Source organism: Polaromonas sp. Polasp52 (assembly GCF_059491565.1).
On record NZ_CP168513.1, the window covers coordinates 2,449,723 to 2,506,120 of the forward strand.

Here is a 56,398-nt window from a genome sequence, read left to right on the forward strand (position 1 = left end):
CGGCAGCGGCCACGTCCAGCCAGAAGGGCGGCAGCGGCGCGGCCATCAGCATCACTAGCACCGATGCCGTGACCACCGGCGCCCTCAGCGCCAGCGGCGGCGCGGGCGGCACCACCAACGGCGACGGCGGCGATGCCGGCAGCATCAGCGTACAGAACAACTCCGCCACGACTGGCGCGATCGCGCTGGGTGCGCTCACGGCGCGCACCGGCGCGGCGATGGGCACAGGCGCGGGCGGCGCGGCCGGCAGCATCAGCGTGAGCAACAGCGCGGCCGGCGCCAACCTCAGTACCGGCGCCATAGACAGCAGCGGCGCGGCGGGCGGCAACGGCGGTGCGGTCACGCTGGCATCGCAGGCCGGGGTGACGGTCGCCGGCACGCTGAACACCAGCGGCACCGTGCTGGCCGGCGGCACCGGCGCCGGCCGCAATGCGGGCAATGTCACGATCACGGGCGTGAACCGCTCGGTCACCGGCCTGGTCACCGCCAGCGGCAGTGCGGGCCTGGGTACCAACCAGGCTGGCGGCAATGCCGGCGTGGTCGGCATCACCGGCAGCGGCACGCTGGGCGTCGCCGCGGGCATCACGGCTTCGACCGGTGGCGCCACCGGCACAGGTGCGGGCGGTGCGGCCGGCAGCATCACGCTGAGCGGCACAACCATCACGGCCGGTGCGCTGACCACCACGGGCGGCGCCAACGGCGACGGCGGCAATATCAGCGCCACTTCAACGGCCGGCGTGCTGACGGCGGGCGCCGTCAGCACCAGCGGCGGCACGGCCAATGCCGGCACCTCGGGGCGCAATGCAGGCACCGTCACGCTGCAGGCCACGGGTGGTTTGCTGACCGGCACCACCGTCACCGCCAGCGGCACGGCAGGCACAGCCGCTGGCGACCAGGCCGGTGGCAACGGCGCGGCGATTTCCATCACCGGCAACAGCGGCGTCACGGTCACCAACCTGGCCGCCAGCGGCGGCGCAGCGGCCGGTACCAACGCGGCCGGCGGCAATGCCGGCAGCATCACGCTCAACAACAGTGGCAGCGGCAACATCAGCACCGGCACCCTGGTCGCGCAAACCGGCAATGCGCTGGGCACGGGCGCGGGCGGCACGGCGGGCAGCGTCAGCGTCACCAACACGGCGGCAGCAGGAACGCTCTCCACCGCGGCCATCACCACCACAGGTGGCGTCAAAGGCAACGGCGGCAATGTCAGCCTGTCGGCCCTGGGCCAGGTGTCCGTGCTCAACAACAACATCACCACCAGCGGCGGCACCACGGTCAGCGGCCTGGCCGGCCGCAATGCCGGCACGGTCACCCTCAACGGCGCCGGCGTCAACCTGGGCACAGGCACCATTACCGCCTCGGGCGGCGCGGCTGCGGCCGGCGCCAATGAAAAAGGCGGCAGCGGCGCAGCTGTCGGCATCACTTCCAGCGGAACGGTCACCACGGCGGCCATCACCGCCAACGGCGGCGCGGGCGGCACGACCAACGGCGACGGCGGCAATGCCGGCAGCATCAGCCTGGCCAACACGGTGGCCGGCAATGTCACCACGGGCGCGCTCACCGCGCAAAGCGGCAATGCGGCGGGCACCGGTGCCGGCGGCACGGCCGGCAGCGTCAGCGTGAGCAATGCCGCGGGCAACCTCACGACGGGTGCGATCTCCACCGTGGGCGGCACCTCGGGCCTGGGCGGCAATGTCAGTATTTCCGCCGCGAGCGGCACCGTGACGGTAGGCGGCATCGCCACCTCCGGCGGCGCCGCCACCGGCACGGCCAACGGCCGCAATGCCGGCACTGTCGATATTTCGGGGGCCGGCGTCAGCACGGCCGCCATCTCGGCCAACGGCAGCAATGGCAGCGGCACGGGCGCGGGCGGCAACGGCGGCGCGATCACCGTGAACTCCACGGCGGCCATCAACAGCAGCGGCACGCTGAACACCATAGGCGGCAACGGCGCGGGCGCCGGCCAGGCCGGCGGCCAGGGCGCGGCGGTGTCGCTGGTGTCCACAGGCGGCAATCTCTCGGTTGCCGCCATCACCACCAGCGGCGGCAACGGCGGCACGGGCGTGGCGGCGGGCGGCAACGCGGGCGGCATCACGCTCGATGCGGCGGGCGCCACGCCCACCATCACGCTGGCCGGCGGCCTCACGGCGCTGGGCGGCAGCCAGGCCGGCGGCGCGGTCTCGGGCGCCGGCGGTGCGATCCGCATCAAGGACGATGCCCTGCTCAACGCGGCCAGTATCACGCTGGACTCGCGCGGCGGCAATGCCGGCGCGGGCGTAGGCGCCAACATCCAGTTTGACGGCGCCGTCAACAGCCAGGCTTCGGGCCGCGCGCTGGTGCTGCAATCGGGCAATGGCGACGTGGGCATTGCCGGCACCACGGGCGCCGGCCTGGCGCTGTCGGCGCTGACCGTGACGGCCAACGACATCGCCGTGGGCGCCATAGGCGGCGCATCGGCCGGTGTCACCGGCGCCACCTCGCTGACGGCCACCACCAGCGGCGCCGACACCGGCGACATCAGCCTGAACGGCGCGCTCAACGTCAACGCACTGACTATGACGGCGGGAAGCGCCCTCACGCAGACCAGCGCCATCAAGGCCAGCACCGCCACCCTGACGGCCGGTGCCGGCAACAACATCACGCTGAACAATGCCGGCAACGACTTCACCGGCGCGGTGACCGTGGTCTCCGGGCTCAACGTCAGCCTTGCGGACGCCAATGCGCTGGCGCTGGGTACTTCCACCGTCTCGGGCACGCTGGCCGTGAACACCAGCGGCGCCATCACGCAAACCGGCGCCCTCACCGTGACCGGCGCCACCACGCTGGCGGCCGGCGCGGCCAACGACATCACGCTGGCCAATGCCGGCAACAACTTCTCAAGTGTGGCCGTCACCAGCGGCAACAATGTTTCGCTGCGCGACAGCAACGCCATCGTGCTGGGCACGTCCACGGCCAATACCAGCTTGACGGTCGTGGCCGGCGGTGCCATCACCCAGACGGGCGCCATCAGCGCGCCCACGCTGGTGGCCAAGACGCTGTCCGCGGGCACGGCCAACATCACGCTGAACAACGCCGGCAATGAGGCCACCAGCGTGGACCTGCGCGCGCGCAATGCCGCCGACACGGCCAATGCCGCCGGCGCGATTGCCTACCGCGACGCCACCGGTTTCGACGTGGCCGCCGTCAACACCACGGGCACGCTGACGCTGCAATCGAACGGCAATATCACCCAGTCGGGCGCCGTGACGGCCGCTTCGCTGGCCGTGGCCGGCACCGGCGCCGGTTCCTTGAACTTCGGCAGCTCGGCCAATGCCATCGCCGCCCTGAACGGCATCACGGCGGCCGGCGGCTTCGCGCTGAACAACGGCAACAACGGCGTGACGCTGACGGGCAACCTCGGCACCACCAACAGCGCGGTGTCCATAGACACCGGCACCGGCAGCTACACGCAGAACGCGAATATCGACGTGACGGCCGGCAGCGGCCCCATCACCATCACGGCCGACACGGTCGCCATCGCCGCGAACACCGGCAACAACGCGCTGGCCACCAGCGGCGTGCTCACGCTCAAGGCCAAGACCGCGAACCGCGCCATGTCGCTGGCCGGCGCGTCCGGCTTTGACCTCACGGCCGCGGAAATCACCGCCTTCGCCACCGGCGCCACCGGCCCCATCGTCATCGGCGACACGGCCAGCACCGGCGTGATGACAATCGGCGGGCCGGTCGCCCTGGCCGGCAAGACCCTGACGCTCAACGCCGGCTCCATCACCGATACCGGTGTGCAGACCATCACCGCGCAGAACGTCTCGCTCAATGCCAACGGCCAGATCGGCACGGACGCCAGCAACGGCATCGACGTCGCGGCGAGCAACCTCAGCGTCAACACCACAGGCAATGCCAATGCCTTTGTGCGCACCGGCGCAGTCAATCTGGGCGTGGGAACAAGCGCGTCCAGCGTCGGAAGCGGCACACTGGACCTTACAGCCACTGGCGCGGTTACACAGACGGCGTCAACCGGCAATATCACGGCCGGGACGCTCAACGTCAAGACGCTTTCGGCGGGTACTGCCAACATCGCGCTGACCAATAGCGCCAATGATGCCGCCGTCATTAACTTGCAGGCACGCAATGCGGGCGACACGGCCAACGCATCAGGCACTATCCGGTACACCGATGCCAATGGGGTGGCAATTGCCGCGGTCGCCACGGCCGGCGATGCAACACTTTCAGCGAGTGGTGCTGTCACGCAGTCCGGGGCCATAAGCGCATCCGGCCTGGCGTTAACCGGCACCGGGGGCGCCTACACCTTGGGCCATACCGGAAATGCCGTCACCACCCTGGCGGCCAGCACGACCAGCGTGGACTACAAACAAAGCGGCGCGCTGGTGGTTGGAACTGTGGGCGCGGTGGCAGGTGTAACCACTGTCGGCTCCACCCGCATCGAAACCACCGGCGCGGCCTCCAACCTCACGCTGAACAACGCCGTGAGTTCTTCCGCCACCGGCGATGCCGTGGTCCTCAAGGCCGGCAGTTCCAATGCGGCCGGCACCAGCACCGGCGGCCAGCTCATCAACAACGTGGGTGCGGGCGGCATTGTGGCTGCCTCCGGCCGTTACCTGGCCTACAGCGGCGACCCGGGAACCACGCTGGAGGGCGTCACCGGCTACAGCAAGCGCTACAACAGCGATGCCAGCTATGTGCCGGCCGGCGGCGCCAACACCTTCCTCTACCGTATCGCGCCGACCCTGACCGTCACGGCCGACAACAAGACCAAGGTGTATGGCGACAGCAACCCGCTGCTGACCGGCGTGGTCGGCGGCCTGATCGACGGCGACACCGCCGCCGGCGTGGGCGTCGGCTACAGCACCACCGCGGTGGACAGGACGGCCGTCGCCGCCGGCCCGGTGGCCATCACCGCCAGCGCCACCAACAATGAAAACTACACCCTGGCCCTGACCAACGGCGCCTTGACCATTACCCAGCGGGCCCTGACCGTCACGGCCACCGGCCAGAACCGTGTCTACGACGGCGGCAGCGCCGCCACCGTGACGCTGGCCGACAACCGCCTGGCCGGCGATGTGCTCAGCGCCAGCAACACCTCGGCCGCCTTCCTCGACAAGAACGTGGGCATCGCCAAGACCGTCAACGTGGGCGGCATCAGCATCAGCGGCACGGACGCCGGCAACTACAGCGTCAACACCACGGCGGCCACCACGGCCGACATCACGCAGCGGGCCCTCACGGTCAGCGCCACCGGCCAGAACCGGGTCTATGACGGTGGCACCGTCGCTACCGTCACCTTGAGCGACAACCGCGTTGCGGGCGATGTGCTCAGCACCAGCAACACCGCTGCCAGCTTCGCCGACAAGAATGTGGGAACCGGCAAGGCCGTCAGCGTGAGCGGCATCGGCATCAGCGGTACCGACGCCGGCAACTACAGCGTCAACACCACGGCAGCCACCACGGCCGACATCACGCAGCGGGCCCTCACGGTCAGCGCCACCGGCCAGAACCGGGTTTATGACGGCGGCACGGTTGCCACCGTCACCTTGAGCGACAACCGCGTCGCCGGCGATGTGCTCAGCGCCAGCAATACCGCTGCCAGCTTTGCCGACAAGAATGTGGGAACCGGCAAGACCGTCAGCGTGAGCGGCATCGCCATTACCGGCACCGATGCGGCTAACTACAGCGTCAACAGCACGGCCGCCACCACGGCCAACATCACCCAGCGCGCCCTCACGGTCAGTGCCACCGGAAGCAACAAGGTCTATGACGGCGGCACCACCGCTGGCGTGACCCTGACGGACAACCGCGTGGCCGGTGACGTGCTCAGCGCCAGCAACACGGCCGCGAACTTTGCTGACAAGAATGTGGGAACAGGCAAAGCCGTGAGCGTCAGCGGTATCGGTATCAGCGGCACGGACGCCGGCAACTACAGCGTCAACAGCACGGCGGCGACCACGGCCGACATCACACAGCGCGCCCTCACTATCAGCGCCACCGGCCAGAACCGGGTTTACGACGGCGGCACCGCCGCCGGAGTGACTCTCACAGACAACCGCGTTGCCGGCGACGTGCTCACTGCCAGCAATACCTCGGCCACCTTCGCCGACAAGAATGTGGGAACCGGCAAAGCCGTGAGCGTCAGCGGTATCGGTATCAGCGGCACCGATGCCGGCAACTACACATTCAACACCACGGCCGCGACCACGGCCAACATCACCCAGCGCGCGCTCACCGTGGGCGCCGCGGCACAAAACAAGGTGTACGACGGCGGCACCGCCGCGACCGTGACGCTGGGCGACAACCGGGTCGCCGGCGACGCGCTCTCCACCAGCAACACGTCGGCGAACTTCACCGACAAGAACGCGGGCGCCGGCAAGACAGTGAACGTCGGCGGCATCGCCATCACGGGCACCGATGCCGGCAACTACAGCGTCAACACCACGGCCGCCACCACGGCCACCATCACGCCGGCCTCGATCGCGAACGTCAGCGGCATCACCGCCGCCGACAAGGTGCAGGACGGCACTACAGCCGCCACGCTGGCGACCGGCGCCGCTGCCTTTACCGGCCGCATCGGCGCGGATGTGCTCACGGTGGGCACGGCGACCGGCAACTTCGACACCCCCGCCGTCGGCAGCGGCAAACCCGTCAGCATCACCGGCATCACGCTGTCGGGCGCCGACGCCGGCAACTACGTGCTGCTCAACACCACGGCCGCCACCACGGCCAGCATCACGCCGGCGCCTGCCAATATGGCCGAGCGCAGCGGCGACGCGCGCATGGCCAATGGAACGGCGCTGCCGGTGCTGGAAGCCGACGACAGTCGCGAGCAGGCTTTCCGCCGCGCCGCCGGCATACGGCCCGCGATCGAGCTGGCCGGCACGGCGCAAACGCCGGCTTTCAGCCTGGCGGGTTTTCCCGATACACGCAGCCCCGACGGCCCGGCCCAGGCCGATTGCACGGGCGCGGGCAGCCGCGTGGCCTGCCTGGCCGACCCGGTGGAAGCAGGCCAGGGGCAGTAAACGGCGCCGTCCGGCGCCGCTTTTCTTTTCCGGCCTGTTTTGGCGGACAGAAATGGCTGCCCGGGCGCCATTTCCGGCGGTTATCATGTGGCCGACAACTCACTTCAAAGGGAGCGCGCCATGGCCTTAATGGACTTCATCAAGAAACAGTTCATCGACATCATCCAGTGGACCGAGGCCGGCGACGGAACCCTGGCCTGGCGCTTCCCGATGGCCGACATGGAGATCCAGTACGGCGCCTCGCTGACCGTGCGCGAGTCGCAGATGGCGGTGTTTGTCAACGAAGGCAAGGTCGCCGACGTGTTCGGCCCCGGCATGTACAAGCTGACCACGCAGACCATCCCGGTGCTGACCTACCTCAAGAACTGGGACAAGCTGTTCGAGTCGCCTTTCAAGAGCGACGTTTATTTCTTCAGCACCCGCCAGCAGATAGACCAGAAATGGGGCACGCCCCAGCCCATCACGATTCGCGACAAGGATTTCGGCGCCGTGCGCCTGCGTGCCTTCGGCAACTACAACTTCCGCATCGCCGATCCCAAGCTTTTCCACAGCGAAATCTCGGGCACGCGTGATCGCTACACCACCGACGAGCTTGACGGCCAGCTGCGCGGCCTGGTGCTGCAGAATATTTCCGCCGCCATCGCCTCCAGCAACATCGCTTTCCTGGACCTGGCCGCGAACCAGCTCGTGTTTGCGCAGGCGCTGGCGGCGCAACTCGTGCCCGAGTTTGCAAAAATAGGCTTGAAGCTCGAAGGCATGACGGTGCAGAACCTCTCGCTGCCCGAAGAGCTGCAAAAAATCCTGGACCAGAAAATCGGCATGGGCATGGTCGGCAACGACATGGGCAAGTTCATGCAGTACCAGACGGCGCAGGCGATTCCCAAATTCGCCGAGGGCGCGGGCTCGGGCGGCGGCATTGCCGGCGACGCCATGGGCCTGGGCGCCGGCGTCGCGCTGGGCCAGGTGCTCGCGCAAAACCTGCAGCAAGGCCTGCAGGGCGGTGGCAACGCGGCCCAGGCCGCCGCGGCGGCGGCGGCCGTGAAGCCCGACGACGTGATGGCCACGCTCGAGAAACTCGGCGAACTCAAGGCCAAGGGCATACTCACGCAGGAAGAGTTCGACGCCAAGAAGGCCGAGCTGCTCAAGAAGCTGGTCTGAGAATGTGGCCCCCACGCTTGTCACTTCGTGTACTACGCGAGGCCTTGCAGGCCGCGGCTCGCGAGACGCTTCGCCTCTGTCGCCCGTCCAAAGCTGCTCAAGCAGCTTTGGAGCCGCGGGCTCCAGCCCCTCGGGGGCCGTCGCTTGCTCGGGGCGGCCCTTCGCTGCGCGAGTCCTCTGTCTGGCGTTGACCTTCATCTGCCGTGACTGACGTCACTCCGCAACGCGCCTACCGCGCGCCGTGCCCCGGCTGCGGCGCGCCCGTTGAATTTCGCAGCGCGCAGTCCACGCACGCGGTGTGCGGCTATTGCCAGAGCACCGTCGTGCGCGACGGCGACACCTTGTCGCGCATCGGCAAGATGGCCGAGCTGTTCAATGACTTCAGCCCGCTGCAGCTGCAGGCCTCAGGGACCTGGCAAGGCCGCAATTTCACGCTGGTCGGCCGGCTGCAATACCAGTACGCGCAAGGTACCTGGACCGAGTGGTACGCGGTGCTGGACGACGGCAAAGCCGCCTTCCTGAGCGAAGACAACGGCGCCTATGTCTTCAGCCTGCCCACCAGCCTGCAGCGCGCCGTGCCGCCGGCCGAGAATTTCCGCGTGGGCGCGACCACGGCCATCAATGCCAAGCCCTTCAGCGTGGCGTCCAACGAACGTGTGTCGCTGCTCTCGGCCCAGGGCGAGCTGCCGCGCCTGCCGGCATTGGGCTCGCCCTTTGCGATGGTGGAGCTGCGCAGCGCCGACGGCGACGTGCTCAGCGTCGACTACGGCACCGTTGCCACCGGCGGCGCGCCCGTGCTGTCACTGGGCCGCTCCGTGCTGCTGGACGACTTGAAACTCACGGGCCTGAAGGACGAATCCGCCAAGGACGAAAGCGGCAAGCAGTTCAGCTGCCCGAATTGCGGTGCACCTGTCGAGGTCACGCTGGCCGGCAGCAAAAGCATTACCTGCCGTTCCTGCAACAGCATCATCGACCTCACGCAGGGCACGGGCGCCGCGCTCAAGCACGCGATCCAGGACGAGCCCGTCAGCCCGCTGATCGCTCTGGGCAGCACAGGCCAATTGCAAGGCGTGCAGTGGCAGGTCGTGGGTTTCCAGCACCGCATGGGCTACGAGGCCGACGACCCGGACGAGCACTTCGGCTGGGATGAATACCTGCTCTACAACCAGAAGCGCGGCTTCACCTTCCTGGTGGATTCCGAAGACGGCTGGAGCCTGGTCAAGCCGGTCACGGGTGCGCCTATCTTCAAGCCCGGCCAGAACAGCGCCGTCTACCTCAAGACAAACTACCCGCTGCAAAGCAGCTACAGCGCCGAGACGACTTATGTCGCCGGTGAGTTTTACTGGCAGGTTCAGCGCGGGCAGAAAACGTTTAACCGCGATTTCGCGAGCGGCAGCGCCCTGCTTTCGCAGGAAGAAGCGCCCAATGAGATCACCTGGTCCAGCGGCAGCAAGCTGGACGGCGATCTGGTCGCCAAGGCCTTCAAGCTCGAGGGCAAGAAGGACTTGTTCAAACGCTCGGACGCCAAGCCCCTGAGCAGCTCGGCCGGCATGGGCTGCGGCACCATCATCATCGTGGTGTTGCTGATACTGGTGCTGCTGTTTGTCATAGGCCGCTGCTCAAGCTGCGACCCGAAGTATGAAAATTGTTCCTCGTCCAGCAGCTCGCGCAGTTCGGGCGGCTCGTTCGGCGGTTTTTCCGGCGGGGGCGGCCACAAATGAAGGCCGCCTCTTTTTGCTTCTTTGTCTTCTGCGCAAGCTGGCAGACCTTTTCTGGAGACCATCATGGGACTTGAATGGCTTAAACCCGCGGCTTTCCTGGGCTCGATACTTTTCGCGCTGATAGGCGTGGTCATCTTCTGGCTCAGCTTTGTCATCATCGACAAGATGACGCCCTATGACCTGTGGCTGGAGATTGTCGAGAAGCAGAATGTGGCGCTGGCGCTGGTTGTCGCCGCGATGGCGCTAGGCATCTGTGTCATAGTAGCCGCCGCCATCCACGGCTGATCTTTCCCGGCTACTGCGCGGACCGGGGGCGGCGTTGGTCCGGTGCTCCGAATCCTCACGTACTTCAAGTACGTTCCGGTTCGTCCGCTCCGTCCGCCTTGCCCGCGGCCCGCTCGCTACGCCCTACGCGCCGCTGTTTTGACCGGCTCGCTTCGCATCGCGTTTTTTCTTCCACCTTCGGTTTCATTTTGAACACTGAGTCACCTACTCCCCCCACCCCGCGCCCTCTCGAGGTCGCGCTGCTGGCCAGCGTCTTTGTCGTGGCGGCATGCGGGCTGGTGTATGAGCTCGCTGCGGGGGCCTTGGCTTCTTACCTGCTCGGCGACTCGGTGCTGCAGTTTTCGACCATCATCGGCAGCTATCTGTTCGCCATGGGCATAGGCTCCTGGCTGTCGCGGTTTTTCGAGCGGCAGCTGCCCGCGCATTTTTTGCGCATTGAATTGATGGTGGCGCTGGTGGGCGGCGCCTTGCCGGCCCTGCTGTTTCTGGCCAATGCCTATGTGCCCGGCGCATTCCGGTTTTTGCTGTATGCCCTGGTGCTGCTGGTGGGCACGCTGGTGGGGCTGGAGATTCCGCTGGTCATGCGCATACTGCGGCGCAACGTGGCGCTCAAGGAGCTGGTCTCGCAGGTGCTGACCTTCGATTACCTGGGCGCGCTGGCCGTGTCGCTGGCTTTTCCACTGGTGCTGGTGCCGCATCTGGGCCTGATACGCACCGGCCTGCTGTTCGGCCTCATGAATGCGGCTGTCGCGCTGTGGGCGCTGTGGCTGTTTCGCGCTGAGCTGCGGCACCTCAGGTCGCATGCCGTCGCCTGCTTCGCCGTCTTATGCGCATTGGCGGCCGGTTTTGCGGGCGCCAACCAGATCACCACGCTGGCCGAAGACCATTTCTACCAGGACCGCGTGGTCTTCACCGCCACCACGCCTTACCAGCGCATCGTGGTGACCAACGGCCGTGGCGGCCACAGGCTGTTCCTCAACGGCAACCTGCAGTTTGCCGAGCGCGACGAATACCGCTACCACGAGGCGCTGGTGCACCCGGTGATGAGCGCGCACGGCGCGCCCAAAAAAGTCGCCGTGCTGGGCGGCGGCGACGGCATGGCGGTGCGCGAGATCCTCAAGTACCCCAGCGTGGAGAGTGTCACGCTGGTCGAGCTGGACCCGGCCATGACGGATCTCTTCAGCCAGCAGCCGGCCTTGAAGCGCCTGAACGGCGAGGCGCTGCTGTCGCCCAAGGTGAAGGTGGTGAACGCCGACGCCTTCCAGTGGCTGGACAAAAGCGCGGACATGTTCGACATCATCGTGGTCGACTTCCCGGACCCCACCAATTTTTCGATCGGCAAGCTCTACACCAACTCGTTTTACGCGCTGCTGGACCGGCACTTGTCGGCCAGCGGTTATGCCGTGATCCAGACCACCTCGCCGCTGGTGGCGCGCCGCAGCTTCTGGACGGTGGTGGCCACGCTGGAGGCCGTGGGCTTGAAGACCGCGCCTTACCACGCCAATGTGCCCAGTTTTGGCGAATGGGGTTTTGTGGTCGCCAGCCGCCGGCCTTTCAGCCCTACGACGCAAACCGGTGCCCTGCCGGCCGGCCTGCGTTTCCTGGATGCGCAAACCCTGCCGCTGCTGTTTGACTTTCCGGTTGACATGGCCCGCGTGCCGGCGCCGGTCAACCGGCTCTCCAACCAGGAACTGGTGCACAGCTATGAGCAGGAATGGGGCAAGGTGCTGCGTTGAAGCGCCGTGACTTTCTGGCGGCCTCCACGCTGCCGCTGCTGGGCTGCAAGGAGACCCGACAGATCGAAGGCGGCTTCCTGGGCGCGAACCATGAACGCGGCCACCTGCTGCGGCCCGGCGAGCCCGGCAAAGACCGCACCTGGCCCGCTCCCTCCGTCACCCGGCGCACCCGTGTGCTGATTGCCGGCGGCGGCGTTGCCGGCCTCGCGGCGGCGCGCGCGCTGCGCCTGCGCGGCATGGACGATTTCGCCATGCTGGAGCTGGAGGACAGCGCCGGCGGCAACAGCCGCGGCGGCGTGGTCGGTGGCCTGCCGTGTCCCCTGGGCGCGCACTACCTGCCGGTGCCCGGCGACGCCGCGCGCGACGTGCAGGACCTGCTGGAAGAGCTGTCGCTGCGCCGGCGCGTGGCCGGGCGCTGGGAGTATGACGAGCGCCATCTGTGCCACAGCCCGCAGGAGCGCCTCTTCATCCACGGCCAGTGGCAGGAGGGACTGCTGCCCCTGCCGGAGATGGATATCGCTTTGCTGGCCGACTACCAGCGTTTTGCGCGCCTGGTGCAGCAAGCCTCGGCCGCCGCGCCTTTTTCGATTCCGCTGTCAGCCGGCGCAACGGCGCCGCAACACCGCGCGCTCGACGCCCTGACCTTTGAAGCCTGGCTGGACCAGCAGCAGCTCACGCGCGCGCCGCTGCGCTGGTACCTGGACTACTGCTGCCGCGACGACTACGGCGCGGGCCTGGACAGCGTCTCGGCCTGGGCCGGCATCCACTACTTCGCGAGCCGCCACGGCTTCCAGGCGCCCGGCGAGCCGCCTTCGGCCGAGCGCGATGCCGGCGTGCTGACCTGGCCCGAGGGCAACGGCTGGCTGACCCGGAAACTGGCCGCACCGCTGGGCGAGCGTCTGCACACAGGCCGCATCGTGATCCGCGTCGCCGCGGGCCGGCACGGCGTGGAGGTCGATGCCTTCAATGCGGCCACGCAGTCGGTGGAACGCTGGCAGGCCGAGCAATGCATCCTGGCCCTGCCCCTGTTCGTGGCCGCGCGTGTCGTCGAAAACCCGCCGCCTGCGCTGGGCGAAGCCGCCGGCCAGCTGCGTTACGCGCCCTGGCTGGTCGCCAACCTGCACATCGATGAGGCCCTGCACGACAGGCCAGGCGCCGCGCCCAGCTGGGACAACGTGATCTACGGCGACAAGCCCGGCCTGGGCTATGTCGACGCCACACACCAGAGCCTGCAGGCCGTGCCCGGCGCCACGGTGCTCACCTATTACCGCGCCTTTGGCATAGGCACGGCCGGCCGCAAAACCTTGTACGAACGGCCCTGGACACACTGGCGCGACAGCGTGCTGGCTGAACTCTCGGTGCCGCACCCCGACCTGCCCGGCAAGGTCACGCGCATGGATGTCATGCGGTATGGGCATGCGATGAGTACGCCGGTGCCTGGCGTTCGCAGCAGCGCGGCACTGCGGGCGCTACAGAGGGTTTTGCCTGTGCCCTGGCAGCGCTTGCATTTTGCGCACAGTGATTTGTCGGGGTATTCGGTGTTTGAGGAGGCGTTTACGCAAGGGCACCGGCGGGGGATGGGGTTGGTTTAGCCGGGTCTTGCTCCGGCTGAGTGCGCTCTTCTCCTCCATCTCCTCTTTTCTCTGCTGAGAGCGGCTGGCCGGGTCTCGCCCCGGCCAACCACCCTCAGCAGAGTAAGCAGAAAGACGAAGAGAGGAGAAGGAGAGAAGGGAGAGAGCGCGCCCGCCGGCGCAAGACCCGGCAAACTTCTCAAGCCGAGTACGGCGTAATCGCCACCTTCCCAAGCGAGGGATCCCCCGCATGGATCGCAAGAACATTGATCCCCATCTGGTATTGCCGGTAACCCTGCGCATCGAGCAGGCGGCGCAGCGCCTCGCCGTCGGTTTTGAGCGACTCGATCAGCATCTGGGGTTTGTGGGCTTCGAGGGTTTTGAGCGCACCGGCCAGGCCTTCGAGTTCCATGCCCTCGATGTCCATCTTGATGAAGTCCAGGCGGGGGAGCTTCAGGCCGTCCACCGTGATCATCCTGACCGTCTGGCTGCCCTGGGCCGAATAGTCGATGGGCTGCCCGATGAATTCGTTTTTCTCGCTCTGGCGCAATTCGAGCGAGCCGAAGCTCGCGGGCTTGAGGTAGTCGGGCCTGGGAATTTTCAGCTCGCCTTCCTGCGCGCCAAGCGCGGCGTGATGGGCCTCCGCGTTGAAGCAGTTGTTGATGGCGATGTTGCCGGCGAGGGCGTAAAAAATTCGTTCCTGGGCTTCGACGGCGATGACCTTGCCCCAGCCATGCATATGCCTGGCCCACTCGACGGTGTGAACGCCGATGTTGGCGCCTATGTCCAGCGCGGCCACCCCGTCCCCGAAAAGCTCCCGGCGCAAGGTCAGCAGCTGCAGGACCATGGCGACTTCCTGCGGATCGAACTGGGAGTTCTGGAAAATCTGGTGCCCGACGCCATAGCCGTCCGTGTCGTTGACCATGTGGTAGTCGTTGCGGTTGACGATCATGGTTCCGTGGTTGGAGGAAGCCAGGACAAAAGGCAGGGGGCGAGAAACAAAGGTCATGGCAGGTTTTCCCGGTTGCGCAAAAATCTGGAGGAGGCAGGCCGGCCCGAGATCAGGTGCCCGGCGCGGCGGCGCCGCTGAACTGCCGGCGCAGCGCCTCGCCGGCAATGCCCGCCGCCTCTTCCCAGGCACCCAGCGCCGGGGCTCTTGCGATGGACATGCCCGGGTACCACGGCGACGCCGTGGGGTGTTTTTCCCAGCGCCACTCGGCCGCATGGTTGGCCAGCAGAATCGTCGGCGTTCCCATGGCAGCCGCGCCGTGGAGCAGCCCGCTGTCGATGCTGACCAGCGCATCGAGCTCGCCGGCCAGCGCGATGCTGCGGTCGAAGGGCAGCGATACCGGAACCGTCGTGAAATGCCGGGTGTCCCGGCTGCGGGAGTCTTCAAGCCAGCGCGTGCGCTGGTAACCGCGCTGAAAGACCACCCAGTGCACCTCGTGCATCGCCAGCAGTTCGTGGAGTTGCTGCAGCTTCAGGCTTCTGCTGCCGAACATGGCCGGGCTTTCATTGGCCGACCAGAAAAGCCCGACGCAGGGCCGGCCCCCGGCGTTGGCGCGAATCGAATCCAGCAGCGCCGTGTCCTGGTACGCGGGCGACTTTGCCACGTAGCGGCTTCTGGCGGCATAGCCGAAGTCCGGGAAAAGCGCCGCAAACAGGGTGAAAGGGTCCGTCCACAGGGCCTCACCGGAAGCGCCCAGGTGGTAGCCGCGCTGCGCCAGCAAGGGCGCGACCTCGTCACGCTCGGCCGGCAGAAGCTGTAGCACGTCCGGATCCCAGCCGGTCAGCTCGACCTGCACGCCCGCGCATGCGAGGATGGCCGCATACCGCAGCCACTGCATGCGGTCGCCGATCCCGCCGCGCCCCTCCAGCCGCAAAACCCGGGGCAGCTCCTTGCCGCCGTTCCAGTAAGTGCCGGTATCGAACTGCGGGTACATGCAGTTCCAGGCCGCCGGTGTGCAGTAGCTTTCGTGATAAGCCGGCACCCCGCCGGCAATGCCGTGCAGGCGCATGCGGCTTTGCGCCGCCATCATGAGCCGCATGTGATGGTTGAGCTCCCCGCAGGAATTGCCCGGCTCCAGCGCCAGGGTTTCCTTGTCGAAGCCCAGGGGCGACCAGCCTTCGGCAAACATTTGCGCATTCAGCCCGGGATGCATGCCCGCCCGCTCCGCCATGCGCGCCAGCTCGAGCCGGCCCAGTTCGCGCAGCCCCAGCTGGGCGCAGACGTCGGTCAGGTGGTAGCGGTGGTTCACATAGCCGGGGAAGTCATGGCCGGTCTTGAGGTACAGGTCCAGGGCCTGGGTGAACTCGCTCGCGCGGTAATGCGCGTCCGCCCGGCCGGCCCAATATTCTGGCGTGCCGGATTCGCTGTGGTGCACTCCGTCAAGAAAGGCGCGGCACTCCTGTAGCCGGCCTTGCAAAAGGCCGTCATTGAAGTTTTGCCAGTTGATGGAATCCGTCAATGGGAGTGCCTCGCCGCGGCAAGGCCGTTCATGCGCGCATCAGGCGCTCAATCTCATCCCCATTGACTGGCACCCCCCGCGTCATCAGCTCACAGCCCTTGGCCGTCACCAGGGCATCATCCTCAATCCGGATACCAATGTTCCAGAACTCCTTGGGAACGTTCTTCCCAGGGCGAACATACAGGCCTGGCTCTATCGTCATCACCATGCCGGGCCGCAGGATGCGCGAGGGCTTGCGCATGATGGGCTGGTTCATCGCGTCCTTGTCGGGGCGGGGTTTGCTGCCGGGCTCGGTGTAGTCGCCGCAGTCGTGCACGTCCATGCCCATCCAGTGGCTGGTGCGGTGCATGTAAAACTGGCGGTACGCGCCGGACTCGAGCACGTCGTCGACCTTGCCGTGTTTGGCCTTGGGCAGCAGGCCGGTGTCGAGCATGCCCTGGGCCAGCACGCGCAGCGCGGCCTCGTGCGGGTCGTTGAAGCGCTTGCCGGGTTTGGTGGCCTTGACCGCGGCGTACTGGGACTCCACCACGATGTCGTACAGCCTGCGCTGGGCCGGCGTGAAGGTGCCGCCGGCCGGGAAGGTGCGCGTGATGTCGCTGGCGTAGCCGTCGAGCTCGCAGCCGGCGTCTATCAGGCACAGCTCGCCGGCCTTGAGTTCGGCATCCCCGGCGCGGTAGTGCAGCACGCAGGCATTGGCGCCTGCCGCCACGATGCTGGTGTAGGCCGGAAACTGCGAACCGTTGCGGCGGAACTCGTGCAGCAGCTCGGCCTCCAGGTGGTATTCGCGCAGGCCGCCCTTGACGGGGTTGCGCAGCATGGCCGCCGAGGCCTGCATGGCCCGCACATGCGCGCCGGCTGAAATTTTTCCGGCGCGGCGCAGGATACCGATCTCATGGCTGTCCTTGAAGAGGCGCATTTCGTCGAGCACGCCGCACAGGTCGTTGCGGCTTTGCGGGCATTCATCGCCCAGGCGCACGCGGGCGCGCACCTTGTCCAGCCAGCCGTCCACGCGCGCGTCCAGGCCCTCGTGCGTGGCAAACGGGAACCATACCGACCTCCTGTTGGCCAGCAGGGCCGGCATCTGCGCATCCAGCGCCTCGGTGCTGAAGGCCGCGTCCACGCCCAGCCGGGCCGGCGCGGCCTTGGGTCCCAGGCGTATGCCGTCCCAGATTTCGCGCTCCAGGTCCTTGGGGCGGCAAAACAGCGTGGTCTTGCCGCTGGCGTCTATCACCAGCCAACTGTCAGGCTCGTCAAAGCCTGTCAGGTAGTAGAAATAGCTGTCGTGCCGGTACGGAAAGTCGGTGTCGCGGTTGCGCGGGTATTCGCGTGCGGTGGGCAGCAGGGCGATGCCGCCGCCTGCCGCCTTGAGCGCGCGGGCCACGGCGGCACGGCGTTTCTGGTAAATCGTGGTGGTGCTCATGGTGCGCTGCGCTTTTTTTGGGTTGTTGTTCAGTGTGTGGTGCTTGCCTGGTTCAGCTCGTCCAGCCGGGCCGGCGTGCCCACGTCGGTCCAGGGCCCGGGGTACAGCTCGGCGCTGACCCGGCCATTGTCCATCGCCGCGCGCAGCAGCGGCGCCAGTGGGGCTTTCAGGCCCTGCGGGTTGCCGAAGGGCATCGTGTCGAAGAATTCCCGGCGATAAAGGCCTATGGTGCTGTAGGTGAACTTTGGCTCAGCACTGTCTTTAGGCAGGTTCAGCGCCAGGCCGTCGGCGCCCAGGCCGAAATCGCCTTTGGGGTTGTGGGGCGGGTTGGGCACCAGCCAGAGATGCGTCAGCTTGCCGCCGGCAGCGAAACGGTCTACCGCGGCCTGCGTGAACTCAAAGCCCGGCACAAACACGTCGCCGGCCAGCAGCCAGAACACCTCGCCCAGCAGCGGCAGCGCCCGCGCGATGCCGCCCGCGGTTTCCAGCGCGCCGCCGAAATCCAGGCCTTCATGTGAATAGGCGATGGACAGCGGCGTACGGCTTTGCTGCCCGAAGTGGTTCTCAATCTGCTCACCGAGCCAGGCGGTGTTGATCACCAGCTCGGTGAAACCGCCGCGCGCCAGCGCTTCGGTGTGCCAGGCTATCAGCGGCTTGCCGCGCACCTTGAGCAGGGGCTTGGGCGTGCTGTCGGTCAGCGGGCGCATGCGTTCGCCGCGGCCGGCGGCCATGATCATGGCTTTGATGGCGGGGCCGCTCACTGCGTATCCCCCCGGTCCAGCGAGCGCTGCTCGGTCCATTCCGGGTTGAAGCGCCGCACCAGCGCGTCCATCAGGCTGCGCGCCCGGGCCGAGTGGTCGCCGCCGAAATTGCAGACATAGACGTCCAGCGTCACGGCTTTTTGTTCGGGCCAGGTGTGCACGCAGACATGCGATTCGGCCAGCAGCACCGTGGCGGTGATGCCGCCCGGGCCGTGCTCGGTGTCGGGGAAGGTGTGGAACAGCTGGTTGACGGCCTGCAATCCGGTGGCCTGCACGGCCTGCACGCACCAGTCGCCCAGGCGGGCGGCGTCGGTGAGCCAGGCGGGATCGCAGCGGCATTTGTAAAGGTCGGCGGTCAGGTGTAGGCCTTGCATGCCCCGACTTTAGACGATGCGCGGCCCCGTTCGGGCCGTAACTTGGTTCCATATCCCGCCAAATCGCCGGGCTGGGGCCAGACGGTAAAATACCGGGTTACCCCTGATCTTTCCCCCTCCGGAGCAGCCTACATGGCAAACACGCAAATGATGGCGAATGCGATACGCGCACTCGCAATGGACGCCGTACAACAAGCCAATTCCGGACATCCCGGCGCCCCCATGGGCATGGCCGACATGGCCGTCGCCCTCTGGGGCAGCCACCTCAAGCACAGCCCGCACAACCCCAACTGGTTCGACCGCGACCGTTTTGTGCTCTCCAACGGCCACGGCTCCATGCTGATTTACGCCGTGCTGCACCTGACCGGTTACAAACTGCCCATAGCCGAACTCAAAAACTTCCGCCAGCTGCACAGCAAGACCCCCGGCCACCCCGAATACGGCTACACCCCCGGCGTGGAAACCACCACCGGCCCGCTGGGCCAGGGCCTAACCAATGCGGTCGGCATGGCGCTGGCTGAAAAGCTGCTCGCCAAGGAATTCAACCGCGAAGGCCACAGCGTCGTCGACCACAACACCTATGTGTTCATGGGCGACGGCTGCCTGATGGAAGGCATCAGCCACGAGGCCGCGGCCCTGGCCGGCGCCTGGAAGCTCAACAAGCTGATCGCGCTGTACGACGACAACGGCATCTCCATCGACGGCCAGGTCGCGCCCTGGTTCATCGACAACACCGCCGTGCGTTTTGCCGCCTACGGCTGGAACGTGCTGGGCCCTATCGACGGCCACGACGCCGAGCTGGTCTCGCAGGCCATCGAAGGCGCGAAAAAATCAAATGACAAGCCCACGCTGATCATCTGCAAGACCCACATCGGCAAGGGCTCGCCGAACCGCGCCAACACCGCCAAGGCCCACGGCGAGCCGCTGGGCGCCGAGGAAATCAAGCTCACGCGCGAAGCCCTGAACTGGCCTTACGCGCCGTTTGAAGTACCGAAGGAAACCTACGACGCCTGGGACGCCAAGGCCAAGGGCCTGGCCGCGGAAGCCGCCTGGGACGCGAAATTCGCCGCCTACAAGGCCGCCCACCCCGAACTCGCCGCCGAACTGGTCCGCCGCATGAAGGGCGAGCTGCCCAAGGCCTTCGCGCAGCTTGCGGTCGATACCGTCATTGGCGCGCACACCAAGGCCGAAACCGTGGCCTCGCGCAAGGCCTCGCAGCTCGCGCTCGAAGCCTTCACCGCCGGCCTGCCCGAGATGCTGGGCGGCTCGGCCGACCTGACCGGTTCCAACCTCACCAACACCAAGTCCACGCCCAGCCTGCGTTTTGACATGAACGGCGAGGTCGTGCTGACGCCCAACGCCGAGGGCGTGAGCGCCATAGGCCGCCACATCAACTACGGCGTGCGCGAATTCGGCATGGCCGCCATCATGAACGGCATCGCGCTGCACGGCGGCTACATCCCCTACGGCGGCACCTTCCTGACCTTCAGCGATTACAGCCGCAACGCCATCCGCATGGCCGCGCTGATGAAGCTGCGCGTGGTGCATGTGTTCACCCACGACTCCATAGGCCTGGGCGAAGACGGCCCGACGCACCAGTCGATCGAGCACGCCGCCAGCCTGCGCCTGATCCCCAACCTGGACGTCTGGCGTCCGGGCGACACGGCCGAAACCGCCGTCGCCTGGGCCGTCGCGCTCGAGAACAAGAGCAAGCCGACCGCCCTGCTGCTGAGCCGCCAGAACCTGCCCTACGCACCGAAAAAAGACCTCGGCAACATCAGCCGCGGTGCCTACGTGCTGGCCGAACCGGTTGAAGTGGGCCTCACCAAAAAGGCCCAGGCCGTGATCATCGCCACCGGCTCCGAAGTGCAGCTGGCGCTCAAGGCCCAGGAACTGCTGGCCGCCCACAAGATCGCCGTGCGTGTGGTCTCCATGCCCAGCACCACCACCTTCGACAAACAGAAGACCGCCTACAAGAGCGAAGTGCTGCCCGAAGGCATCCCCCGCATCGCGGTGGAAATGGGCGCGACCGACGGCTGGTGGAAATACGGCTGCGCGGCCGTGGTCGGCATCGACAGCTACGGCGAGTCCGCCCCCGCCCCGGTGCTGTTCAAACACTTCGGCTTCACGGCTGAGAACGTCGCCGACACCGTGCGCACGGTGCTGCGCAAATAAGCGCACGCATCAGTACACGGCCCGCCGATCCAACGAAATTTCAACTTCCAGGAGCAACAGAAAATGACGATCAAACTTGGTATCAATGGTTTTGGCCGGATCGGCCGCAACGTGTTCCGCTCGGCGATCAAGAGCTTTAAGGACATCGAAATCGTCGGCATCAACGACCTGCTCGAGCCCGACTACCTGGCTTACATGCTGAAGTACGACTCGGTGCACGGCCGCTTTGAAGGCGACGTGTCCGTCGACGGCAACACCCTCATCGTCAACGGAAAGAAGATACGCCTGACGCAGGAACGCGACCCCGCCAACCTCAAGTGGGGCGACATCGGCGCCACCGTGGTGCTGGAATCGACCGGCCTGTTCCTGGACAAAGCCTCCGGCGAGAAGCACCTGGCCGCCGGCGCCAAGAAAGTGATCTTTTCGGCGCCGTCCAAAGACGACACCCCGATGTTCGTCTTCGGCGTCAACGACAAGACCTACAAGGGCGAGGCCATCATCTCCAACGCCAGCTGCACCACCAACTGCCTGGCGCCCGTCGCCAAGGTGCTCAACGACAAGTGGGGCATCAAGCGCGGCCTGATGACGACTGTGCACGCTGCCACCGCCACGCAAAAAACCGTGGACGGCCCGAGTAACAAGGACTGGCGCGGCGGCCGCGGCATCCTGGAAAACATCATTCCTTCTTCCACCGGCGCGGCCAAGGCCGTGGGCGTGGTGATCCCCGAGCTCAACAAGAAGCTGACCGGCATGTCCTTCCGCGTGCCGACCTCCGACGTCTCGGTGGTCGACCTGACCTGCGAACTCAACAAGGAAGCCACGCTGAAAGAAATCTGCGCCGAGATGAAGGCGCAAAGCGAAGGCGCGCTCAAGGGCATCCTGGGCTACACCGAAGACAAGGTGGTCGCCACCGATTTCCGCGGCGAGACCTGCACCAGCGTGTTTGACGCCGACGCCAGCATCGCGCTGGACGGCACCTTCGTCAAGGTCGTGGCCTGGTACGACAACGAATGGGGCTACTCCAACAAGTGCCTGGAAATGGTGCGCGTGGTTTCGAAGTAATTCGCCACGGTCCTCCATAAAAAGCGCCTTCGGGCGCTTTTTTTTTCGCCTTCGCACATCAAAAGCCCGCGGGCGGTCAATGTCCGTTGACCTACACCCGGCCAGCCCGTATGGTCCCCGCATGCTGCGCCCATGCCGCGCGGCGCAAGGGAGGAATGACCATGGCGCAGCAGCCGTTCAGGGATTGGCTCGTCCAGAAAAGCTGGGCACAGGGCGTGTATTACAGCAAGGCGGTGGCCTGGCTGTTGCCGCCGGCGGCGCTCGCCGCCGACGCGACATACTTCAGCATCGCGCAGCAGCACTGGCCGCCGGGTGTGGCCGGCCTGCTGGCCTGGCAGCTCACGGCCGAGCTGTTCTTCATCGCGGTCATCCTGGCGGACCGGTTTGCGCCCTCGCTGCGCGGCCGGGAAGGCGCGCTCAATACCGCATGCGCCGGCGCCATGCTGCTGGCCACCTGGATAGGCGCCGTCCATGGCGCGATGTGGGGCGATTTGTCCATCTATGCGGCGGGCGCGACCTTTGTCGCGGCCGTCATGTGCACGCCCAGCCCGGTGCGCAAGCCCATGTACCTGCTGAGCTTTGCGGCGCTGGGCCTGGCCGCCGCCCTGCGCGGGCACGCGGGCCTGGAGCTCCTGGCCGCGCTGGTCAACCCCTTTTGCATCCTGGTGCTGTGCGTGGCGCTCGACAAGCTCATGCTGGCGCGCAATGCCGAGTTGTACACCGAGATGCAGCGCGCCGAGAGCGAATGCGCGCGCGCCGACAAGGTGCTGTACAACGTGCTGCCGGCCTCCATCGCCGATGAGCTCAAGCGCGAGGACAAGGTCAACGCGGTGAAGTTCGACAACATGGGCGTGCTGTTCGCCGACATCGCCGGCTTCACGAGTTTTTCACGCGCCTTGCCGCCCGACGCGCTGGTGCTGGTGCTGAACCAGATCTTCTCTGCCTTTGACGGCCTGGTCGAAAAATACGGGCTGGAAAAGATCAAGACCATAGGCGATGCTTACATGGTGGTGGCCCACCACCGGCTCGACAGCCTGGGGCGGCTGGCGCTGGACATGGGCGAGGCCTTGCGGCGCTACAACGCCGCCAACGGCACGCGGCTGGCCATGCGCATAGGCATGCACGCGGGACCCGCGGTGGCGGGGGTGATAGGCGTCAAGCGTTTTCTCTACGACGTCTGGGGCGACACGGTCAATGTGGCCAGCCGCATGGAGGCCAGCGGCGAGCCTGGCGCCGTCCACGTCAGCGAAGCGGTCTACCTGCAGACGCGGCAGCATTTTGCCTTTGCCGCGCGCGAGCCTATCGAGGTCAAGGGCCGGGGCCGCATGGCCACCTACTGGCTGCTGGGGCCCAGCGCGCCGCCCCGTTTCAGCATGGAGTGCGCGGGCGCCGTGTCAGGCTAGCGGCGCGGGCGCTTGAACGGCCGACATGGCTTGCGGCAAGGCCGCCGCCAGGTGGTCTATCAGGGCGCGCACCGTGACGGGAACGCGCCGCGTCGCCGGGTACAGCGCGTAGAGCGCGATCTCCGGCGACTCCTGCCACTGCGGCAACACCGGCACCAGCCGGCCCGCCGCGAGGTGTCTGGCCGCCAGGAACTCGGGCTGCAGGATCAAGCCGGCGCCCGCGACGGCAGCCTCCACCAGCAGGTCGCCGTTGTTGGCGCACAGCGGCCCGCCGACGGCGACGTGCGCTGTTTCCCGGCCTCTCCCGAGGTGCCAGATGTGCCCCTTGTTGGCATGCGCGTAGTTCAGGCAGCGGTGCGCCTCGAGGGCCTTGGGTGACGCGGGCGTGCCGTGCGCCCGCAGGTAGGCCGGGGCGGCGTACACGGCGCGGCGCACGTCGCACAGGCGGCGCGCCGCCAGCGAAGAGTCCGGTAGCTGCGCGATGCGCAGGGTGAGGTCAAAACCGGTCTCATAGGGGTCCAGCATGCGGTCGTTGAGCTCCACGCGCAGCTCGACCCGCGGATGCCGCGCCAGGAATTCCGACAGCAGCGGCGCCAGCACCAGCTTGCCGAAGGACATGGGCGCGTTGACGCGCAGCGGCCCGGCCACCGCGCCGCGAATGGCCGCCATGGACTCGCGGGCTTCGGCGGCAATGGCCAGCAGGTCCACCGCGTAGTCGTGCAAGGTGGCGCCGGCGCTGGTCAAGGCGATTGCGCGGGTGGAGCGCACAAACAGCGCGCCGCCGTACTCGGTTTCCAGCGAGGCAATGAGCTTGCTGATCTGTGAGCGCGTCACGCCGAGTTCACGCGCGGCGGCGGCAAAACTGCCCAGCCGCGTCGATAGCACCAGGGCCTGGAGGGCATCAAGTCTGTCCATGATTGGTTCCTGTCTGGATACGGTTTGGTTCTAAAACACAGTCTAGTCAACCCATTGGCTGCAATTTAGCATTCCAGGCTTGTTTATTCACTCCTTCAAGGGACTCGCCATGGCTCAAGGAAAACTCGAACTGCTCACCCCCCAGAACTGCGCGCTGGTGCTGATCGACCACCAGCCGCAAATGACCTTTGGCGTGGCCAACATCGACCGGCAGCTGCTGAAGAACAACGTCATCGGCCTGGCCAAGGCGGCCAAGGTGTTCCAGGTCCCCACGGTGCTGACCTCGGTTGAAACCGAGTCCTTTTCGGGCAACATCTGGCCCGAACTGCTGGCGGTGCTGCCCGACAACCGGATTTTTGAACGCACCAGCATGAACACCTGGGACGACGCGGGCGTGAAGGCCGAGCTGAAAAAATTCGGCCGCAAAAAACTGGTGCTCGCGGCGCTGTGGACCGAGGTCTGCCTGAACTTCCCCGCGCTGGAGGCCATGGCCGACGGCTACGAGGTGTATTTTGTGGAAGACGCCTCCGGCGGCACCTCGGTGGCGGCGCACAACATGTCGGTGCAGCGCATGATCCAGGCCGGCGCCGTGCCCATCACCTGGCAGCAGTTCCTGCTCGAAATGCAGCGCGACTGGGCGCGCAAGGAAACCTATGCGGGCACCACGGGCATCGTCATGGAGCATTCCGGCGCCTATGGATCGGGCGTGGACTACGCGATCACGCACGTGCACAAGATGCCCGCGCGCAAGCTGGGCTGAAAGCGCCATGAACAGCGCGAACAGCACCGGCGAGCCGGCCGGCCCGTCCTCCGAAAGCGTCAGCCTTGTGGTGCGCCACCGCGTGCGCGCCGGCGCGCGCACCGCGTATGACGGCTGGCTGGCCGAGACCATGCGCACCGCGTCGGCCTATCCGGGCCACCAGGGCGTGCATGTGGTTCGCCCGTCCGGGGGCGGCGCTGACTATCTCATCGTGGTGCGCTTTGCCACCACGGAGCAGCTCAACGGCTGGTACCAGTCGGCGGAACGCGCGCGCCTGCTCGAGGCGGTGCAGCCGCATCTGCAAGCCGGTGAACAGGTCAGCGTGGGCAGCGGCATCGATTTCCTGTTCCCCCCTGAAGCGGCGGCTGGTGCAGAGGCGCCGGCCAAGCCCGCGGCCTGGAAGCAGTGGCTGATCACCACCTCGGTCATCTGGCCGCTGACCATGGTCGTGCCCTGGGCCATGGGGCCGCTGTTCAAGGCCGTCCCCGTGCTGGGCCTGTATGGCGTGGCGCACGGCATACTGGCGGCCGTCATCGTGGCCCTGGTGGTCTGGGTGGTCATGCCGCCCTACACGCGGCTGCTGCACCCCTGGCTGTTCGCGCGGCGCTGACGCCCCCAACCCAACGGAAAACCCCATGAACCCTCCCGCCACCGCCGACCTTGTCTTCACCAACGGCCGCTTCACCACCCTGGACCGGCAGAACCCGGTGGCCGCCGCGGTGGCCGTGGCCGGCGGCACATTCATTGCCGTGGGCAGCCATGAAGACGCCATGCGCCACGCGGGCGCCGCGACACGGGTGGTCGACCTGGGCGGCGCGGCCGCCCTGCCCGGCCTGCATGACAGCCACACGCATTTGATACGCGCCGGCCTCAATTACGCGATGGAGCTGCGCTGGGACGGCGTGCCCTCGCTCGCCGATGCGATGGCCATGCTCAAGGCGCAGGCGGCGCGCACGCCGGCGCCGCAGTGGGTGCGCGTGGTCGGCGGTTTCACCGAGCAGCAGTTCGCCGAAAAGCGCCTGCCCACGCTCGCGGAAATCAACGCGGCCGCGCCCGACACCCCGGTCTTCATCCTGCACCTGTATGACCGCGCCCTGCTCAACGGTGCCGCTCTGCGCGCCGTCGGCTACGGAAAGGACACGCCGAATCCGCCCGGCGGCGAGATCGCGCGCGATGCCCAGGGCAATCCCACCGGCCTGCTGCTGGCCAAACCCAATGCGATGATTCTTTACGCCACGCTGGCCAAGGGCCCCAAGCTGGACCCGGATGCGCAGGAGGCCTCGACCCGGCTCTTCATGCGCGAGCTGAACCGGCTCGGCATCACCTCGGTGATAGACGCCGGCGGCGGCTTCCAGAACTATCCCGAGGACTACCGTGTGATAGAGAAGCTGCGCGATGCCGGCGAGCTCACCGTGCGCATAGGCTACAACCTGTTCACGCAGCGGCCCAAACAGGAGGCCGAGGACTTCAAGCAGTGGACAGGCATGCTGCCGCCGCTGTCCGGCACCGACATGCTGCGCCACAACGGCGCCGGTGAAATGCTGGTGTTCTCCGCGGCCGATTTCGAGGATTTCCGCGAGCCCCGGCCCGAGCTGCCCGCGAGCATGGAGGACGAACTCGAGCGCGTGGTGCGCCTGCTGGTGGAAAAGCGCTGGCCCTTCCGCCTGCACGCGACCTATGACGAGTCGATAGGGCGCGCGCTCGACACTTTCGAGAAGGTCAACCGCGACATTCCCTTCAACGGCCTGCACTGGTTTTTCGACCATGCCGAAACCATCAGCCCGCGCAACATCGACCGGGTCAAGGCGCTGGGCGGCGGCATCGCCGTGCAGCACCGCATGGCCTACCAGGGCGAATATTTCATCGAGCGCTACGGCGCCGGGGCCGCCGAGCACTCGCCGCCGATCCGCCGCATGCTGGACGCCGGCCTGCCCGTGGGCGGCGGCACCGATGCGACCCGTGTCGCGAGCTACAACCCCTGGGTCTGCCTGTACTGGATGGTCACCGGCAAGACGCTGGGCGGCACCACGCTGTACCGGCCCGACAACCTGCTGGACCGCGACACCGCGCTGCGGCTGTGGACCAGCGGCAGCGCCTGGTTCGCCAACGCCGAGGGGAAAAAAGGCCAGATCAAGGTGGGCCAGCTCGCCGACTTCATCGTGCCCTCGCGCGACTTCTTCGGCATCCCGGAGTCCGACATCAAGGACCTGGTCTCGCACTTGACGGTGGTGGGCGGCCGCATCGTGCATGGCGACGGCGGTTTCGCAAGCCTTGCGCCGCCCATGCCCAAGGCCGCCAACGACTGGGCGCCGACAAACGCCTTCGGCGGCTACTGGCGCGAACCCGCGGCGGGTGGCCAGCCGGCCGGCCGCGCCGCGCGCGCGATGCAGCCCTTTGCCGACTGCTGCGCCAAGCCTTGCGCGGTGCACGGGCACGGCCACACCCAAAGCTGGCTGGGCCATGCGCCGGTGTCCGACGAAAAAAGCTTTTGGGGCGCGCTGGGTTGCGCGTGCTGGCTTTAAACAATACCTGGCAGGAAGAACACCATGAACACACACGAGCCGCCCATTTCAACACCGGCGCTCCGGGCCGCCAGGCTGTTGCTGGCGGTCGCCTTTGTCTACAGCGGCGTCTCCAAGCTGCTCAATTTCGACGCGGCCATCGGCGAGGCCGCGCATTTCGACCTCAACCCGGCACCCGTGTTCGCCGCCGCGGTGCTCATCACGCAGCTGGCCGGCTCGGCGCTGATGCTGTTCGGCCGCGGCCTGTGGGCGGCGCTGGGCGCGCTCGCACTGGCCGGGTTCACGGTGGTCGCCACGTTCATAGGCCACCCGTTCTGGGCCATGGGCGGCATGGAGCAATTCCACAACCGCAATTCATTCCTCGAGCACCTGGGACTGGTCGGCGGCCTGGTGCTGGTGGCCGCGCTGTGCTGGGACCGCCGCGCCGCGCGCTGAACCGCGCCATAGCGGCCGGGTCTGGGGGCTTAGCCGCCCAGCAACTCAGCCGGCAGCGACAGGCCGGGCCGCTCGTCGTCCCAGGCCATGGCGCTCATCTTCCAGCCGTCAGGTGTCTTGACGAATTGCGTGGAGATCACGCCGCGCGCCTCAAAAGCCTGGCCGCCCTGCGTCCCGGCCTTGCCGTAGGCGCTGTAGCGGTGGGCGATGTTGCCGAAGATTTGCGTGATTTCCGACAGCTCCCATTCCTTGAAGCGTGTGAGCGCCCCACTGTCCACCAGCGCCTGGCGCGGCGCGATGAATTCGGCGACGCTGGAGATCTCGGGCGTGGCCGCCGTGTTCTTGATCAGCAGGCCGGTGGCAATGAACAGGCCGTGGATGTCCTTGTAGGCCGGTTTGTCGCCAGGCTCAAATGACACCGCGCGGAAAAACCGGGTGCTCAAGCTATCAAGCGCCTGCTTCACGGCAGTGTGGCTGGGGTCTTTGTCCATGCGGGCTCCTTCAGGATGCCGCAGTGTAGAAGTTTGCGGCAAATCCTGCAGGCGGCGGGGATACCAAACGGGTGTCCCCTTTCAGCGGATTTTCACAAGAGCCGCGCAGGCAGGGCGGCGGCGAACGCCGCCCTGTGCTCAGCCGCCGGCTGGTTTTTCTTCCCGCCCGCCTGGGTGGCGCGCAAAGCGTGCCGGCTCACGGCCATGCACCGGTGCATCGTCGGCAAACGACCAGCCGCCGAACTGCGTGCGCCGGTAGTCGGCCATGGTCTGGGCGATCTCGGCCTGCGTGTTCATCACGAACGGCCCGTACTGCACCACCGGCTCGCCGATGGGCTTGCCCTGCAGCAACAAAAACTCCGCCTCTGCGGCGCCGGTGTTGCGCAGCGCCACGGCCTCGCCGGCGCGCAGCTCCAGCGCCGCATGCTGGTCAAGCTGCCGGCCGGCGACTTCAATGGACGTGCCTTTGAAGAAATACAGCATACGGCGCGTGCCGTCGCCGCCAGCCGCGGGCAGCTCCCAGCGGGCGCCCGGCGCCATGCGTATCGTCCAGATCGCCACGTCCGCATCGGCCTGCGCCGCCCAGGAGTCCGGCGGCGGTGGCAGGGGCGCACCGGCGCCCGCCAGCCGGCCCGCCACCACGGCGACTTCGGTCGTGCGGCCATCGGCATCGGTGGCCGTCAGGCGCGGAATATCCTGCCCCCAGAACATGGTGAAGTGCGGCTCGCTCATCTTGCTGCGCGCCGGCAGGTTCAGCCAGATCTGGAACAGCTCCAGCGGGTTGTCATTCTTTTCGTCCAGCAGCGGGAACATCTCGGCATGCACGATGCCCTTGCCGGCGGTAAGCCACTGCGCGTCGCCCCGGCCGAAGCGCGCGGTCGCACCCAGCGAGTCGGAGTGGTCGATCAGGCCCTTGCGTACCACCGTCACGGTTTCAAAGCCGCGGTGCGGGTGCGGAGGAAAGCCGGGAATCTTTTCGCCGTGGTACATGCTCCAGCCGTCCTTGCGGCTGAAGTCCTGGCCGATGTCGCGCCCGGCCAGCGAAGCGTCCGGGCCCATCTGCGCATTGGCGCGGGGGTAGGCGTCGTCGTGATAAGCGCAAAAGAGAAAGGGGTCGATGGTGGCCCACGGGAAGCCGAGCGGCTTGGCCTCGAGGATCGGACTGGTAGCGGAACCTGCAGCGGAGTCGGCAGACATGGCGAGGCCTTTCTGGCGTGAGATTTTCAAAGAAACCATATGGGGCCGGCTGCCCCTGCTTCAAGCACGCCGCCGGCCCGGCAGCCGTGGCCGCCCGCCGTGTTCCCAAGCTTTCTCAGGCCTTGAGCTTCCAGCCCGTGCGGAAGATCCACCACACCACGCCCAGGCACAGCCCCAGAAAGCCCAGGATGGCCAGCACGCTGAGGCCCACATTGACATCGGCCACGCCGTAAAAACTCCAGCGGAAGCCGCTGATCAGGTAGACCACCGGGTTGAACAGGGCGATCTTCTGCCACAGCGGCGGCAGCATGTTGATGGCGTAAAACGCGCCGCCCAGAAAGGTCAGCGGCGTCACCACCATCAGCGGCACGACCTGCAGCTTCTGGAAGTTGTCGGCCCACAGCCCGATGATGAAACCGAACAGGCTGAAGGTCAGCGCCGTCAGCAGCAAAAAGCACAGCATCCAGAATGGGTGGGCAATCTCATAAGGCACGAACAGCCGCGCCGTCGCCAGGATCAGGAGGCCCAGCATGACGGACTTGCTCGCCGCGGCGCCCACATAACCCATCACCACCTCCATGGAGGACACCGGCGCCGACAGCAGCTCGTAAATCGTGCCCGACCATTTCGGCATGTAGATGCCGAAGGCGGCGTTGGAGATGCTCTCGTTGAGCAGCGACAGCATGACCAGGCCGGGGATGATGAAGGCGCCGTAGCGTATGCCTTCGATGTCGCCCATGCGCGAGCCGATGGCGGCCCCGAACACCACGAAGTAGAGCGAGGTCGAGATCACCGGCGAGGCGATGGACTGCATCAGCGTGCGGAAGGTGCGCGCCATTTCAAAGCGGTAGATTGCGCGGATGGCGTGCCAGTTCATGCGGCCTCCTTCTGGGTGGCGGGTTGGCCGGCATGCACCAGGCTCACGAAAATGTCCTCGAGCGAACTCTCGCTCGAATGCAGGTCCTTGAAGTCGATGCCGAGTTCGGCCAGCTGCCTGAGCAGGGCCGCGATGCCGGTTTCCTCGGTCTGCGAGTCGAAGGTGTAGACCAGGGTGTGGCCTTCCTGGGCCAGCTCCAGCGGCAGCCCGGCCAGCGCGGCCGGAATGTTTTGCAGCGGCGTCTGCAGTTGCAGGCTCAGTTGCTTCTTGCCGAGCTTGCGCATCAGCACGGCCTTGTCTTCGACCAGGATCAGCTCGCCCTTGTTGATCACGCCTATGCGGTCGGCCATTTCCTCGGCCTCCTCGATGTAGTGCGTGGTCAGGATGATGGTCACGCCGCTGTCGCGCAAGTCGCGCACCATTTGCCACATGCCCTTGCGCAGCTCGACGTCGACGCCCGCGCTGGGCTCGTCCAGAAAGAGGATGGTCGGCTCGTGCGACAGCGCCTTGGCGATCAGCACCCGGCGCTTCATGCCGCCCGAGAGCGTCATGATCTTGCTGTCCTTCTTGTCCCACAGGGAGAGGTCGCGCAGCACTTTTTCGATATAGGCCGGATTCGGCGCCCTGCCGTACAGGCCGCGGCTGAAACTCACGGTGGACCACACGGTTTCAAAGGCGTCGGTCGACAGCTCCTGCGGCACCAGGCCTATCTTGGCGCGGGCGGCCCGGTAGTCGCGCACGATGTCGTGGCCGTCGGCGGTCACCGTGCCCGAGCTGGGCCTGACGATGCCGCAGATGATGCTGATCAGGGTGGTCTTGCCCGCGCCGTTCGGGCCCAGCAGCGCGAGAATCTCGCCGCGGCGTATCTCCAGGTCCACGGACTTGAGCGCATGAAAGCCCGAGGCGTAGGTTTTGCTGAGTTGCTGTATCGAAATAATGGGATTGGCTTGCACGCGGCATCCTGATGAAGGTGGCACCGGAAGACTGGTGCCGGAAGAGACCCGGATCATTCTATAGAGCGCGGGTGAAAAATGCCCGCCAGGGGTTTTCTGCGCGGCGCGGCCGTTTGTGAGGGCGCGCTGCCGCTGATTCGGGACAGGCTGTCGTGGGCCCGTCCTACAGCATGCCCGGCCGTCCATGGGTAACTTGGACATTCATCCTGTTGTCTGCATCGGAAATGATTCTTTCAAGGCAGCCAGGCATACGGCGACCGCTGCGCGGTTTCCGGATGTTTGTGCTCCGGCAAAGCGTTGTGGCCGATATCGGTTTCATGCACATGGTCCGTAAAAAAAACAGTTTACGGTCAGGTCCTGGTGACAGGCCCTGGGAACGAACTGTTGGCGCACGCTATCCGTGCGAATTTCTCACCAAGGACCTCTTATGAAATACCCCCTGCTTTTAGCCGTAGTTGCCGGCACGCTGGCCCTGAGCGCTTGTGAGCGCACGGTTGTCGCACCGCCCGCCGCCGTTGTCACGGTTCCCGGCCCCGCCGGCCCTGCGGGGGCCACTGGCGCTTCCGGTACCGATGGTGCCAAAGGCGCCACGGGTGCGGGCGTAGGCATTCCCGGCCCGACCGGCGCCACCGGTGCGACGGGCGCAACCGGTTCTACCGGCTACGAAGGCGCGACGGGTGCCACGGGCGCAACCGGTGCCACCGGCAATACCGGAAGGACTGGCCAGACCGGCCAGACCGGTGACACGGTCGTGATCGTTCCCGCACCGGCCCGTTAAGCCGCCAACAGCTCGTAGGCTGCACAGGCCGGCGCATGCGCCAAGCGTTCGCCGGCCTTTATTGATTCCGCGGCGGATCACGCGGCCGCAGCGGCCCGCAATGCGGGAAAAGGCTCGCGCCAGGCCGCCAGTTCGTTGAGCTGCGCATGCCAGCGCCGGATTTCCGGAAAAGCCTGCAGCGGCACGCGGGTTTTTTCGGCATAGGGGAAGGTGATGGCCACCGCGAAGTCGGCCACCGTCAGCGCGTTGCCCACCAGGTAATCGCGGCCTTTGAGGTGTGCCTCCAGCACGCCGGCGTAACGTTCGAAGGCTGGTGTCACCCTGGCGATTTCGGCCGGGTCGGCTTCGCTGCGCAAAAAGCGCGGCTTGATGATGTGCTCAAAATAGAACGTGGCGGCGGCCGGCGCGAACTCGGTCGCGTCCCACATCAGCCAGCGCAGCACCTCGATGCGGCGTTCGTCCCGCGGCCACAAATCCGAGCCGGCTTTTTCGGCCAGGTGGCACATGATGGCGTTCGATTCCCACAGCACCAGCTCGCCGTCGACCAGCACCGGCACCTTGGCATTCGGGTTCATCGCACAGAATTCCGGCGTGCGGTGCTCGCCTTTTTCGAGCGTGACGTGGATGAATTCCACGGGCAGCTTCAAGTGCCTGGCGACCGCGCAGGCTTTTCGCGGGTTCAGCGTGTCCGAGTAATAAAGCTTCATGGGCTTCTTTCCATGCTGTGAGTTTTACGCGGCCATGCGCGGCAGGTCGGACCACACCGGCCTGACTTCGATGGTCGCGGCGCGGGCCATGGGGTGGCCGGCCGCGATGTCGATCGCCTCCTGCATGCCGGCGCATTCAATCAGCCCGTAGGCCGCCATTTTTTCCGCGCTGTCGGTGAAGGGGCCGCTGCTCACCTTGCGTTTGCCGCCGCGCACCCGCACCGTCATCGCGTCGCCAGGCGGGCGCAGCGGGTTGCCGTGCTGCAGGATGCCGCGGCCCTGCATGTCGCGGACCCAGGCGCCTATCTCGGCGACCAGCGCCGGTGTAGGCGCGAAGGCCGCGTCGTGGCTGATGATCAAAAGGAACTGCATGTGCCGCCGCCTCAGGGCATGGGCAGGGGCTTGATCACCATCCACGACACGCCGAAGCGGTCGACCACCATGCCGAAGGACGAGGCGTAAAAGGTTTTCATGATGGGCATTTCCACTTTGCCGCCGTCGGCCAGTGCGTTGAAGAGGCGATTGGCTTCGGCGTCGCTGGCCGCGGTCAGCGACAGCGAAAAGCCCTTGAACTCCGGCTGGCCGGTGCCCATGCCGTCGGAGGCCATCACTTCGCTCTCGCCTATCCTGAAGCAGGCGTGCATGATGTTGTCGCCGGGAATGGCGGCTCCGCCGGGGCCGCAGCCCTCGGTCATGGGTTCGGGGTTTTCCTTGAAGCGCATCATCATCTTCACTTCGGCGCCCAGCGCCTTGCGGTAAAAGTTGATGGCCTCTTCGCAGCGGCCGTTGAAAAACAGGTAGGACTGGACCAGCATGGTGGGCTCCTTGGTGGAAAAGGGTTGATGGGGATTGGTGGGGGTGGGGGTTTCAGGCGTTCTTTTGCGCGGCGTGGGCTTCAACGTTCATGTGAACCAGCTCCCAGATGTGGCCGTCCAGGTCTTCAAAGCCGTGCTGGTACATGAAACCGTGGTCCTGCGCCTTGCTGGGTGTGGTGGCGCCGCCGGCCACGGCCTTGCGGACCATCGCGTCGATGGCCTCGCGGCTGTCCGCCGAGAGGCAGATCAGCACCTCGGTGCTCTTGCGCGCGTCGATCACCGGCTTGGGCGTGAAGGTCTTGAAATAGTCCTCGACCAGCAGCATCACAAAATTTTCCTCGCTCACGATCATGCAGGTGGCGTTCCTGTCGGTGAATTGCGGGTTGAACCTGAAGCCCAGCGCGGTGAAAAATTTCACCGACCTGTCCAGGTCTTTCACGGCCAGGTTCACAAACATCTTGGTACTCACGGGGATCTCTCCTTGGATGAATGGCGGGTTGGATAAACGGCGTGGGGATTGCTCAGGCCCTGTCGTAGGCTTCCTTGAGGTCCTTGATATTGATCTTGCGCATCTTGAGCATGGCGCTCATGGCGGCGCCGGCCTTGGCCGGGTTTTTGTCGCCCAGCATTTCGCCGAGCACCGTCGGGATGATTTGCCAGGAGAGGCCGAACTTGTCCTGCACCCAGCCGCACTGGTTGGGCGCGCCGCCGGCCGAGAGCTTGTCCCAGAGTTCGTCCACCTCCTCCTGCGTCTTGCAGTCCACGAACAGCGAGATCGCCGGCGTGAAGCTGAAATGCGGGCCGCCGTTGAGCGCCATGAATTCCTGGCCCTCGAGCTCAAAGCTGCCGGTCATGACCGAGCCTTCCGGCCCTGGGCCTTCCTTGCCGTAGCGCCTGAGCATGGTGATCTTCGAGTTCTTGAAGATGGAGACATAGAAGTTCATGGCCTCCTCGGCCTGGTCGTTGAACCACAGGAAGGGGGTGATTTTCTGCATGCTCGTCCTTCTTGAAAAAGTGTTTGCCAGAGGGGAAATCCAGGATCCGGGGTCTTGCACGGTGGCCGGATCAGCGGTATTGTGTACACCGTCCACAAAAGAATAGCAAAGATAATGAACGCTGTCCACATAAATAAGTAACAAGCCATGTCGAGCGCGCCCCAGATACCGCCACCCCGCAGCACCTACCGCCACGGGGACTTGCGGCGCGCCCTGCTGGATGCCGCCGTGGAACTGGCCCGCGCCGGCGGGCCCGAGGCCGTGGTGCTGCGCGAAGCCACGCGCCGCGCGGGCGTTGCGCCCAATGCGGCCTATCGTCATTTCGAAAGCCGCCAGGTCCTGCTCTATGCGGTGCGCTCCGTCGCGCTGGCGGCCGTGGCCCGTGCCATGGAGGCCGAGCTGGCCGCGCTGCCCCCGGATCTATCGCCCGCCGAATTCGCGCGTGCCAACCTGCGCGCGGTCGGCACCGGCTACCTGCGTTTTGCGCAGGCCGAAAGCGGGCTGTTCCGCACGGCCTTCGGCCCGTCGGATGATTTGAAGGAAAGAGCCCAGGGCGCGCCCGCGGACAGCGAGCGCAAAGGCCAAAGCGGACTGGACCCTTTTGAGTTGCTGGGCGCCGCCATCGACAAACTGGTGGGCGCCGGACTGCTGCCGCCCGAGCGCCGCCCCGGCGCCGAGTTCCTGGCCTGGTCGGCGGTGCACGGCCTGGCCATGCTGGTCGTGGACGGACCGCTGGGCCCGCTCATGGGCCCGCAGATGCAGCAGATCGGCCAGCGCGTGATCGATATGGTGGAGAAAGGCCTGTGCGAGAAGCAGGCCCTGCCAAGCTGATCCGGGTTCTCAGAAGTTGTGCTGGATACCCACCCCGTAAACCCGGATCACGTCGTTGGCGACGCGGTTGTTCGGGTCCTGGCGGTCATAAAAGGCGTAGAGCGATGTGCGATTGCTCATCTTGTAGGAGTAGCCTGCCTGGAAGCGCTTGAGCTTGGCGGCCGGATCGCTCTGCACGTCCTTGCGGATGTAGTTGGCCATGACCTTGCTGGTGGGCGTGAGGTCCCAGGACGCGCCAATCATTTGCGCATCGACCTTGCTGCGTGACAGCGGGCCGCCCACGAAGTTGTCGCGGTTGTAAACCGCCCAGGCCCGCACTTCCCCGAAGTCGTAAGAGCCCACCAGCATCCACTTGTTCCTGAAGTCGTTGAGCAGCGCGCCGCCGCGCTTGCTGTCGCTGCCGTAGCCCAAGCCTAGCCCCAAGGGCCCGCCGCCTTCGCCGTAGCTGATGGACACATCGGTCTGCTTGTAGTCGCCCTCAAAGCGTATCGGGCCGGCCGGGGCTTCCGCCAAGCCTTCACCGTTGAGGTAGTGGCCGGCGCGGAACACAACATTGCCGATGACCGGGCTGGCATAGCCGATGGCATTCGAGACGCGCGTGCGAGCGTTGAAGATGGAGGTGCCTATGGCGGTGGCGCCCGCATCGTGGATCACGTACTCCACATTGCGGCTCAGGATGGCGTAAATCGGCGTGCGGCTGGGCGCGGCCGAATCGATGCGGCCGATGTTGACGACACCGAAATCGCCGCCTATCCCAACATAAGAGTTGCGGTACATCGGCGTGCTTGATGCCCCCGTGTCGGAAGAGATTCCCATCTCGAGCCCAAACAGCGCTTTGAGCCCGCCGCCCAGGTCTTCGACGCCCTTGAAGCCCAGCCGGGAGGCATTGCCCGTGATCAAGGTCTGGGAAATGGAGCCGGTCTTCGAGTTCTCGAAGCTCGTGTCCATCCTGCCGTAAATCGTCACCGTGCTTTGCGCCAGCGCGGCCACGGGTGTTATTGCGCCGGCGGCCACCGCGGCCAGGCAGATCATCTTCAGTTTCATCCCTCACTCCTCAAAAGTTTTATCGATGGCGGAGATTCATCACCGCCGCTGGGGTTTTCGCGGGCAAAGTTCGCCCAGGCCGCTGAAGATTTCGTCTTCGGCGGGCGGCAAATTCTGGGGAAAGGCGTGGGTGTCAGCCGTCCGGCTGGGGCGTGACGCCAGGGTGGCGGTGATTCATGCGCAAGGCCCTAGTCCAGCACAATCTTGTTGGCCTGCGCGACGTTCCTGAAGAACTGGATGCGCTGAATCACTTCCTGCCGGTACTCGGCCGGCCGCACATTCTCGGGAAGCATGGCGCCGCGCTTTCGCCAGAGTTCCTGCGTGTCCTTGTCGCGCAGGATGCTGCGCATCGCGTCATACAGCGTCTGGATGATGGGCTCCGGCGTCTTTGCCGGCGCCGCCAGCCCCGTCCACGAGGTGAGGTTCAGGTCGGGCAGCTTGAGCTCGTCAAAGGTGGGAACATCCGGCAGCTGCGGCACGCGCAGTGGCGCCGCGACGGCCAGTGCGCGCAGGCTTCCGTTCTGCAGCATGCCGAGGTTGGATGACAGGTTGTTCCAGGTGAGCTGGACCTGCCCCGACAGCAAATCCGTCAGCGCCGGCCCGGAACCCCGGTAAGGAATGTGCGTGATGAACAGGCCCAGCTTGGCCTTGAGCAGCTCCATGCTCAGATGCGCGACTGAGCCGTTGCCCGACGAGGCGTAGTTCAGCTTGCCCGGATTGGCCTTGGCGTAACGCACAAACTCGGCAAAGTTCTTGACGGGCAGCTTGGCGCTGGCGACCAGCACATTGGGCAGCCTGTCGATCAGCGTGATGTAGGCGAAATCGTTGACCGCGTCATACGGCAGGCTGCTTGACACCGCGGGGTTGACCACATGGGTCGACTGCGAGGTGACGACCAGCGTGTAGCCGTCGGGCGCGGCCTTCGCGCCTATGCCGGTGCCTATGGCGCCGCCCGCACCGGCCTTGTTGTCGATCACCACCGGCTGGCCGAGCAGCCTGCCGAGCTTGTCGGAGATGGCGCGTGCCGAAATATCCACCGCACCGCCGGGCGGAAAAGGCACGATCAATGTGATGGGCCGGTTGGGCCAGGCGCGCGCCTGGCTGAAGGCCGGGCAGGCCATCGCGCCGGCAGCGCCGGCCGCCATGCCGAGAACCTGCCTGCGGCTGCGGATGAGTGTCATGCTGTGTCCTTGAGCTTGGCCTTGCGTTCGGCCCGAATGGTTTCTTCCCTGATGTAATTCGCGATGTCCTGCAGCACCAGGTGAATGCGCTTCCTGAGTTCAGGAAACCGCCGCTTGGGCTCACGTGTTTTTTCGTCGAGGTAAAGGCCCCTGTTGATCTCGACCTGCAGGCTGTGCTGCCCGAGCGCGGGCCGGCCCAGGCTGCGCACCAGGTCCTGGCCCGCATACGGATCGTTCAGTGCCACGGTGTAACCATGCCGCCGGAAGGCTTCGCCCACAACATCCACAAACGCCGCGTCGCAGCTCGCGCCGTGCAGGTTGCCCAGCACGATGTCGGCCAGGGGCTTCTCGGGAAGTCCCAGGCGCGCATAGGCATTGCTGGGCATGGAATGAAGGTTCAGGTGCCACCACCCGCCCTGCCGTGTGCTTGCGCCGGCCAGCGCATCGGCCAGCGCGCGGCGGTACGGCCGCCAGCAGCTTTCAATCCGCTGCGCGATCTCGCGGGCGTGGAGCCGGCGGCTGTAGATCGGCTCCAGCGTCGGCGTCTTGCTGAAGACCAGGCCGTTGCCAAGCCGCAGGCAGCGATCGGAGGGCGCCACCGGCCCGGACCATTCGCCGTCCAGCATCGCAAGGTCTATGTCGTCCTCAGCGCGGTTGGTGTCGATGTAGCTGCGTGGAAAGGTCGCGTGCACCAGCGTCGCGCCCACCAGCGGGGCGGCGTCCCACAGCTGCTCGACCAGCGTGTCCTCGCATTGCCGCAGCTGCTGCAACTCGATCGCGAAGTCGAAGTCCTGCGGATAGTAAGTGCCGCTGTGCGGTGAATCGCAGACCAGCGCGATGGGATCGCCGGCGGGATGGATGACTTTGACGGGCGTGGTGTTGCTCATGGGCCGCAGTGTGCAGCCGCGGCCGCCGCAGGGCAAACGACAATTTCAAAGCAAGTGATTAGATGATCTAATATGCCCCATGAAGTTCAAGTCGCCTTCGCTGGCCGAGCTGCACGCCTTTCTCGGGGTCTGCCAGCTCGGCAGTTTTCGCCGCGCGGCCGAGGTTCTCTCCGTCACCCAGGGTGCCGTCAGCCAGGCCATCCTGCGGCTGGAGCAAAGGCTGGGCTGCAGCCTGTTCGACCGGCAAGCCACGGGCGTTGTGCCCACGGCCCGCGGCCGTGAATTCCAGAAACTGGTGGAAGTGCATGTGGCCGGGCTGGAGTCGGCGGTCACGCAGTTCGGCGGTGCGCCCGCACAGCGCAAGGTCCGGGTCAGTGTGCTGCCGACCCTGGGAACGCGCTGGCTGGTTCCCAGGCTGGCCGGCTTCCAGTCCTCGAACCCGGGCATCGAAGTGGAACTGCGCCAGTTCCGCTTTGATGAAGACTTCACGCGCGATGACGTCGACCTGTGGATCGCGCTCAAGCGGCCCGGCAAAAAGTGGCCGCGCGGAATCCAGGGGCGCTACCTGCTGGGCAAGGAGATCATGCCGGCCTGCACACCCGCGCTGGCGCGCAACCTCAGGCAGCCGGCGGACCTGGCCACGCGCCCCCTGCTCCATCACATCAACTACCCGGGCAACTGGGCCGTCTGGATGGAAGGCGCGGGCGTGAAAAAAACCTTGCCCGCGCTGGGCCCCGGCTTTGACCTTGGCAACAACCTCATCGTCGCGGCCACCGCCGGCATGGGCGCCATCGTCATCCAGCCCTGCCTGATCGAGAGCGAGCTGCGCAGCGGCCAGCTGGTCCTGCCTTTTGATATTTGTGTTCCCACCGGCCGCGGCTACTACCTGTGCCAGCGCTCGGCCACCGCCAACACGAACCGCGCAGTGGACGTGTTTGCCGCCTGGCTGCAACAGCAGGCTGTGGACACGGCCCGGGTTTAGCCCGGCAGCCGCGCCCGCTCAGGCGATGCCCATAGGTTCCGGCCGCGTCGGCAGGCCCATCCCCGGGGGCAGGCCCTCGCGCAGCGCCTCCACAAAGCGGCGCAGCTTGGCCGGGTAAAAACTCGAATAGGGATAGATCAGGTAAACCGGCAGCGGCGCGGCGCACCATTGGGGCGCCAGGTGCAGCAGCCGGCCCTGAGCCACATCGTCGGCCACCAGCCAGGTCGAGGCGATGCTCGCGCCCAGGCCCAGCAGCGTGGCATTGCGCAGCGCGAACAGGCTGTCCGTGCCCAGGCGCGGCCGTATCGCGAAGCGGTAGTCCTCGCTGTCCCGGCCGGCGTGGCGGCGCGTCAGCGCCACCTCGTTGCGGTAAAAAGTCTGCAGCGCCAGCCAGGGCAGGGCCTGCAGCTCGGCCGGCTGCAGGGGTGGCGGCCTGCCCTGCAGCAGCGACGGCGCGGCCACCACGATGCGCCTGACTTCGGCGATCTTCACGGCCACCAGCGAAGGGTCTTCCACCGCGCCCACATGCACCGCGCAATCGATGCCCTGGGCGATGAAGTCCGGCGTGCCGTCATGCAGCAGCCATTCCACCGTCACGCGCTCGTGGCGCCGCAAATAGTCGACCACAGGCCCCACCAGTTGCTGCTGGCCCAGCGCGTGCGGCACCACCACGCGCAGCGTGCCTTCCGGCACCTCCTGGGTGCCGCGCAGGTCGGCCTCAAAGGCGTCCCAGTTGCCCAGCAACTCCTTGGCGCGGCTGAAGCAGCGCTCGCCGTCCTCGGTCAGCTTCATTGCGTGGGTGGAGCGCTGCAGCAGCTTGAGCCCCAGGGATCGCTCCAGCGCCTGCAGGCGCCGGCTCACAGTGGGTTGTGTGGCGTTCATCTGCGCGGCGGCGGCCGACAGGCTGCCCGCCTCCACGATGCGCACAAAGGTCTGCATCAGTTCAATCCGGTCCGGCGCGGTTTTCATGGGTGTCCGTTCTGCGTTCTTGCATGCGTTTGGCGTATGACCATTGTGCCCAATAGCCGCCTTCACAGCGCAAAACCCGAACTGCATACTCGCATCCTGCTTCAAACCTGGATTCTTGCCATGACTTCCACTCTTTATACGCATGACCACGCCGCGCCGGCGCTGCCGTTGTCGCTGATCCTCCTGCTCGCCACCGGTGCCGGCCTGGGCGCGGCTTCGCTCTATTACAGCCAGCCCATGCTGGCCCTGTTGCTTGCCGAATTCAAATCCACGCCCGCCGCCATAGGCCTGGTGCCCACCTTGACCACGCTGGGTTATGCGCTGGGCATTGGGCTGCTCGCACCGCTGGGCGACCGTTATGACCGCCGCAGCATCATCCTCGGCAAGTCCGCGGCCCTGGTGCTGGCCTTGTTGCTGGCCGCGAGTGCGCCCTCGGTCGCGGTGCTTGCGCTGGCCAGCCTGGCGATCGGCCTGGCGGCCACGCTGGCGCAGGACATCGTGCCGGCCGCCGCCACGCTCGCCCCCGAAGCCCAGCGCGGCAAAACCGTGGGCACTGTGATGACAGGCCTGCTGCTGGGCATACTGCTGTCGCGCGTGGTGGCCGGTGTCGTGGCCGAGCAGCTCGGCTGGCGCAGCATGTTTGTGGCCGCGGCGCTCAGCATCGCGCTGCTGGGCATTGCCGTGTGGCGGCGCCTGCCGCGCTTTGCGCCGACCACCCAGCTGCCTTATCTGGCGCTGCTGGGCTCGCTGGCCACGCTGTGGAAGCGCCACGGCGCGCTGCGCCGTGCAGCCCTGGCCCAGGGGCTGATCAGCATAGGCTTTAGCGCCTTCTGGTCCACCCTGGCCATCATGCTGCACGCCGCACCTTTCAATTTGGGCAGCGGCGCGGCCGGCGCCTTCGGCCTGGCGGGGGCCGCCGGTGCGCTGGCCGCGCCGCTGGCCGGCCGCCTGGCCGACAGCAAAGGCCCGGAAGTCGTGACCCGGCTGGGCGCGGCGCTGGTGGCCGCCGCCTTCATCGCCATGGCCGCCGGCCCCGACCAGTTGTGGCTGGTCGCCCTGGGCGCCGTGGTGTTCGACCTGGGCGCGCAGGCCACGCTGATCGCGCACCAGACCATCATCTACAGCATAGAGCCCGCCGCGCGCAGCCGTCTCAATGCCGTGCTGTTTATCGGCATGTTCAGCGGCATGGCCAGCGGCGCCTGGCTGGGCAGCGTGGTGCTGGCGCGGGCCGGCTGGCAGGGCGTGTGTGTGATGGCGGCGGTGTCCGGTGTCGCGGCGCTGGCGGTGCGCATGTGGCCGGCGAAGAAGCTGGCCCCCTGCGCGGCGTGATCTTCGCCGCACCCCAAAAAAAGGGCCTCTCGCGAGGCCCTTTTTATTTGCGCACCGGCAGCTCAGGCCGCCAGCGCTTCCTGGGGGAAATCCGTCGAAGCGGCCAGCACCTTCCAGTCCTTCAGTTCAGCGTTCACAAACGCATGCTTGTCCGCAATCGTTTGCAGCGTGTCGGTGCCCAGCGGCAGGCGCAGCGGCGGCGCGCTTGCGTCCACCAGCGCCAGCATGGCCTGCGCCAGCCGCAGCGGGTCGCCGGGCTGGTTGTGGTTGATGCGCGTGGCGGCTGCGCGCACCTGGCCGGCGCTGGCGGCGTAGTCGTCCAGGATGCGCGGCGACACGACCAGCGAGTTGCTGTCCAGGAAGTCGGTGCGGAAATAACCCGGCTCCACCACCGTCACATGGATGCCCAGCGGCGCCAGCTCGCCGTGCAGCGCTTCGCTCAGGCCCTCGACCGCGAACTTGGTCGAGCAGTACACGCCAAAACCCGGGCCCGACTGGTAGCCGCCCAGCGAGGAAATGTTGATGACGTGGCCGCTGCGGCGCGCGCGCATGGCCGGCAGCACGGCGCGCGTCACATTCAGCAGGCCGAACACATTGGTGTCATACAGGCGCCGCACCTCCTCGGCCGTGGCTTCCTCTACCGCGCCCAGCAGGCCGTAGCCCGCGTTGTTGACCAGCACGTCGATGCGGCCGAAACGCGCCAGCGCGGCCTGCACCGCCGTGGCCGCCTGGGCTTCGTCGGTCACGTCCAGCGGCAGCGCCAGCAACGCGTCACTGACAGGAAAGCGCTTTTGCAGCGAAGCCGCATCGCGCGAAGTCGCCACCACCGCCTCGCCGCGTGCCAGCGCCGCTTCGGTGATGCGCGCGCCTATGCCGCGCGCCGCGCCGGTGATCATCCACACACGTTTGAAATCCGTCTTTGCATTCATGGCCCTGCCCCTTGAAAAAAAGTTGTTGAGGAGGGCAATGTAGGATTTTCATTAGGCGTTGAATAGCGAGCAGTCGCTGGGTTCATAATCAAGTAAATCGTGACAATCGCCATCCACCTCCGGGAGAAACCGCATGGCCTTGAATGAGCTGCGCGCCATTGCCACCTTCGTCAAGGCGGCCGAACTCGGCAGCCTGCGCCAGGCCGCCGCGGCCCAGGCCATCACGCCGCAGGCCGCGAGCCAGGCGCTGGTGCAGCTGGAGCGCCACCTGGGCGTGCGCCTGTTTCACCGCACCACACGCAGCCTGAGCCTGACCGAAGAAGGCCAGCAGTTCCTGCAGGCCGCGCAGCCCGGGCTGTCCACCCTGCAGCGCGCCCTGCACGGCGCACGCCGCGGCCGCGAAGAGATCGCCGGGCCGCTGCGCATCGCCGCGCCGCGCTCCATCATGCTGGAGGTGCTGTGGCCGGTGCTCGAGGAATACTGCCGCCGTTACCCGCAGGTCGAGCCCGACATCCAGATGGACGACCGCATAGGCAACTGGGTCGAGGACCGCGTCGACGTCGGCTTTCGCGCCGGCTCGCCGCCCGAGGGCGGCATCATCTCGCGGCGCATCCTGCCGCTGCAGCTCGTCGTCTGCGCCTCACCGGCCTACATCGCGCGGAACGGCGCGCCCCAGACCATTGAAGACCTGGCCCACCACCGCTGCACCGGCTTTCACCACACGGGCACCGGCAAGACCATGCCCTGGGAATTCAAGGTGGGGGAAGAAGTGGTGGCCCGCACTGTCGCGACCTCCTTCCTCAGCAACGACGTGGACCTCGAAGCCCGCGCCGTCGTCGCCGGCCAGGCCATAGGCCAGCTGATAGGCGCGACCGCCGCGCCGCTGGTGCGCGCCGGCCTGCTGGTGCCGCTGCTCACGCAGCACGTCACCGAACACCTGGGCCTGCATGTGTATTACGGCAGCCGCAACGCGCAGCCGGCGCGGGCGCGCGCCTTCATCGACCTTGCTGTCGAGCGGCTGGTGGGCAACACGCAGTTTTTCCTGGAGCCGCATGAACTGGCAGCCGCAAAGCCCAAAGCCGCACGCACGCGGCGAGCGGCAAAATAAAAAAGGCCGCGCTGCGCGCGGCCCCGGCCTTGAAGCCGTCTTCGCTCAGTTCAGGAACTGCAGCAGTTCAGGAATCACCTGGTCGGGCGCCTCTTCCATCAGCCAGTGGCCTGAGCCTTTCACCACCACGCCCTTGACGTCGTCGGCCACCAGCCGGCCCTGCTCGATCAGGAAAGTGCCGCCGGCTTTTTCGCCCGAGAGCACCAGCATGGGCATGGCCAGCTTGGTGCTGCCCAGGGCGGCGAAGTCGGCCGCGTCTTTTTCGAAGTTCTTGAAATACTCAAAGCCCGCGCGCATGCCGCCTTCTTGCGCATAGGCCTTGGCGTACACGCGCCGGTCGGCTTCGGGTATCGAGTGTTTGGCGTCGGCCGCGAAGTCGTTCCAGAAGTGTTCGAAGTAAGTGCGTTCGCGGCCCTTGACCAGCGCCAGCGGCGTCGTGCCGTGGAAATGGAAGTGCCACAGGTCGCGCAGCAGCCACACGTTGGTCCAGTTGCCGATGCCGGGCAGGAAGGCGTCCATCAGCACCACGCGGCTGGTCTCGGTGGGGAACTGCGCGGCATAGGCATAGGCCACCATCAGGCCGATGTCGTGGCCCACGATGGCCGCGCTGTTGATGCCCAGCGACTTCACGAGCTCGTGAATATCGACGGCCATGTTCTTCTTGTCGTAGCCGCCTTCGGGCTTGGCCGATCCGCCGGCGCCGCGCAGGTCGGGCACGATGACCGTGTGGGTCCTGGCCAGCAGCGGCATCAGCGGGTTCCACATATGGCTGGTCTCGGCATAGCCGTGCAGCAGCACCACGGCCGGGCCTTTGCCGCCCACGCGGTAATGAATCGTCGTGCCGTTGACCTTGGCATCGCGTGCCGTAAAACCGGGCACCCGACCTTCGTTGCCCACGGGCGCGGCGGCCAGCGCCGGTGAGGCGGTAGCCAGCAGGCCGGCGGTCGCCGCGCCCAGGGTGGCGGCGCTGGCCAGCAGCTGGCGGCGGGTGGCGGGAAGGCTGGCGGAAGGCCCAGAAGAAGCGGTGTTCATGGCGATGTCCTTGGTGAAGTGGATGAGGGCGAAAGAGGAGCGAAAGAAGAGCCTCCAATGTAGGTTTCATCTTCTATTTAAGGAAGGCCAGCAAAATGTCTTAGTCATTCCGTTTTTATGAATGATTAAGACCGCCTTTCCCCTTAGCAGGGCCGTGCACAGCTTCTTGCGCTGGTCGCGACACTTCCCATCCCCCCGGCCCCGTGTTCCTACAGCGGTGTCAGCCGCGGGCTGACAGCGGCGCCGGCCCCCGCGGCCTAGATTCGTTCCAGGGCCCTTTTGTCGTTTGTGTTGACGCTTGTGTCGACATGTCTCGCGCGGCCTTCCAAGAACAAAAATGCCGTCTTACAGCCCCTCCCCTGTCAACCCCGCGCTCAAGCCCGTCGATCCGCTCAAACGCCGCACGGCCTGGGCCGCGGGCCTGGTCCTGCTGGCGCTCGGCGTGCCCCTGCTGCTTGCCGGCTGCTGGCTCGTGGTGCTGGGCGGCACTTCCTACTACCTGCTCGCGGGCCTGGGCTTTGCGCTGGCGGGCGTGCTGCTGGCCCGCCGCAGCCCGTCCGGCCTGTGGGTTTTCGCCCTGGTGGTGGGCGGCACACTGGCCTGGGCGCTATGGGAGGCCGGGCTGGACTGGTGGCCGCTGGCCGCACGTGGCGGCGTGGTGTTTGTCATCGGGCTTTTCCTGCTGACGCCCGGGGTCGCCCGCACCTGGCCCATCCACGCCATCGGCCACGAGGGCTTTCTGGGCGCGCGCGGCGGGCGCTGGGCCCTCGGTTCGGTGCTGGGCGCCTTCCTGGTCGCCTCGGTCGTGACCTGGTTTCACGACGACAACCGCGTGGTGGGCATGCTGCCCCTGCCGCCCATGGGCGCCAGCACTGCGGCGCAACCGGCCGACACCGTGCCGGCCGGTGAATGGCATGCCTACGGCCGCACCGGCTTGGGCCAGCGTTATTCACCGCTGGCGCAAATCACGCCCGACAACGTCAAGAGCCTGGAGATGGCCTGGCAGTACCGCACCGGCGACATGCGCGGCCGCCCCGGCGACCCCGAGGAAACCACTTTCGAGGTGACGCCGCTCAAAGTCGGCAACCGGCTGTTCTTCTGCACGCCGCACCAGTCGGTGATCGCGCTTGACGCCACCACCGGCGCCGAGGCCTGGCGCTTCAACCCCGAGATCCAGGACAAACTTGCGCTGCAGCACCTGACCTGCCGCGGCCTGTCCTACCAGCCGCCGGCCACCGCGCCCAAACCCCCGGCCGCCGACGGCTGCACGGCCAAACTTTTTATGCCCACGGCCGACGGGCGCGTGATCGCGCTGAGCCCCGAGACCGGCAAACCCTGCACCGCCTTTGGCGGCGGCACCGGGCAGATAGACCTCTGGGCCGGCATGCCCAACCTCAAGCCCGGCGCCTATTACTCGACCTCGCCCGTGGTGGTGACGTCGCGCCTCCTCATCGTCGGCGGCACCGTGCTCGACAACGTCTCCACCAAAGAGCAGTCCGGCGTCATACGGGCCTTCGACATCAACACCGGCGCGCTGGTATGGGCCTGGGATTCGGGCCGGCCCGACAGCAGCGCGCCGCTTGCGCCCGGCCAGACCTACACCGCCAACTCGCCCAACAGCTGGTCCATCTCCAGCGTCGACGAGGCGCTGGGCATGGTCTATGTGCCCCTGGGCAACCAGCCGCCCGACCAATGGGGCGGCAATCGCAGCCCGGCGGTGGAAACCTATTCCTCCTCCGTCGTCGCGCTGGACCTGGCCACCGGCAAGGTGCGCTGGAACTTCCAGACCGTGCACCACGACCTCTGGGACTACGACGTGCCGGCCCAGCCCAGCCTGCTGGATATCAACATCAACGGCAACCGCGTGCCCGCCCTGGTGCAGCCCACCAAGCAGGGCGAGATTTTTGTGCTGGACCGCCGCACCGGCACGCCGCTGCTGCCGGTCACCGAAGTCCCCGCGCCGCAGGGCGCCGCGCAGGGCGACCGCAGTGCGCCCACCCAGCCCAAGTCGGCGCTGTCCTTCAACCCGCCGCCGCTGACCGGCCGCGACATGTGGGGCGCCACCATGTTCGACCAGCTGTATTGCCGCATCGCTTTTCAGCGCCTGCGTTATGAGGGCCGCTTCACGCCGCCGTCCACGCAGGGCACGCTGGTCTACCCCGGCAACTTCGGCGTCTTCAACTGGGGCGGCGTGGCCGTCGACCCGGTGCGGCAGATGGTGTTCAGCACGCCGACCTACCTGGCCTTTGTTTCCAAGCTGGTGCCGCGCGGCGACGACACGACGCTGATGGTCCAGGGCAAGCAGCGGCCCGAAGGCAGCCTGCCCTCGCTCAATGAAAACTTCGGCGCGCCCTTTGCCGTCAAGCTCAGCGCCTTTTTGTCGCCGCTGGGCGTTCCTTGCCAGGCGCCGCCCTGGGGTTATGTGGCCGGCGCCGACCTCGTCACCGGCGCGATAGCCTGGCAGCACAAGAACGGCACGGTGCGCGACCTCTCGCCCGTGCCACTGCCCCTCCGTATGGGCGTGCCCAACCTGGGCGGCCCGCTCGCCACGGCCGGCGGCGTCGCCTTTCTCTCAGGCACGCTGGACGACTATGTGCGCGCCTACGACGTCAACAACGGCGACGAACTCTGGAAGTCACGCCTGCCCGCCGGCGGCCAGGCCACGCCCATGAGCTACACCGGCACCGACGGCCGGCAGTATGTGCTGGTAGTGGCTGGCGGCCACGGCTCGCTGGGCACGCGCGCGGGCGACTATGTGCGCGCTTATGCGCTGCCACTGGCGCGTTGAGTTCTCAGCGCGCGTGGGCCATGACGTCGGCCACCCAATCCACGAACACCCGCACGCGCGGTGAGAGCTGCCGGTGGTGCGGATACAGCACAGACACCGGCATGGGCGCCGGCCTGAATTGCGCCAGCACTTCCACCAGTGCGCCCGCCTCCAGCTGCGCGGCCAGGTGGTAGCGCGGCACCTGGATAAAACCCAGGTGCGCGGCGCAGCAGGCCTTGTAGGCGTCGGCGTCCGTCACCGCGACCGAGCCCTTGAGTTGCACCTGGCGTGGCACGCCGTCCACGATGAAATCAAAAGGCAGCGCCTTGCCGGTGCGGCTTGAGAGGAAGTTGACGGCGCGGTGCCCGCGCAGCGCCTCTATCGTGTCGGGCGTGCCGTGTGTGTCCAGGTATTCGCGGCTCGCGCAGGTGACCTGTTCAAGCAGGGCCACGCGCCGCCCCACCATGCTGGACTCGGCCAGCTCGCCCACACGCAGCACGCAGTCCACCCCCTCGCGCACCAGGTCCACCAGCCGGTCGCCCATGCCGATTTCGAGTTCGATGTCCGGGTAGCGCGCAAAAAAATCGCCGATCACCGGCAGCAAAAAATGCCTGGCCAGCGTGCCGTGCAAGTCCACGCGCAGCTTGCCGCGCGGCTTGCTGCCCACGTTCACAAACGCCGACTCGGCCTCTTCCAGGTCGGTCAACAGGCGCAGGCAGCGCTCGTAATAGGCCGCGCCGTCCTGCGTGGGGCTCACATGCCGCGTCGTGCGGTGCAAGAGCCGCGCGCCCAGGCGTTTTTCCAGCTGCTGCAGCGCGTGCGTCACGGTTGCGCGCGGCAGATGCAGGTCGTCGGCCGCCTTCGTAAAACTGCCCAACTCCACGATGCGGGTGAAGAGCTGCATCGAATGAAAACGGTCCATCTGGCTGGGTCCAATTGTTTGTGTTTATTGAACAGTGATGGCAAGTTTACGGTATTTATCGCATGTGGATTGAATAGAACAATACCTTCACTGACTCACCAAAAGCGCACAGCACATCAGCGCCCCGGGCGGTCAGAGCCAACCAACCTTTATCAATTTCAGGAGTTCCAGATGACCGCTTCCGCATCCACCCAAGTTGCCCTCGTCACCGGCGCCTCGCGCGGCATAGGCGCGGCCGTCGCCCAGCGCCTTGCGCAAGAGGGCTACGCCGTCGTCGTCAACTACGCCGGCCAGGCCGAAGAAGCCCAGGCCGTGGTGCAGTCCATCACCGCCGCCGGCGGCAAGGCCATTGCCGTGCAGGCCGACGTCGCCAGTTCCGCCGCCGTCAAAGCCCTGTTCGACGCAAGCATCAAGGCCTTCGGCCGCGTCGACGTGCTGGTCAACAACGCCGGCATCATGCCGCCCAGCCTGCCCGCGCTGGCCGACACCGACGACGACACCTTTGACCGCCTCTTTGCCGTCAATGTCAAAGGCACCTTCAACACGCTGCGTGAAGCCGCAACCCGCCTGCAGTCCGGCGGCCGCATCGTCAATTTCTCGACCAGCGTGACCGGCCTGGCCCTGCCCGGCTATGCGGTCTATGGCGCCACCAAGAGCGCGGTGGAAACTTTCACCAACATCATGGCCAAAGAGTTGCGCGGCAAGAACATCCGCATCAACGCGATCGCCCCCGGCCCCACGGCCACCGCCCTCTTCCTCAACGGCAAGACGCCCGAGACGGTGGAGCGCATGTCCAGGATGGCGCCGCTGGAACGCCTGGGCACGCCTGAGGACATCGCGAGTGCCGTCGCGTTCCTGGTCAGCGAGAACTCGGCCTGGGTCAACGGCCAAACCTTGCGGGCAAATGGAGGCGTTGTTTGAAAGGGCTGCAGCTTTCTACTGCGCGCCCTTTCGCCGGTTCAACAAAACATTTTCCAAGCTTCAAACCCTTTCCAGAAAGACACACACCATGAAATCCGTCATCCTCGTCACCGGTGCAGGCACCGGCATAGGCCATCTCAGCGCCCATTCACTCGCGCAGGCCGGCCACACCGTGTATGCCAGCATGCGCGACATCCAGGGCCGCAACGCGCCCAAGGTGCGTGAGCTGCGCGACTGGAGTTTTGCCAAAGGCTTCGATCTGCGCGCCGTTGAACTCGACGTGCTCTCGCAAGCTTCGGCCGACGCCGCCGTGGCGCACATCCTGGCCGAGCAGGGCCGCCTCGACGTCATCGTGCACAACGCCGGCCACCTGGTGGTCGGCCCTGCCGAGGCCTACACGCCCGAAGAAATCATCAAGGTGCTGGACACCAATTTCCTGGGTAGCCAGCGCGTGAACCGTGCCGTGTTGCCGGTCATGCGCAAGGCGGAAGCGGGCCTCGTGCTGTGGGTCGGCAGCAGCACGGTGCGCGGCGGTTTCCCGCCCTTCCTCGGCCCCTATGCCGCCGCCAAGGCCGCGATGGATTCGATGGCTGTGACCATGTCCTATGAGCTCGCCCGCTTCGGCATCGAGACCTCCATCGTCGTGCCAGGCGCCTTCACCAAAGGCACGGACCACTTCCCCAGCGCTGGCAAGCCCGCCGATGAAGCGACGACAGCCGCCTACGCCCGCTACGACGGCGTGATGGACAAAGTCGGCGAGCGCCTCTCGGCCCTCAGCCCCGAGCACGCCGACCCGCAGGCCGTGGCCGACGACATCACCCGCATCGTCGGCCTGCCCGCCGGCACGCGGCCCTTCCGCTCGGTGACCGACTTCATCGACGATGGTGCCGCTGAAGTCACGGTGGTGGCCGAACGTGTGCGCGAGGAATTCGCCCAGCGCATAGGCATCGCCGACATGCTCAAGCCTGTGGTGCGCCGGGCCGCTTGAGGCTCGCGCCGGGGCGGGTGTCGCAAGCCGCACCCCGCCGCTCACTCAAATCTCTTCAGAAAGCACACCATGAATCCCGCTCTCATCGTGGCCTTGGCCCGCACGCTGATGGCCCTGGCCTTCATAGGCCCCGGTGCCTCACACTTTCTCGATTCGGCAAAGCAGCGCAACTACCTGGGCGCTGCCACCAGCGTGATCGAGGTCGCCGCCGGCCTGGCGCTCGCCTTCGGCTGGCAGGTGCGCTGGTTCGCGTTGGCCGCCGCGACCTTTTTGCTGGCCGACGCTTTCATCGCCCACAACTTCTGGGCCGCGACGCCGCAAGCCTTGCGCAACCAGGTCCTGCACTTCTTCAAGAACCTCGCGCTGGCCGGCGGTTTTGTGCTGCTGGCCTTGGTGCCGCAAGGCCGCTAGGAAATCGCCTTGGCCCACTCACGCGGCGAGACCCCCGTCTTCTGCACAAAGAGCCGCGACAGCGCTGACGCATTCGCATAACCGAGCCGCGCGGCAATGGCTTTGAGGGACTGCCCGCCGCGCAGCTCGGCCTGGGCAATCGCCAGCCGCCAGTTCGCCAGGTAGTCCGCCGGCGTCTGCCCGACCTTCTGCTTGAACAGCAGCGCGAAGGCGCTGCGCGACATGCCGGCGGCTTGCGCCAGCCGCTCCAGGCTCCAGGCCTCACCGGGCTTTTCATGCACCGCGACCAGCGCGCGCGCCAGGCGCGGTTCGGCCAGGCCCGCCAGCAAGCCCTCGGGCGCGCCGCCTTCGGGCGGGTGGTCCAGCAGCCAGCGCAGCAACTGCAGCAGCAACACCTCGAACAGCCGGTCGGCCAGCAGGCGCTGGCCGCAGCGTACCTGCTCGATTTCGGCAAACAGCAAGGCCAGCGTGTGCTCCAGCCCCTGCACGCGCGCCAGCGGCAGCACCACCAGCGCCGGCAGGGCACGCGCCAGCGGGTGGCCGGCGCCGCCGTCAAAGGCCAGCGTCGCGCAGGTGAAGTCGGCGCCTTCCACCGGCGCGTTGTGAAAGTCGTGCGCCAAAGGCCTTGGGTAAAACACCAGGCTGGGTTCGTTCACCTCCACGCGCCGCGGCGCGCCTGTGCCCGCGCGATGCGTCACCACCATGGTCCCGCGCCGCATCACATGCAAAAATCCCAGCCCGGCCTCGGGCGTGAAGTGTGTGACGCCGCACAGCGGCCCGTTGTGGAACATATGGGCCCGCACGCGAAAGCGGTCCATCAGGGCGGAAAGCCGGTCCAGTCCTTGGTTCATGGGGAAATGTGGGTTGGGGTGCGTCTGGACGATAAGAGTGATTTGGTGGATGAATTGATCCAATCCGTCCTGATTGTCGCGGGAAACTGCATCCCGTGCAGCGAGGGGCCTCAGGCCCCCGGCCCGCACGAAATGTTCAGTTTTCCCTTCCAACTTTCCAAGGATTCCGCCATGTCACGCATCCCATTGATAGACCGCAACGCCACCACCGCCGAGCGCAAAACCCTGCTCGACCAGGTCCACCAGGCTTTTGGCGCCACGCCGAATATGTTCAAGGCCGTTGCCAATTCGCCGGCCGCGCTCCAAAGCATGTGGGGCTTCTTCGGCGCCCTGGGCGGCGGCACCCTTGGCGCCAAACTCGGCGAGCAGATTGCCGTGGCCGTCGCCGACCGCAACGCCTGCGAGTACTGCCTGGCCGCGCACACCGCGCTGGGCCGCAAGGCCGGCGTCAGCGCCGAGGGCATGGCTGCCGCGCAGCGCGGTGAATCCGCCGACCCGGCCACCGCCGCGGCGCTCGCCTTCGCGCTCAAGCTCGTGAACGAACGCGGCAATGTCTCCGAGGCCGACGTGCAGGCCGTGCGCAAGGCCGGCTTCAGCGACGAACAGCTGGTCGAGATCCTCGCGCATGTGGCGCTCAACCTCTTCACCAACTACGTCAATGTGGCGTTCGCGGTGCCTGTCGATTTCGCGCCCGTCAAGCTGAGCCGCGCGACCGCCTGAGGCCGCGCCGCTACTGCGGGTAGAGCTTTGCGCCCGCCGCGAACTCCGCCTTGAACACCTCCGCCACCCAGTCGGCAAAGGCCCTGACCTTGGCCGTCAGGTGGCGGTTGCGCGGGTACATCACCACCATGGGCAGGTCTTCGGGCTGCCAGTCGGGCAGCACGCGCACCAGCGCACCGCTCTCCAGCAGCGCGCAGGTGCGCCGTGTGAGTGGCGGCTGCGCCAGGCCCAGGCCGGCCAGCACCGCGCCCATGTGGCTGTCGGCGTCGTTGCAGGTCACCCAGTGCGGGCGGTTGATTTGCCGCAGCTCGCCGTCCTTGGAAAACTCGAATGGAAAAATCTTGCCGGTCTTGGCCGAATGGAAGTTCACGAAGCGGTGCTGCTCCAGGTCTTCCAGGGTTTTCGGCGTGCCGTACTGCGCCAGGTAGGAGGGCGCGGCGCAGGTCACCACCTTGAGCCGACCCAGCGGCCGCGCAACCAGGGTTTCGTCGTGCAGCAGGCCGCCGCGTATCACGCAGTCCACGCCCTCGGCCACCAGGTCCACCGGCCTGTCGCTGCTGCCCAGCTCCAGCACCATGTCCGGGTAGCGCTTGAAGAATTCCGGCAATGCCGGCGAGACCACATGCCGGCCCACGGCGGCCGGCACGTCCACACGCAGCCGCCCGGCCGGCGTGGCCACCGCGCGGCGCAGCGCGCCTTCGAGCTCGCCCATGTCCTGCAGCATGGCCAGCGCCCGCTGGTGGTACAGCGCGCCATCGTCCGTCAGGCTCAGCCGGCGCGTCGTGCGGTTCAGCAGGCGCACGCCCAGGTGGGCTTCCAGTTCCTGCACCGTCGTCGTCACGCGCGCCTTGGGCATGTGCAGCGCCGTGGCCGCCGCGGTAAAGCTGCCCAGCTCGACCACGCGGTTAAACACTTCCATCGCTTTGTAGCGGTCAACACTCATGAATCCAGCCTTATTGTTCTTGAATTAGGTAACAGTTATTTAGGTAGTTTGCAGTTTATTCCTGTAATTGAAATCAATACAGTCCTTCTACCGCACATCCATTCACTGACTCCGAATTCACCGAAAGGCTCCCCATGAACACCACCACCCTTGCCCAAACCCGCCTGGGCGCCAAAGGCCCGCAATCCGTTTCCGCCATAGGCCTGGGCGCCATGGGCATGTCCGCCATGTATGGCGCGGCGGACGAAGCGCAAAGCATCGCCACGATTCACGCGGCACTCGACGCCGGCATCAACCTCATAGACACCGGCGACTTCTACGGCATGGGCCACAACGAAATGCTGCTGGGCCGTGCGCTCAAGGGCCGGCGCGACGAGGCACTCATCTCCGTCAAGTTCGGCGCGCTGCGCGACCCCAGCGCCGGCTGGATAGGCATGGACGGCCGGCCTGCCGCCGTCAAGAACTTCCTGGCCCACAGCCTGCAGCGCCTGGGCACCGACCACATCGACATCTACCGCATCGCGCGGCTCGACCCGAACGTGCCCATCGAAGACACGATTGGCGCCATCGCCGACATGGTCAAAGCCGGTTTTGTACGCCACATAGGCCTGAGCGAAGTCGGTGTCGACACCATCCAAAAAGCCCACGCCGTGCACCCGATTTCCGACCTGCAGATCGAGTACTCGCTGATCAGCCGCGGGCCCGAGGCCGAGATCTTTCCCGTGCTCAGGCAGCTGGGCATAGGCGTCACCGCCTACGGCGTGCTCTCACGCGGCCTGCTGTCAGGCTCCAAACCCACGGGGCCGAACGACTTCCGTGCCCACCTGCCGCGCTTCACCGGCGACAACGCCGCCAAAAACCAGCAGCTGGTCGACGTGCTGCAGCAACTCGCCGCCGGCCTGGGCGCCACGGCCTCGCAGGTCGCGATTGCCTGGGTGCTGGCGCGCGGCAAGGCCCTGGGCGTGGACATGGTGGCGCTGGTCGGCTCGCGCACCTTGAAGCAGCTGGACGAATCGCTGGGTGCGCTCAAGCTCACGCTGGGCAGCGAAGACCTTAAGCGCATTGAAGCCGCGCTGCCGGCCGATGCCGTGGCCGGCACGCGGTATGGGGCTGAGCAGATGGCGCATCTGGACAGCGAGAAATAAAGCGCAAGCAAATACGGCTCAAAAAATGAGCCGTATTTTCGGAAATGCGGCTCAAAAGCGCTTTTTCTCTCTTGCCCGCTGCCTAAATCACATTCTTTTCAACTAAGGCCTCACCGCTTACCAGCCGCCCGGCCGCCAGCGGCGACAAATCCAGGCTGGTGTAAGCCCCCTCGCAAATCCACTCCGCCAGGCCCCGCCCCACGGCCGGCGACTGCTGCAGGCCGTGGCCGCTAAAGCCATTGGCCAGCAGCAAATTCGGCAGCAGCGGGTGCGGCCCCAGCAGCGCGTTATGGTCCAGCGTGTTGTATTCGTAGTAGCCGGCCCAGGCGCGCTGCAGGCGCAGCGCCTCAAAACCCGGCACGCGGTGCGCCAGCGTCAGCCAGGCCTGGTCGAAGAGTTCGTGGTCCACGTCCAGCGGCGCGTCGTTGGCGTCATTGCCCTCGGCGGGCGGCAGGCCGCAAATCCAGATATCGCCCTCGGGCCGGAACCACAGGCCGCTGGTGTCTATCACCAGCGGGCAACCCGGTGTCTTCGCGGGGCTGGCAAATGCGTAGACACAGCGCCTGCGCCCATACACCGGCAGGTCCAGCCCGGTGTTTGCCATCAGCGGCCGCGCCCAGGCGCCCGCCGCGTTCACCGCCCAGTCGCAAGACAACTGCGCGCCGCCCTGCAAGCTCACTGCTGTTACGCGGCCCGCGCTGTGCACAAAGCCCGTGGCTTCGGCTTTCACATATTGCACGCCCAGGCTGCGCGCCTTATGTTTAAAAGCCATCAGCAGGCCGTAGCCATCAAACCAGCCCTCGCCCGCCAGGCCCAAAGAACCCAGCGCGAGGTCGTCCACATTGAGCCACGGAAAGCGCTGCCGCAATTGCGCGGGCTCCAGCAGCGCAACCTCCACGCCCATGGCGCGCTGCGTCGCATGGTTCTCGCGCAAGGTGGCCGCACCGGCGTCCGTGGCCAGGTACAGATAGCCGCGCTCGGCCAAACCAATCTCGGGCACATCGCCATCCACCGCGAGGTGCTGGTGGATGTTGCGAAGAAATTCAATGCCGAACTGCGAGACCGCGATGTTCACCGGTTGCGAGAACTGCTGGCGTATCGAGCTGGCCGACAGCGCCGACGAAGCCTGCGCATAAGTCGGGTCGCGCTCTATCACCGTGACCTCGCCGCTAAAGCGCGGATGGCTTGCAAGAAAGTAGGCGATCGCGCTGCCGATCACGCCGCCGCCCGCGATGACGATTTTTTGGGAGGGTGTTGTGTTGCGCATGCCGTTCGCTTTTGTCCTGCAGTCTCGATGCGCCACATCCTACATGGCGGCCATGCTGCCCACGCATTTGTCGCCGCACAGCGACAAAAGAGGTTAAGCGCAAGCCCTCAAGTGCAACGGTGTGTGTGCGGGGTCAACAGCGCGCGGCGCCATGCCGTTGAACACGAGGCTACGTGATATCAACGATTCAACCTTCCATATCCAAAGGACTCTCTCTCATGAACAAACTGCTCGCTACCCTGATTGCCACCCTGTTCGTTGGCATCGCTTCCGCACAAACCCCTGCACCCACCGCACCGGCCGCTTCGGCTGCAACCAAAGCTGAAGTCAAGGCGGAAGCCAAGGCCGACAAAGCTGTCGCCGGTGCCGTGAAGAGCGAAGCCAAGGTCGATGCCAAGGCAGACGCCAAGGTCGCCAAGGCCGAAGCCGCAGCCGCCGCAAAAACCGCCAAGGCCGATGCCAAGGCTGCCAAGGTGAAAGCCAAGGCCGAAGCCAAAGCTGCCAAGGCCGACGCTGACGACCAGGCCAAGGCCAACGCCAAGGCTGAAAAGACCGGCATCAAGG

50 protein-coding genes (2 of these 50 running past the window's edge) are annotated in these 56,398 nt (G+C 66.5%); 25 read left to right on the forward strand and 25 right to left on the reverse strand.

Features of this window, described 5'->3' with window-relative positions; all coding sequences use genetic code 11:
* From ACEN9P_RS11515 to ACEN9P_RS11540, 6 genes are all read left to right on the forward strand, one after another.
* Window positions 1–7,028, forward strand: partial view of a YDG domain-containing protein gene (locus ACEN9P_RS11515; RefSeq protein WP_495622015.1) — the 3' portion only. The gene continues 3,694 nt to the left of window position 1, outside the view; 7,028 of the gene's 10,722 nt are visible here — the last part of the coding sequence; its start codon lies off the left edge, out of view; its stop codon occupies window positions 7,026–7,028.
* 120 nt (window positions 7,029–7,148) lie between these two features.
* On the forward strand, window positions 7,149–8,186 hold the full coding sequence (locus ACEN9P_RS11520; RefSeq protein ID WP_495622016.1) for an SPFH domain-containing protein: 1,038 nt from the start codon (window positions 7,149–7,151) through the stop codon (window positions 8,184–8,186).
* Between the two features lie 203 nt (window positions 8,187–8,389).
* Window positions 8,390–9,907 (forward strand): DUF4178 domain-containing protein, encoded by a 1,518-nt coding sequence (locus tag ACEN9P_RS11525; RefSeq protein WP_477662204.1) that lies wholly within the window; start codon window positions 8,390–8,392, stop codon window positions 9,905–9,907.
* A 63-nt stretch (window positions 9,908–9,970) separates the two neighbouring features.
* Window positions 9,971–10,192 carry a DUF350 domain-containing protein gene (locus tag ACEN9P_RS11530; RefSeq protein ID WP_477662205.1) on the forward strand — a complete coding sequence of 74 codons (222 nt, stop codon included), beginning with the start codon at window positions 9,971–9,973 and terminating at the stop codon, window positions 10,190–10,192.
* 188 nt (window positions 10,193–10,380) lie between these two features.
* On the forward strand, window positions 10,381–11,928 hold the full coding sequence (locus ACEN9P_RS11535) for a polyamine aminopropyltransferase (RefSeq protein ID WP_495622017.1): 1,548 nt from the start codon (window positions 10,381–10,383) through the stop codon (window positions 11,926–11,928).
* The gene (locus ACEN9P_RS11540) at window positions 11,907–13,520 is read left to right on the forward strand and encodes an FAD-dependent oxidoreductase (RefSeq protein ID WP_495622018.1); all 1,614 of its coding nucleotides are present in this window, start codon (window positions 11,907–11,909) and stop codon (window positions 13,518–13,520) included. The genes ACEN9P_RS11535 and ACEN9P_RS11540 overlap by 22 nt, the downstream gene beginning before the upstream one ends.
* Before the next feature lie 178 nt (window positions 13,521–13,698).
* Here the strand turns inward: ACEN9P_RS11540 and ACEN9P_RS11545 are convergent, their stop codons facing one another.
* Genes ACEN9P_RS11545 through speD form a run of 5 tightly spaced genes read right to left on the reverse strand, consistent with a single transcriptional unit; the run spans window position 13,699 to window position 18,522 of the window.
* Entirely contained in the window at window positions 13,699–14,508 is an 810-nt protein-coding gene (locus tag ACEN9P_RS11545) for an FkbM family methyltransferase (protein WP_477662208.1), read from the reverse strand.
* 52 nt (window positions 14,509–14,560) lie between these two features.
* Window positions 14,561–15,967 carry a hypothetical protein gene (locus ACEN9P_RS11550; RefSeq protein ID WP_495622019.1) on the reverse strand — a complete coding sequence of 469 codons (1,407 nt, stop codon included), beginning with the start codon at window positions 15,965–15,967 and terminating at the stop codon, window positions 14,561–14,563.
* 28 nt (window positions 15,968–15,995) lie between these two features.
* The gene (locus tag ACEN9P_RS11555) at window positions 15,996–17,387 is read right to left on the reverse strand and encodes an aminopeptidase P N-terminal domain-containing protein (RefSeq protein WP_495622020.1); all 1,392 of its coding nucleotides are present in this window, start codon (window positions 17,385–17,387) and stop codon (window positions 15,996–15,998) included.
* A 29-nt stretch (window positions 17,388–17,416) separates the two neighbouring features.
* A complete protein-coding gene (murU, locus tag ACEN9P_RS11560) occupies window positions 17,417–18,124 on the reverse strand; it encodes an N-acetylmuramate alpha-1-phosphate uridylyltransferase MurU (RefSeq protein ID WP_495622168.1) in 708 nt (235 codons plus the stop codon).
* 20 nt (window positions 18,125–18,144) lie between these two features.
* Entirely contained in the window at window positions 18,145–18,522 is a 378-nt protein-coding gene (speD, locus tag ACEN9P_RS11565) for an adenosylmethionine decarboxylase (protein ID WP_007871879.1), read from the reverse strand.
* Between the two features lie 132 nt (window positions 18,523–18,654).
* Between speD and tkt the strand changes: the two genes are divergently transcribed.
* From tkt to ACEN9P_RS11580, 3 genes are all read left to right on the forward strand, one after another.
* Window positions 18,655–20,697: a transketolase gene (gene tkt, locus ACEN9P_RS11570; RefSeq protein WP_495622021.1), complete on the forward strand. Its 2,043-nt coding sequence runs from the start codon at window positions 18,655–18,657 to the stop codon at window positions 20,695–20,697.
* A gap of 63 nt (window positions 20,698–20,760) precedes the next feature.
* The gene (gene gap / locus ACEN9P_RS11575) at window positions 20,761–21,759 is read left to right on the forward strand and encodes a type I glyceraldehyde-3-phosphate dehydrogenase (protein WP_477662213.1); all 999 of its coding nucleotides are present in this window, start codon (window positions 20,761–20,763) and stop codon (window positions 21,757–21,759) included.
* 161 nt (window positions 21,760–21,920) lie between these two features.
* Window positions 21,921–23,162: an adenylate/guanylate cyclase domain-containing protein gene (locus ACEN9P_RS11580; protein WP_477662214.1), complete on the forward strand. Its 1,242-nt coding sequence runs from the start codon at window positions 21,921–21,923 to the stop codon at window positions 23,160–23,162.
* Here ACEN9P_RS11580 and ACEN9P_RS11585 read toward each other — a convergent pair.
* The gene (locus ACEN9P_RS11585) at window positions 23,154–24,077 is read right to left on the reverse strand and encodes a LysR family transcriptional regulator (RefSeq protein ID WP_495622022.1); all 924 of its coding nucleotides are present in this window, start codon (window positions 24,075–24,077) and stop codon (window positions 23,154–23,156) included. The two genes, ACEN9P_RS11580 and ACEN9P_RS11585, sit on opposite strands and share 9 nt — an antisense overlap.
* 109 nt (window positions 24,078–24,186) lie before the next feature.
* On the opposite strand from ACEN9P_RS11585, the gene ACEN9P_RS11590 reads away from it, so the two are divergent.
* From ACEN9P_RS11590 to ACEN9P_RS11605, 4 genes are read left to right on the forward strand one after another with little or no spacing between them, the layout of a single operon-like run.
* Entirely contained in the window at window positions 24,187–24,837 is a 651-nt protein-coding gene (locus ACEN9P_RS11590) for a hydrolase (protein ID WP_477715882.1), read from the forward strand.
* Window positions 24,838–24,844: 7 nt separating this feature from the next.
* Entirely contained in the window at window positions 24,845–25,447 is a 603-nt protein-coding gene (locus ACEN9P_RS11595) for an antibiotic biosynthesis monooxygenase (protein ID WP_495622023.1), read from the forward strand.
* 25 nt (window positions 25,448–25,472) lie between these two features.
* Window positions 25,473–27,359, forward strand: a complete 1,887-nt coding sequence (locus ACEN9P_RS11600) for an amidohydrolase (protein WP_495622024.1) — start codon at window positions 25,473–25,475, stop codon at window positions 27,357–27,359.
* A 24-nt stretch (window positions 27,360–27,383) separates the two neighbouring features.
* Window positions 27,384–27,794 carry a DoxX family protein gene (locus ACEN9P_RS11605; protein ID WP_495622025.1) on the forward strand — a complete coding sequence of 137 codons (411 nt, stop codon included), beginning with the start codon at window positions 27,384–27,386 and terminating at the stop codon, window positions 27,792–27,794.
* A 29-nt stretch (window positions 27,795–27,823) separates the two neighbouring features.
* Here ACEN9P_RS11605 and ACEN9P_RS11610 read toward each other — a convergent pair whose 3' ends face one another.
* The 4 genes from ACEN9P_RS11610 to ACEN9P_RS11625 form a co-directional block, all read right to left on the reverse strand.
* Window positions 27,824–28,285 (reverse strand): hypothetical protein, encoded by a 462-nt coding sequence (locus tag ACEN9P_RS11610; RefSeq protein ID WP_495622026.1) that lies wholly within the window; start codon window positions 28,283–28,285, stop codon window positions 27,824–27,826.
* A gap of 138 nt (window positions 28,286–28,423) precedes the next feature.
* Window positions 28,424–29,482 (reverse strand): pirin family protein, encoded by a 1,059-nt coding sequence (locus ACEN9P_RS11615; RefSeq protein ID WP_477662220.1) that lies wholly within the window; start codon window positions 29,480–29,482, stop codon window positions 28,424–28,426.
* Between the two features lie 115 nt (window positions 29,483–29,597).
* Window positions 29,598–30,359 (reverse strand): ABC transporter permease, encoded by a 762-nt coding sequence (locus ACEN9P_RS11620; protein WP_477662221.1) that lies wholly within the window; start codon window positions 30,357–30,359, stop codon window positions 29,598–29,600.
* The gene (locus ACEN9P_RS11625; RefSeq protein ID WP_495622027.1) at window positions 30,356–31,312 is read right to left on the reverse strand and encodes an ABC transporter ATP-binding protein; all 957 of its coding nucleotides are present in this window, start codon (window positions 31,310–31,312) and stop codon (window positions 30,356–30,358) included. The genes ACEN9P_RS11620 and ACEN9P_RS11625 overlap by 4 nt, the downstream gene beginning before the upstream one ends.
* 427 nt (window positions 31,313–31,739) lie before the next feature.
* Here ACEN9P_RS11625 and ACEN9P_RS11630 point away from each other — a divergent pair, with 427 nt between their 5' ends.
* Window positions 31,740–32,090 (forward strand): collagen-like protein, encoded by a 351-nt coding sequence (locus ACEN9P_RS11630; protein WP_477662223.1) that lies wholly within the window; start codon window positions 31,740–31,742, stop codon window positions 32,088–32,090.
* A gap of 77 nt (window positions 32,091–32,167) precedes the next feature.
* Here the strand turns inward: ACEN9P_RS11630 and ACEN9P_RS11635 are convergent, their stop codons facing one another.
* The 5 genes from ACEN9P_RS11635 to ACEN9P_RS11655 all read right to left on the reverse strand — a co-directional run bounded on the left by ACEN9P_RS11635 (window position 32,168) and on the right by ACEN9P_RS11655 (window position 34,607).
* A complete protein-coding gene (locus tag ACEN9P_RS11635) occupies window positions 32,168–32,797 on the reverse strand; it encodes a glutathione S-transferase family protein (RefSeq protein WP_495622028.1) in 630 nt (209 codons plus the stop codon).
* Window positions 32,798–32,821: 24 nt separating this feature from the next.
* Window positions 32,822–33,169 (reverse strand): YciI family protein, encoded by a 348-nt coding sequence (locus ACEN9P_RS11640; protein WP_477662225.1) that lies wholly within the window; start codon window positions 33,167–33,169, stop codon window positions 32,822–32,824.
* Between the two features lie 11 nt (window positions 33,170–33,180).
* Entirely contained in the window at window positions 33,181–33,612 is a 432-nt protein-coding gene (locus ACEN9P_RS11645) for a VOC family protein (protein ID WP_413328824.1), read from the reverse strand.
* Window positions 33,613–33,664: 52 nt separating this feature from the next.
* Window positions 33,665–34,069: a VOC family protein gene (locus ACEN9P_RS11650; protein ID WP_477662279.1), complete on the reverse strand. Its 405-nt coding sequence runs from the start codon at window positions 34,067–34,069 to the stop codon at window positions 33,665–33,667.
* A 64-nt stretch (window positions 34,070–34,133) separates the two neighbouring features.
* Window positions 34,134–34,607, reverse strand: a complete 474-nt coding sequence (locus ACEN9P_RS11655; RefSeq protein WP_495622029.1) for a VOC family protein — start codon at window positions 34,605–34,607, stop codon at window positions 34,134–34,136.
* A 147-nt stretch (window positions 34,608–34,754) separates the two neighbouring features.
* On the opposite strand from ACEN9P_RS11655, the gene ACEN9P_RS11660 reads away from it, so the two are divergent.
* Window positions 34,755–35,438, forward strand: a complete 684-nt coding sequence (locus ACEN9P_RS11660) for a TetR/AcrR family transcriptional regulator (RefSeq protein ID WP_495622030.1) — start codon at window positions 34,755–34,757, stop codon at window positions 35,436–35,438.
* A 9-nt stretch (window positions 35,439–35,447) separates the two neighbouring features.
* Here ACEN9P_RS11660 and ACEN9P_RS11665 read toward each other — a convergent pair whose 3' ends face one another.
* The 3 genes from ACEN9P_RS11665 to ACEN9P_RS11675 all read right to left on the reverse strand — a co-directional run bounded on the left by ACEN9P_RS11665 (window position 35,448) and on the right by ACEN9P_RS11675 (window position 38,550).
* On the reverse strand, window positions 35,448–36,482 hold the full coding sequence (locus ACEN9P_RS11665; RefSeq protein WP_495622031.1) for a porin: 1,035 nt from the start codon (window positions 36,480–36,482) through the stop codon (window positions 35,448–35,450).
* A gap of 188 nt (window positions 36,483–36,670) precedes the next feature.
* Window positions 36,671–37,663, reverse strand: a complete 993-nt coding sequence (locus tag ACEN9P_RS11670; RefSeq protein WP_495622032.1) for a Bug family tripartite tricarboxylate transporter substrate binding protein — start codon at window positions 37,661–37,663, stop codon at window positions 36,671–36,673.
* Window positions 37,660–38,550, reverse strand: coding sequence for an N-formylglutamate amidohydrolase (locus ACEN9P_RS11675; RefSeq protein ID WP_495622033.1), 891 nt, complete (start codon window positions 38,548–38,550; stop codon window positions 37,660–37,662). The genes ACEN9P_RS11670 and ACEN9P_RS11675 overlap by 4 nt, the downstream gene beginning before the upstream one ends.
* Before the next feature lie 79 nt (window positions 38,551–38,629).
* On the opposite strand from ACEN9P_RS11675, the gene ACEN9P_RS11680 reads away from it, so the two are divergent.
* Window positions 38,630–39,532, forward strand: a complete 903-nt coding sequence (locus ACEN9P_RS11680; protein WP_495622034.1) for a LysR substrate-binding domain-containing protein — start codon at window positions 38,630–38,632, stop codon at window positions 39,530–39,532.
* Between the two features lie 18 nt (window positions 39,533–39,550).
* On the opposite strand, the gene ACEN9P_RS11685 is transcribed toward ACEN9P_RS11680, so the two are convergent.
* Window positions 39,551–40,501 (reverse strand): LysR family transcriptional regulator, encoded by a 951-nt coding sequence (locus tag ACEN9P_RS11685; RefSeq protein ID WP_495622035.1) that lies wholly within the window; start codon window positions 40,499–40,501, stop codon window positions 39,551–39,553.
* A 120-nt stretch (window positions 40,502–40,621) separates the two neighbouring features.
* Between ACEN9P_RS11685 and ACEN9P_RS11690 the strand changes: the two genes are divergently transcribed.
* Entirely contained in the window at window positions 40,622–41,830 is a 1,209-nt protein-coding gene (locus ACEN9P_RS11690; protein ID WP_495622036.1) for an MFS transporter, read from the forward strand.
* A gap of 62 nt (window positions 41,831–41,892) precedes the next feature.
* On the opposite strand, the gene ACEN9P_RS11695 is transcribed toward ACEN9P_RS11690, so the two are convergent.
* Window positions 41,893–42,759, reverse strand: coding sequence for an oxidoreductase (locus tag ACEN9P_RS11695; RefSeq protein WP_495622037.1), 867 nt, complete (start codon window positions 42,757–42,759; stop codon window positions 41,893–41,895).
* Window positions 42,760–42,892: 133 nt separating this feature from the next.
* Between ACEN9P_RS11695 and ACEN9P_RS11700 the strand changes: the two genes are divergently transcribed.
* Window positions 42,893–43,867: a LysR family transcriptional regulator gene (locus tag ACEN9P_RS11700; RefSeq protein ID WP_495622038.1), complete on the forward strand. Its 975-nt coding sequence runs from the start codon at window positions 42,893–42,895 to the stop codon at window positions 43,865–43,867.
* A 45-nt stretch (window positions 43,868–43,912) separates the two neighbouring features.
* Here the strand turns inward: ACEN9P_RS11700 and ACEN9P_RS11705 are convergent, their stop codons facing one another.
* On the reverse strand, window positions 43,913–44,899 hold the full coding sequence (locus tag ACEN9P_RS11705) for an alpha/beta fold hydrolase (protein ID WP_495622039.1): 987 nt from the start codon (window positions 44,897–44,899) through the stop codon (window positions 43,913–43,915).
* Window positions 44,900–45,236: 337 nt separating this feature from the next.
* On the opposite strand from ACEN9P_RS11705, the gene ACEN9P_RS11710 reads away from it, so the two are divergent.
* Window positions 45,237–47,687, forward strand: a complete 2,451-nt coding sequence (locus tag ACEN9P_RS11710; protein ID WP_495622040.1) for a glucose/quinate/shikimate family membrane-bound PQQ-dependent dehydrogenase — start codon at window positions 45,237–45,239, stop codon at window positions 47,685–47,687.
* A gap of 4 nt (window positions 47,688–47,691) precedes the next feature.
* Here ACEN9P_RS11710 and ACEN9P_RS11715 read toward each other — a convergent pair whose 3' ends face one another.
* On the reverse strand, window positions 47,692–48,588 hold the full coding sequence (locus ACEN9P_RS11715; protein ID WP_495622041.1) for a LysR family transcriptional regulator: 897 nt from the start codon (window positions 48,586–48,588) through the stop codon (window positions 47,692–47,694).
* A gap of 171 nt (window positions 48,589–48,759) precedes the next feature.
* Here ACEN9P_RS11715 and ACEN9P_RS11720 point away from each other — a divergent pair, with 171 nt between their 5' ends.
* From ACEN9P_RS11720 to ACEN9P_RS11730, 3 genes are all read left to right on the forward strand, one after another.
* Entirely contained in the window at window positions 48,760–49,509 is a 750-nt protein-coding gene (locus ACEN9P_RS11720; RefSeq protein ID WP_495622042.1) for a glucose 1-dehydrogenase, read from the forward strand.
* Between the two features lie 88 nt (window positions 49,510–49,597).
* A complete protein-coding gene (locus ACEN9P_RS11725) occupies window positions 49,598–50,497 on the forward strand; it encodes an SDR family oxidoreductase (protein ID WP_495622043.1) in 900 nt (299 codons plus the stop codon).
* A gap of 69 nt (window positions 50,498–50,566) precedes the next feature.
* Window positions 50,567–50,908, forward strand: coding sequence for a hypothetical protein (locus tag ACEN9P_RS11730; protein ID WP_495622044.1), 342 nt, complete (start codon window positions 50,567–50,569; stop codon window positions 50,906–50,908).
* Here ACEN9P_RS11730 and ACEN9P_RS11735 read toward each other — a convergent pair.
* Window positions 50,905–51,759, reverse strand: coding sequence for an AraC family transcriptional regulator (locus ACEN9P_RS11735; RefSeq protein ID WP_495622045.1), 855 nt, complete (start codon window positions 51,757–51,759; stop codon window positions 50,905–50,907). The two genes, ACEN9P_RS11730 and ACEN9P_RS11735, sit on opposite strands and share 4 nt — an antisense overlap.
* Before the next feature lie 171 nt (window positions 51,760–51,930).
* Between ACEN9P_RS11735 and ACEN9P_RS11740 the strand changes: the two genes are divergently transcribed.
* Window positions 51,931–52,479 (forward strand): carboxymuconolactone decarboxylase family protein, encoded by a 549-nt coding sequence (locus tag ACEN9P_RS11740; RefSeq protein WP_495622046.1) that lies wholly within the window; start codon window positions 51,931–51,933, stop codon window positions 52,477–52,479.
* 10 nt (window positions 52,480–52,489) lie between these two features.
* Here the strand turns inward: ACEN9P_RS11740 and ACEN9P_RS11745 are convergent, their stop codons facing one another.
* Window positions 52,490–53,422: a LysR family transcriptional regulator gene (locus ACEN9P_RS11745; RefSeq protein WP_495622047.1), complete on the reverse strand. Its 933-nt coding sequence runs from the start codon at window positions 53,420–53,422 to the stop codon at window positions 52,490–52,492.
* A 134-nt stretch (window positions 53,423–53,556) separates the two neighbouring features.
* Here ACEN9P_RS11745 and ACEN9P_RS11750 point away from each other — a divergent pair, with 134 nt between their 5' ends.
* A complete protein-coding gene (locus tag ACEN9P_RS11750; RefSeq protein ID WP_495622048.1) occupies window positions 53,557–54,567 on the forward strand; it encodes an aldo/keto reductase in 1,011 nt (336 codons plus the stop codon).
* An 82-nt stretch (window positions 54,568–54,649) separates the two neighbouring features.
* Here ACEN9P_RS11750 and ACEN9P_RS11755 read toward each other — a convergent pair whose 3' ends face one another.
* Window positions 54,650–55,834, reverse strand: coding sequence for an NAD(P)/FAD-dependent oxidoreductase (locus ACEN9P_RS11755; RefSeq protein WP_495622049.1), 1,185 nt, complete (start codon window positions 55,832–55,834; stop codon window positions 54,650–54,652).
* A gap of 218 nt (window positions 55,835–56,052) precedes the next feature.
* On the opposite strand from ACEN9P_RS11755, the gene ACEN9P_RS11760 reads away from it, so the two are divergent.
* Window positions 56,053–56,398 carry the 5' portion of a hypothetical protein gene (locus ACEN9P_RS11760; protein WP_477662250.1) on the forward strand. 155 nt of this gene lie beyond the right edge of the window, so the window shows 346 of its 501 coding nt (coding positions 1–346); its start codon is at window positions 56,053–56,055; its stop codon lies beyond the right edge, outside the window.

Coding starts and splice junctions, on each gene's coding strand:
- ACEN9P_RS11705 (WP_495622039.1), bottom strand. CDS start 44,899: ATGAACACCGCTTCTTCTGGGCCTTCCGCCAGCCTTCCCGCCACCCGC.
- ACEN9P_RS11545 (WP_477662208.1), bottom strand. CDS start 14,508: ATGACCTTTGTTTCTCGCCCCCTGCCTTTTGTCCTGGCTTCCTCCAAC.
- ACEN9P_RS11755 (WP_495622049.1), bottom strand. CDS start 55,834: ATGCGCAACACAACACCCTCCCAAAAAATCGTCATCGCGGGCGGCGGC.
- ACEN9P_RS11615 (WP_477662220.1), bottom strand. CDS start 29,482: ATGTCTGCCGACTCCGCTGCAGGTTCCGCTACCAGTCCGATCCTCGAG.
- ACEN9P_RS11640 (WP_477662225.1), bottom strand. CDS start 33,169: ATGCAGTTCCTTTTGATCATCAGCCACGACGCGGCCTTCGCGCCTACA.
- ACEN9P_RS11685 (WP_495622035.1), bottom strand. CDS start 40,501: ATGAAAACCGCGCCGGACCGGATTGAACTGATGCAGACCTTTGTGCGC.
- ACEN9P_RS11745 (WP_495622047.1), bottom strand. CDS start 53,422: ATGAGTGTTGACCGCTACAAAGCGATGGAAGTGTTTAACCGCGTGGTC.
- ACEN9P_RS11555 (WP_495622020.1), bottom strand. CDS start 17,387: ATGAGCACCACCACGATTTACCAGAAACGCCGTGCCGCCGTGGCCCGC.
- ACEN9P_RS11540 (WP_495622018.1), top strand. CDS start 11,907: ATGGGGCAAGGTGCTGCGTTGAAGCGCCGTGACTTTCTGGCGGCCTCC.
- ACEN9P_RS11670 (WP_495622032.1), bottom strand. CDS start 37,663: ATGACACTCATCCGCAGCCGCAGGCAGGTTCTCGGCATGGCGGCCGGC.
- ACEN9P_RS11695 (WP_495622037.1), bottom strand. CDS start 42,759: ATGAATGCAAAGACGGATTTCAAACGTGTGTGGATGATCACCGGCGCG.
- ACEN9P_RS11725 (WP_495622043.1), top strand. CDS start 49,598: ATGAAATCCGTCATCCTCGTCACCGGTGCAGGCACCGGCATAGGCCAT.
- ACEN9P_RS11605 (WP_495622025.1), top strand. CDS start 27,384: ATGAACACACACGAGCCGCCCATTTCAACACCGGCGCTCCGGGCCGCC.
- ACEN9P_RS11580 (WP_477662214.1), top strand. CDS start 21,921: ATGGCGCAGCAGCCGTTCAGGGATTGGCTCGTCCAGAAAAGCTGGGCA.
- ACEN9P_RS11730 (WP_495622044.1), top strand. CDS start 50,567: ATGAATCCCGCTCTCATCGTGGCCTTGGCCCGCACGCTGATGGCCCTG.
- ACEN9P_RS11645 (WP_413328824.1), bottom strand. CDS start 33,612: ATGCTGGTCCAGTCCTACCTGTTTTTCAACGGCCGCTGCGAAGAGGCC.
- ACEN9P_RS11735 (WP_495622045.1), bottom strand. CDS start 51,759: ATGAACCAAGGACTGGACCGGCTTTCCGCCCTGATGGACCGCTTTCGC.
- speD (WP_007871879.1), bottom strand. CDS start 18,522: ATGCAAGGCCTACACCTGACCGCCGACCTTTACAAATGCCGCTGCGAT.
- ACEN9P_RS11635 (WP_495622028.1), bottom strand. CDS start 32,797: ATGAAGCTTTATTACTCGGACACGCTGAACCCGCGAAAAGCCTGCGCG.
- ACEN9P_RS11590 (WP_477715882.1), top strand. CDS start 24,187: ATGGCTCAAGGAAAACTCGAACTGCTCACCCCCCAGAACTGCGCGCTG.
- ACEN9P_RS11620 (WP_477662221.1), bottom strand. CDS start 30,359: ATGAACTGGCACGCCATCCGCGCAATCTACCGCTTTGAAATGGCGCGC.
- ACEN9P_RS11520 (WP_495622016.1), top strand. CDS start 7,149: ATGGCCTTAATGGACTTCATCAAGAAACAGTTCATCGACATCATCCAG.
- ACEN9P_RS11710 (WP_495622040.1), top strand. CDS start 45,237: ATGCCGTCTTACAGCCCCTCCCCTGTCAACCCCGCGCTCAAGCCCGTC.
- ACEN9P_RS11675 (WP_495622033.1), bottom strand. CDS start 38,550: ATGAGCAACACCACGCCCGTCAAAGTCATCCATCCCGCCGGCGATCCC.
- ACEN9P_RS11720 (WP_495622042.1), top strand. CDS start 48,760: ATGACCGCTTCCGCATCCACCCAAGTTGCCCTCGTCACCGGCGCCTCG.
- ACEN9P_RS11690 (WP_495622036.1), top strand. CDS start 40,622: ATGACTTCCACTCTTTATACGCATGACCACGCCGCGCCGGCGCTGCCG.
- ACEN9P_RS11595 (WP_495622023.1), top strand. CDS start 24,845: ATGAACAGCGCGAACAGCACCGGCGAGCCGGCCGGCCCGTCCTCCGAA.
- ACEN9P_RS11700 (WP_495622038.1), top strand. CDS start 42,893: ATGGCCTTGAATGAGCTGCGCGCCATTGCCACCTTCGTCAAGGCGGCC.
- ACEN9P_RS11680 (WP_495622034.1), top strand. CDS start 38,630: ATGAAGTTCAAGTCGCCTTCGCTGGCCGAGCTGCACGCCTTTCTCGGG.
- ACEN9P_RS11655 (WP_495622029.1), bottom strand. CDS start 34,607: ATGCAGAAAATCACCCCCTTCCTGTGGTTCAACGACCAGGCCGAGGAG.
- ACEN9P_RS11660 (WP_495622030.1), top strand. CDS start 34,755: ATGTCGAGCGCGCCCCAGATACCGCCACCCCGCAGCACCTACCGCCAC.
- ACEN9P_RS11600 (WP_495622024.1), top strand. CDS start 25,473: ATGAACCCTCCCGCCACCGCCGACCTTGTCTTCACCAACGGCCGCTTC.
- gap (WP_477662213.1), top strand. CDS start 20,761: ATGACGATCAAACTTGGTATCAATGGTTTTGGCCGGATCGGCCGCAAC.
- ACEN9P_RS11650 (WP_477662279.1), bottom strand. CDS start 34,069: ATGTTTGTGAACCTGGCCGTGAAAGACCTGGACAGGTCGGTGAAATTT.
- ACEN9P_RS11530 (WP_477662205.1), top strand. CDS start 9,971: ATGGGACTTGAATGGCTTAAACCCGCGGCTTTCCTGGGCTCGATACTT.
- ACEN9P_RS11630 (WP_477662223.1), top strand. CDS start 31,740: ATGAAATACCCCCTGCTTTTAGCCGTAGTTGCCGGCACGCTGGCCCTG.
- tkt (WP_495622021.1), top strand. CDS start 18,655: ATGGCAAACACGCAAATGATGGCGAATGCGATACGCGCACTCGCAATG.
- ACEN9P_RS11740 (WP_495622046.1), top strand. CDS start 51,931: ATGTCACGCATCCCATTGATAGACCGCAACGCCACCACCGCCGAGCGC.
- murU (WP_495622168.1), bottom strand. CDS start 18,124: ATGATCATGGCCGCCGGCCGCGGCGAACGCATGCGCCCGCTGACCGAC.
- ACEN9P_RS11715 (WP_495622041.1), bottom strand. CDS start 48,588: ATGGACCGTTTTCATTCGATGCAGCTCTTCACCCGCATCGTGGAGTTG.
- ACEN9P_RS11585 (WP_495622022.1), bottom strand. CDS start 24,077: ATGGACAGACTTGATGCCCTCCAGGCCCTGGTGCTATCGACGCGGCTG.
- ACEN9P_RS11750 (WP_495622048.1), top strand. CDS start 53,557: ATGAACACCACCACCCTTGCCCAAACCCGCCTGGGCGCCAAAGGCCCG.
- ACEN9P_RS11610 (WP_495622026.1), bottom strand. CDS start 28,285: ATGGACAAAGACCCCAGCCACACTGCCGTGAAGCAGGCGCTTGATAGC.
- ACEN9P_RS11665 (WP_495622031.1), bottom strand. CDS start 36,482: ATGAAACTGAAGATGATCTGCCTGGCCGCGGTGGCCGCCGGCGCAATA.